We start from the raw sequence: 57,671 nt of genomic DNA on the forward strand, positions 1-57,671 counted from the left end.
CCGGTATTCTTACTGCATATTTTCTAATCCAATTATTAATTTATTCCGCGCTAGCGCACCGCGTGTGCCCATATGGGAACACTCACCCCCTGCTAGCGCACGCGTGTCGCGTGTGCTCCAACAATTCCCACTCCCCTCTTCCTTAAAAATGCAAGCCTAGTCACCAAGAACCTGCCGCTTATTTGTATTTCCATACCGTTTACTAATTTCTTCATCTTTCCTAACCAAAACAGTTACTCTCCATTTATTTTCAAGTATAATTTTTTCAAAATGAGCAGAAAGTATAAATTTTTGAACCAGTCAGGTCTTTATTTTGTGAGTTTTGCTACAATTAATTGGATTGATGTGTTTATCCGTCCTGTATATAATGACATTGTGGTTCAAAGTCTGAATTATTGTAAAAGTAATTTAGGCCTTGAGATATATTGTTGGTGTATTATGCCTAGTCATTTACATCTTATTTTCAGAGCAAAGGAAGAGAATCCGTCAAAGGTATTGGGGAGATTCAAAGAACACACATCTAAGCAGCTACTTAGGTCGATAAGTGAAAATCAGGAAGAATCCCGCAAGTCCTGGATGCTTCAAATGTTCAGAAATGCAGGTGAAAATTGTAGTAATGTTAAATATAATCAGTTCTGGCAGCATGATAACAAACCTATAGAATTGTGGAGTCCATGGGTTGTAGAACAGAAGGCCGACTACACCCATCATAATCCTGTTGCCGCGGGTTTTGTTTTACAAGACTGGCATTGGAAGTATTCAAGTGCAATTGATTATGCAGGAGGCAAGGGTTTGGTTGATATTGATTTTATAAGGTAGGGTGCAATCTGGTAGGACTCGCCTCAGGACCAATGATAAGTTTGATAAATTTTGTTAGATATATTAGGCAGCACGCGCCACAGGCGCGCGCCAGCATCAATTTCAACCATACTACTGGCGCGATTAGGTGCCAAAGTATCCATAAGTTGGCCTTGTATTCTTTTGCATCATTTATCCGCTTTCGTCGTAATTACAATAACTCCATTCCGGCCTTTTTCTCCGAATTTGCTCAATGCTGTTTCGCCTTTGAAAACTTCTATGGTACCGATAGACATTACAGAAAGATCGTTTAATACTGATTTTTCTACCTCTTTTCCATTGAGAAGGATCAATTCATTATTATTTAAACCACTAAGTGATAATTTCTCGCTCTCTGCTTTTCTAAGACTGATTGAAGCAGACGGTGCAGGAGGTATTGTATTGCTTGATGACTTGCGTTCGGCTGTTTTGGTTGTGATTTCAATAACCCCATCACTGCCTGTGGTACCGTACTTAGCTGTAGCCGATGCTCCTTTAAGTACAGTTATCTTGTCGATGTTTTTAGGGTCAAAGTAACCTTTGTGGCCAAGATCTGAAACTACCAATCCGTCGAGAACGTACAATGGCTTTTTTGAACCTGCCTTCATACTGTCACCCATTGCATTGAATTTGATGATTACCTTTTTAGTTGTATCTGCCGGAATTGTTAATCCTGAATTGTTGCCAGGATTTTTTTTATTCTTGGCATGAGGTTTTTCTGATGACCCTATGCCTTCGGTTGTTAATTCGGTATTAATGCCGGCGATCTCAGGCATTTGAGGGAAATTGTCGATAACACTGCTCAGGGGACTGTTGTTAAATGCTGCCTTTGAATTTGTAACGATTAGAACCAGGCACATGATGGACGGAAGGATTAGGATGTAAATTCCTTTTTTGAACCTGTTTGATTGTTGCTTATTCATCATGGCTATTCTTTTTTTAATGGTTAGTAAATGGAAATTATTCACGGGTAATGCATTTTGTGGTAGAACATTAATCTTTAACAAGGCATATTGGTATTCTTTGCTGTCTATGCCTGAATTCAGTACCTGCTGGTCGGTTATGAATTCAAGATTTGCTTTTATGGCCTTCTTTATTAGCCATACCCCCGGATTGAACCAGCATAAAACAGTGCAGAGCTCGGCTAAAAGGACGTCAAGGCTATGTAATTGTCTGACATGTACCTGTTCATGTTCTAAAATGGATTGGAGTTCTTTCGGATCGTGGTATTCAGGATTCAGGTAAATGGTTTTCCAGAATGAAAATGGATTCAGCTTTTTACGGACTATTCTGAACCTGTAATCACCAGAAACTGCAATCTCAGATTTTTTATGCAGGATTAAGAGTGAGATTAGTTGAATGATCAGCCGGGTCAACATCAGTATAAAACCTGTCCAGAATATCGCTACTGCTGCCTGCCAGTAAATGCTGTCATATACCGGATAGGAGTTATTTATGTAGCTGATTGAATACTGCCAGTCAGGACTTATACTGCTGATTTGCTGTTTGATTTCAGGATTGCTTTTAAACAGATCTGCCAGATTTATCAGCGGATAAAGGCAAGAATAAATCAAACCAAGCAACAAATAGATACGATTTAATGAATAGAAAGTAAATTGTTTCAAAAACAGCCGATAGCCGAAATAGAAAAGTAAAATTGAAAAATTCACTTTTAGCAGGTATATGATGAGTTCTGGCATCATGGCTTCCTTCCTTTCTCAATCATTTCTATGATCTCTTTTAATTCCTCTGTACTGATCTTTTCCTGGGTCGCAAAAAAGCTGACCAGTTCCTTATAAGAATTGCTGAAATAATCGCTCACAAACTCACCCATAAATTTTTTCTTGTATTCTTCTTCCTTGATTTCCGCAGCATATAAATAGGTATTTCCCAGCTTCTTTGCAGAGATGAATTTTTTCTTCTCCAGGTTCTTCACTGTAGAGGCAAGGGTGGTGTAAGGTGGTTTAGGCTCGGGAAGGTTGTTCAGGAAATCCTTAATGGTCCCAGTGCAAAGGTTCCAAATTACCTGCATTGCTTCCTCTTCATTTGAAGTTAACTTTTCCATATCTACGAACTTTTCGTAAACATACTACGAACTTTTCGTAATTGCAAATTAATTTTGCATATGCTTATTATGATGGTATTCGTATAGGGGCTAAAACCAACTGTCAATAAATACAAAACGGCAAAATTTAAGAAAACAGCAATTAAAGTACATTGAGCGGTATATTTATACTATAGAAGTTAATGTTCAAATAAAAACGAAATGTACAAATTACCATTTACTACCATTTAATTACCATTATTAAGTTAAGCAGCCTTAAAAACCTCCTATAAACTACTATTTATGCCCTTAATAATATAATTAGGGTGTATTATAAAGATAATTAATCCACTTTATTTAATGATTAAATGAGCTTAATACCATGCTTAAATAGTATGGTAAAACCGGAGTTTTAAACTAATTTAAAAGTTGGGGCTACAGTTGGGGTTACAGTTGGGGTTACAGTTGGGGGCCAAAAAAGTAGTGATTGGTAACCCTATAGGGTAAAAAAACTACCATTTAATACCCCAAAAATGCGGATTGCCCCCCCCCCATAGGGATAATAAGTATGAATTCTATTTCTTATATAAATTATTGATTAACAGTAACTTATATAAGGTTTTAATAGAAATGATTTTAAAAAAGTTATGTGTGCGGTGATTTTATGTGTATTAATGGTGTTTTAAACGGTATACAAACATTTTAGTTGTTTAGATAACCTGATATTATATTTTCGGTATCTGCTGGTTTAGCTTCAGAATAAAACTCCTTGATCGCATCCGATAATTTCTCTAATGATGGCGAGAATGGCATTACTTTATCAATCTCCTTAAAGATATCTGACCTGTACTTTTCAAAATCAAATTTCTTACCATTATAATTACTTTGGATCTCGTAGAACTTCTTATCAATATTCTCAAAATAATAATGATCTAGGTTTGATATTATATACTGGAAGTTTAACAATGTATTAATGTCCTTGTAGAGCTTTGACCGCTTATCAGTTCCCTGAACTAGTTGTGTTTCTACTTTATTCATCATCCGGCGCTCTAAATATATTGGAGCGTCATTATCTACATAACTTTTATTAATAATGTCGCCTTCATTAGCTTTTGTAATAATTCCAGACTTTTTAATACCTGGACTTCCATTCGCATTCCACATATCACCAACTCCTGTTAGTAACCAGTCCTGATTCAAGTTTGGATATCTACCAATAATTTTCTTATATATATCGATACCAAAGTTGACATCTTTAGTTGTAATTTTTGATACCATAGCACTGGATGTGCCTATTTCACGCGCAAATTCGTTCTTTGACAGCTTTAAGGTGCGTATTAGCTCATTAAGCCTCTCTTTGATAAGGTTCATAAAATTTTACAAAATGTTAAATATTATCAATTATTATTTGCAAATAAGATTATTATTTGCATTTTTACTTATAATATTACTGGACATTATCTTATAAATGTATGGAAACAACCTTTAACATTGATAAAATTCGCGAACAATTACCGTTCGGAGCTCAAACAGAAATTGCAAAAAAATGCAATGTAACTGTTTGTATGGTTAATCGGGTTTTGAATGGAAAATCCGAGAATACAAAAATTTTGGATGCTATTGCTGATTACTTAACAGATTTTAAGCAGCAAAAAAATGATACTATTTCTCGTCTAGCATCTTTAATTGATTAAGCACTCACAATGCCGCACGAGTGGAATAATATCATAGTGGTTACCAAAGAGGAACTTGTTCCGGCCTGGTATCATACATGGTCAAACCTTAAATTAACCCTTCACCGGTTTGCCGATAAGCCCTATGGTATAAAGCGTGCTCAGCTTGGAGGTAATGGTAGACAGTTATTAATTGCATTTGACAGTTTACCAGAGCATATAAAAAACGGGCTTGGTGATCCTCGCAAAATAACTCACATTCTTGAGCGATATTATAAAATTGACAGCGAGGCTGTTACTTTCTTTTCTACATATTCCTTTCCAGATGGCAGTTACTTGGATGTATTATATCAAGAACGATATATAATAAATGCAAGCGTTTTAAAGGCTGTGATTGCCTTGAGGTCAGCTAGAACTCAAGAAAGGCAAACAAAAGGTGGAAACTTAACAGGTATCCTTTCAACCCTATGTAATGACGTCAAAAGCTTTCAGACAATACTTAAATCAAAACATCGGGTACATCATAACCTGCCAGAGAATGAAAGGAGATTTAAAGACACTTTAAAAGCGTTTGAAAAGGAAGGATATGAAACTTTAATCTCCGGGAAGCATAAGAATCAAAATACTAGGAAAGTAACCGACAATACTTTAGAGTTATTAAAAAGTATGTTTGCCGGTGCTAATAGTAAGCCTACTGCAACCGAAGTTTATAGGCAATATGGCTCCTTTATTGCCGGTTATTTACAAGTTATAAATAATGAAAGCGGTGAAATCTATAATCCCGTAGAATTTAAGAAGCTCAGTACTCAGACAGTTACTAATTATATGGCTCAGTGGTCTACCAAAATAGGTACCCATTCCATCCGAAGTGGAGACCGTCAAAAGTTGATGCAATTATTTAAGCCTCACCATTCACTAGATAAACCAAAGTTTGCAGGATCAATTATCTCAATCGACGATAGACAACCTCCTTTTAAGTCTACCGATGGTAAACGGGTTTGGTTTTACAATGGCATCGACCTGGGAAGCGAGGCCTTCACATGTTGGGTACATGGTCGCGAAAAAGAAGGGATCATATTAGATTTTTACCGGCAGCTTGTAAGGAATTACGCCGAATGGGGTTTTAACCTTCCTGCTGAACTTGAAGCCGAAATGAGCTTAAACAGCTCCTTTATTGAAACCTTTCTCAAATCGGGTGCTATGTTTCAAGAGGTCAGAATAGAGGCTAATAATGCACGAGGAAAGCGAATAGAAGCTTATTACAGACAACTAAGATACGCAATAGAGAAAGACCGTACCGGATGGCTTGCCAGGCCATTTGCAAACAGTGAAAGTAACCAGGCCGGTCCTGATAAAGTTAAAGAGCTTCCATACAACGAAATTATTGAAGGCTGTTTAAATGATATTGAGAAGTGGAATAACATGCCACATAGTTTGCATAAAGATATGAGCAGGTGGCAAGTATTCTGTGAAATGCAGAATCCTGACTTAAAGCCAACAAACTATGCTGCTATTATACCCCACATCGGATATCAAACAAAAACCTCTTGTAATGTTGGTATTATGCGTTTACAAGGAGGTGAATATCTAATAGGTTTAGATAATGAAATATGTACGGGTGAACGTCTTATAGGCTTAATGAGAATTGTAGAAGGCCATAATGTTACTATTTATTGGCTTGATGATAATGATGGAAGAGTATTTAAGGCCCTTGTGTTCATTGGCAATCAGTTTATCTGTGAGGCAATTAAAAAACCCTCATATAATCGAGCGAAAATCGAACAAACCGAAACCGATTTAATAAATCGTGAAATAATGAGCAAGTACGTTTCATCAATTGAAGCATACGGTCGCAGACAACGTCAATCTATTGACCGGATTACCATTATTGATAATACTCCCCCACTTAAGAAAACTTTCATCATGCCAGGATTAAAACAAGCTTTACCTATAGAAAATTGGGAAGCTCCGGAATTACTTCCAATTCTGCCAGTAAGTGAAGAGTTTAACACCACTTCATATACTCATGGTCTTCCTTTAAAAGATAGATGGTAAATAATAAAGCTATGCAAGCACTAAGTATTGAATTTAAGGTGAACGTATCTAAAAAGCTAAAAGAGGCATATGATAGCCCTAATTACGTAAATGTTGGTTTTTTGAGACATTATGAGCTAACATCCAGAGCCTGTGTCGATATAATTAGAGGTAAAATTGAAGGAGTACTGACAGATCAACAATGGTTAAGGCTTGGAAGTAAGTTAAATGTTAAAACCGAGAAGTTGTGGAATTTAGCACGTACGGATGTATTCACAGTATTAGAAGAAGATATCCTTTTTTGTAAAGATAATGCTAAGGCTAAAATCTGTGTTGATGAATGTGGTATAGGTAAAACATTTACTGCTAAATATTTATCAAAAACATTAGAGAACTGTTTTTATGTTGATGCAAGCCAGGGTAAAACCATATTACAGTTTACAAAAGCACTCGCTTCTTCCATCGGATTGAATATAATTAGTAAGCATGCCGACCTCAAACAAGATATTAAATGCTATCTCAAAATAATTAATAATCCCATAGTTATAATTGATGAGGCAGGCGATTTAGGTCAAGTTACTCTGCAAGAAATTAAGGAGTATTGGAATGCTACTGAGGGTTTTTGTGGGTGGTACCTTATGGGGGCAGATGGATTAAGGTATACTATTGAAAAAGGAATCAAACTTAGAAAACCCGGATTTAAAGAAATTTTTAGCCGGTTTTCAGAACGATATACTACGGTGGTTCCGATTGATAAAAAAAGTAAAATCCTCTTTTATAAAAAGCTTATCAAGGATGTATTGAGTGTCAATATGTCAAACACAAAAGCCATTGACGATATCGTAACCAGGTGTCTAACAAATGATCTACAGGGAACCGTTTCAGGACTTCGAAGGGCTGAAAGTCTTTTAATCTTAACTAAAACTGAAAACATTATACTGACCGAATCATAAAATAAAAAACCCAAAATCATGATGAATAGAAATGAACATTCAAAAACAGAACGGGAATTAAGTATGGCTATAGCTGTAAATAAATTTTCGGAGTTTCTAAAGCAATTTAGCTCATTAGATGAGATTAAACAGAAATACTCAGAATTGTATTTCGATTGTTCTCAATATGTAATGAGATCACAGGATTCTTATAGATACGATTGCCCAACAAACCTCCATTACCTAATTGAACTAATTGAGCTGCTTAATATGGCAGATCTGGAAAAAGAGGGTATCACAGAAGACCAAATAAATCAGCTAAACAATGTTTTTTACCCGGTTGAAATTGACGACCCAGCATCGACAATTTTAGAGATATCTAACAATAGAACCTCTCAACTGGAAGAACTGACATTTATTGAAGCAAAAGCCCTTATAGATCGCCTGAATAAAGTTAATCAAACCCATTATTTAACTATTAAACAAAATGTATAACTAAATTTTATGCTACAACTAAACAAAACCGACTTGGACGGCCTAGTCAAGGACCTGACCGTAATTAAAGAATTATCAAATCAAATCGACAGCAAGCTTTCACTTGAAATAAACCAAATGGCTCCCCAATTAGAGGCTGATAATTTTGGAACTGAAGAGTATTCAAAAAAAGAAAAGTTAAAAAAATTAATAGGTATGATGGATATGCTCGATCGATTGAAGGAAGTCTCCGAAGCGTTGATCGACAGTATAAAAATGTTAACTAACAAAAATTAAGATGGAAAAGATAAAACCAACGTCAAAAGCTGACATATCAAAAAAAACCAAAGCTCTCAACGGCTTAATAGAATCTTTAGATGTGCTTGCAACTCTGAAAGATATCGTAGCTACTAAATTGGATGTTGTATTCTCTGAAGAGTGTACAGAATGTGGGAATCAAGCAAAGTTTATTCAAACAGCAAGAAAAATGTTTCAGGAAATGGCTCCGAATTACATTGCAATACATCTTGTAGAATTTAATAAAAGCTTAGAGATAAATGAGCGTTTTCCGCATTATGATGACATTGAAACTGAAACTAAATTTTAAACTAATCAAATAAAAAAATGGAAAGAATACTTTTATCCCACGACAAAAGAGGCTTTGACAAGGCTCTAAAATCAATTAATGCCGATCTTGCTATCTACAATAACTTAGTCGAGGTCATTAATGAAAACACTGACAAATTTGCAGTTAGCAAAGAAAACATTCAAACGTTGCTGGCTGATCCTAAAGGATTCTTGTTTGATTTGATAGTAGATAAATCTCACATGAGTTTTAACGGTCTTCCAATAAATAAGAAAAAGGCAATTGAGTTAATTGATTTCCCCAAAGAATTGAACATTATAATATCTGAATTCCAATCCGCAAAAACAGAACTTTCAAAAGCTGGGCATGAAATAACCTCAGATATTACAATTGACAGGCTGTCTCTCGCAAATATAGAGTTGGTTGGCGATCGTTTTGTATTTACACCTAAATATGTAAGTGAAATTGAAGAAGAGTTTAGCTCCTATACTAGAAACGAAAATCAAAACGAAGCTTTTAAGCTCATGCAGCAATTTGATACCATAATCGATCGGCTTCTAAAGATTGGTATAATTAAACCGGGGCAAGATCTTGAGGAATTAAAATTGAGGGATTTAGGTTTTAATTTTTACGATAGAAAGAGAATTATTGACCTGAGCCGGATAAGGAGGGTACGATAATGTTGACACTTAGTTCTTTGATAATATTTGATGATTTTGACACCACTGGAAGTTTAAAATTGCCTTTCTGTAATAATATTGAGATTGAAAAAAGCAGAAAAACCCTGACTAATACCTGTAAAATAACTTTACCTCGTAACATGCTTGGATTACAGAACTATGATATAAACAAGCGATTTTTAAGACCTGGTTTAAAAGTTACCGTTTCTTTAGGTTATGATGGAGTGCTGGTTAAAGAGTTCACCGGATATATAGCAAAAGTAAGTTTCAAAATACCTGTAGAAATCATTTGTGAGGATGAAATGTGGCCCCTTAAACAGAATAGCTTCACAAGGGCTTTTCCCTCTGTCAGCCTTAAAGAACTTATTAAATATGTTTACACAGGTACAGCTAGGGTTAGTGATCTTACATTAGGCGGTTTTGTCATTAAGCAGCAAAGTACAGCCCAAGTATTGGAAGCATTAAAGAAATTTGGTGTGCAGTGTTATTTTGATACTGATGGAGTGCTGGTGGCCGAATTTGCAGGATCAATATCAGGCAAACGTAAAGAAATACTTTACGACTTTAATACCAATGTCATAGATAACGATTTGGAATACAAGCGTAAGGAAGATATCAGAATTAAAGTTAAAGGTATCAGTAAACTTCCCGATGGTAAAAAGATTGAGGTATTTTTTGGAGAACAGGATGGAGATGAAAGGACACTTAACTTTGTAAACTTAGATAAAGCAGCTCTCTTTAAAATTGTTCAAAATGAGTTTGACAAACTTAAGCAGGATGGTTTAACAAATTCATTTACAACCTTTGGTATGCCTTATGCCGAGCCTGGTGATATAGCCATTATAAATGATGATGTATATCCCGAAAGAAATGGATCGTATTTAATTGAGTCGGTCAAAACCCTCCATGGTGTAAATGGATTCCGGAGAGTAATCACTCCAGAAAGGAAGCTTGCTTAAATCAGCTTTAAATGATTTTTAATCCTGTATTAAGTTAAAACAAAAAAGGCCTTACGGGGCCCTTTTTGTTTGCTGTAAGTACCAAGTTACAGCCTCAATTAAAACAACAAACATGAATAATAATAGTTATTCTGGATAATGGATAATTAAACCCTAATAACATAAATGCAATATTGCAAATTAGTAAGCTATAACACATCATTGCAGTTGCTTACTAAGTCCATATTTCGTTGTTGTATGAAATTTGTAGGATAGATTAAATACCAGCTATACTATTTTTGCTTAAACACCAACATTATTATATGCGAAATTCTGTATCAGGGTTAATAAAAGAACGAAATCAGAGAATCTATTCTAGATACTGCGATATGTATTTCACCAATATGATGCGTGAAGAGGCTATATGGCCTGAATTAAAAAAGGAGTTTTGGCTTGAGGAAAACACAATTTATAGAATTGTATTGTCAATATCAAAAACCGCTACTAATGAACCGTCTCAAAATTAACTATTATGGCTAAAGGACTTGATTATTTAATTAACCTGAAGGATGGTAACTTTTCAGGAGCAAAGAACGCAAAGAGTGAACTTCAGGGGCTTGACAATGCTGTTGACCGATCCGGTAAAGGAATGTCTGGGTTAGGAAGTATTGTGCGAAGTGTTGGGGGCTTAATAGCAGCTTCTTTTGCGGTATCAGAGGTGTTTGCTTTTGGCAACGCATCTGTAGCTGCTTACAAAGAAGTTGAAATGGCATCGGCGCAGGCGCAGGCTGGTATTGTAAGTACCAATGGCGCAGCTGGAAGATCAATGGATCAATTAATTACAAAAGCAAATGATCTTGAAAATACTACGCTGTTTGGCGATGACCAGGTAATCAATGCTCAATCGCTCCTGCTTACGTTTACTAAAGTTAAAGGAGCTGTATTTGATCAGGCTATACCGGCTATTGCAGACATGGCGCAACGTTTAGCCGGTGATGGTCCCGCTGATTTAAAGGGAGCATCTATTCAAGTAGGTAAAGCACTGAATGATCCAATAAGGGGCATTACTGCATTAAGCAAGGCTGGTGTAAGCTTTTCTGAAAGCCAGAAGAAAACCATTGAAAGCATGGTTGCACACAACAATTTAGCAGGCGCACAGGCTTTAATCTTGGGAGAACTCAATACTGAATTTGGCGGATCTGCAAAAGCTGCAAGAGATGCAGCCGGTGGGAAAGCTGACTTAACAGTAGCTATTGGTAATCTTCAGGAGGGTTTCGGGGAATTGCTTACAGGAGGTCTCAATCCTTTTTATTCAGGTATGACATCTCTTGTTGAATTGGCACAAAAAGGTGTGAACTGGATCGGAGCAAATAAGGATTTAGTTAAAACTTTGGGAATTGAGCTAGGTATAGCAGCTGGATCTTATATGGTTATATCAACAAGTTTAGGCATTTATACTGCATATCAAACCGCAGCAGCCGCAGCTACAGGAGGGTTAACAATGGCTCAATGGGCATGGAATGCAGCTATGACGGCCAATCCATTGGGATTAGTTATTACAGGAGTTGGAGTTCTAATTGGTGGCTTAACTATCGCTTACAAGAGATCTGAAAATTTCAGAGCTGGCCTGAATGGTTTGATTGAAGTTGGGGGTGTGCTTGGTTCAGTGTTTATGGGAGTTGGTAAAACTATTCTTGGTGCATTATCCTTTAATAAAGACCTATTTCTAGAAGGGGTACGAGACAGTGTCAAAGTAGCCCAGGAAATTGCTGGAGGAGGAATTGGTAAGGCATTTAATAAAGGCTTTGATGCCAGTATAGCAGAAACCAGGCTGAATGAAAAACAGTCGGCAATGGATAAACTGGCTTCTAATAAAAATACCGGATTACCTAAATCAGCAACATCATTAAGTGGAGGATCTGGTGAGAGTACAACCTTATCAACAAACCGGCAGGTGCGTAATGTAAATGTAACCATTGGTAAGCTGGTAGAAAGTTTAACAGTTTCAACTACAAACCTTCAGGGAACATCTGCAGGAGATATGAAACGGATGATCACTGAGATTTTAACTGGAGCCGTTCATGATAGTGAACTAGCCTTAAGTAGCAATTAGTTGAAATGAATAATTTACTGATTGACCAAACAAATGTTGATGAATGGAAAGATAAGTATAGTTATGTGGTAAAAGTAAGAATAGAGTTACTAGATCACAGTCAATCCATTGGTTATTATAAGGCTCCAGAAGATGAGATAATTAATAAATGTATAAATCTTGTAAAACAGCAAGACATAGGTGAAGCAAGGGTATTTTTAGCTCAAAATACTTGGCTTGGAGGTGATATTAATCAGCAAATAAAGGAAAATCATGCTATACCTGCTCAAGCTATACTTTGGACTTTTACAGGTATTTAAATACAAATTATAGGGCTTTTAACTTTATATAAAACAGTCATTCAGTATGTTCTTTTTGGTTAAAAAGTGAACTTTTCGTTTTAGCTCCTTCGCACTTTTCGTTTTTTCGTTTATATTCGGGTATGGCGTTTACCATTGCACTTTCAGGGGTGTATAAAAATATAAACACGCGCCACAGGCGCGCGTTCAATGTCATTATTTAAGAAGAAAAGGGGGTCGTGGCCTCCGCCACGATGACAGTTCAATATTTAATAGTAGGGGAGATCCTGAATTCGTCAGGATCGGAGTGAGTACCGAAAAAAGGCCTTTTCGATGTATAAATCAGCTATTGATAAGACTCCAATTCCGGCCTTGAGCTGTATTCTCTCGACACACAAGGAGTTGTCATTCTCGCGAAAGCGAGAACCTCCTTTGTAATTAACGCGTAATTTATCCTTAAATAATGACATTGGGCGCGCGTTAGCACCAATATCAGAACAGCACCGCTTACACCTGTAAGCAAACAGGAATATTAAAACAAATAAATCCTCCTTTGTACTTTAGATTGAAAACAATAGTTTTGAGACCTGTCAGATATTAAAGTTCTTCTGTGAATAATCTCCTTATCTCATTCCGTAACGTAAGCATACGCCAATACAATTCTCTTGTTTTTGAAGGATTGGATTTTGAACTTGAAAAAGGTCAAAACTGGGCGCTGGTCGGTAAAAGCGGATCAGGGAAGAGTACTCTTTTAGATTTCATAATGGGTAAGGCCGCTATGGCCTGGGGGGAAGCCAGCTATCCGTATTTTGACTGCTATATTGATAAGCATCACCAGGATGATCCCTTTTTTAACCGGTATAAACTGATGGCTCAGGTTTCTGCCCGGCATGAGTTCCGGAATCTTTCGAATACCAGCGATTTCTATTATCAGCAGCGCTTTAATTCATGTGATTCTGAAGATGCGGATACAGTAGCAAATTATCTTTCAGCGATAAAAAATGTTCGACCAGGAGGTTTCTGGACTTTCAAAAGGGTTACCGAACGACTAAACCTCCTGCCCCTGCTGGATAAGCAGCTAATTAAACTATCCAATGGTGAGACCAAACGTCTGCTGATTGCTTCGGCATTGATCAGAAATCCTATTTTATTATTGCTCGATAATCCTTTAAATGGGCTTGATGTAGCAGCCCGTCAGGATTTCAATGAGCTTATCCGGGAAATTTCTGACTTGGGTATCAGCATTATCATGGCTACCACTCCTGCAGAAATACCTGAAGCGATAAGTCATATTGCAGTCCTTGATGATGGTAAAATGATCAGTAAAGGTTCTTCAGATCAGGTTAGTATTGAGAATTTATCATTAAGTACAACCGAAAAAATCAATCAGGATGAATTGAGGAAATTGCTTTCTTCTACACAATGGCCTTCATATCAAAGCATTATCGGGATGGAAAATGTTAGTATTAAGTATGGCGCTAAGCTGATTCTGGATCGGGTAAACTGGCAGATGAAGCAGGGGGAGCGCTGGATGCTTATCGGACATAATGGTGCGGGGAAATCAACTTTATTAAGTCTGATCAATGGCGATAATCCGCAGGCCTTTGCCAATAAAATTACGCTCTTTGATCAGCGGAAAGGGACTGGCGAAAGTATCTGGGAAATAAAAAAAAAGATTGGATATGTTTCGCCCGAATTGTTTCAATATTTCCCGACTGGAAATACCTGCCTTCAGGTCATTGAGTCGGGTTTTGATGATACACTGGGTCTGTTTCGTATTTCAAGTAAATCGAAAGCCGAAGCATCTTTACGCTGGATGAAACTGCTCCGGATTGAAGAGTATGCCAATAGGATGTTTCGAAATGTTCCTGTTAGTGTTCAGCGTATCTGCATGCTGGCCAGGGCAATGGTCAAGAACCCTGTGCTGTTGATTCTCGATGAACCCTGCCTCGGACTCGATTTTGCGCAGCAGGAACAGTTTAAAAATCTTATTGACGAGATCTGCTCAATAAGTAATCTGAGTCTGATTTATGTTAGTCATTATGAACAGGAAATGCCTGAAAGCATTACCCATACGCTAAAACTAGAGCAAGGGAGAGTGGTTTAATTTAAGAATACGAATTTACCTGGGCTTCAAGCAAGAAAATTCGTCAGTCACTTTAGTTTGTCTGCGAAGACGAAATCTACTTTCTAAACGCCTATGTGATTTTGCAAGTCGGGTAGCAGATAAATTATTGATTGCTTCTTTATTCTATCTAAAAAATTTCTAATTTGAATCCGATTTCACTCACCTGTATTTATAATTATAAATGACCCCTGTTTCTACCTCACCTGTATTAGCAAGTGATGCTAATGCCGGCCCTGAAAAAAAGAATAACCTGTTCCTGGTAATTGTTGCCTCTTCTGTTGGTACACTTATTGAATGGTATGACCTTTTGCTGGCCGTAATTATGGCCAATATTTTATCCATGCAGTTATTTCCGGCCGGTGGGAATAATTTCATTGAAACATTGGGTATTGTTGCAACAACCTATCTCATCAGGCCATTTGGATCATTATTGTTCGGAAATTTTGGAGATAAGGTTGGACGTAAATACACTTTTCTGGTATCATTGTTATTAATGGGAGGGGCTACTTTTTTAATTGGCTGTATTCCCACATTCGAACAGGCAGGCTGGGTTTCACCGATTTTATTTTTAATACTCAGGTTGCTGCAGGGTTTAGCAATCAGCGGTGAGTATTCCGGGGCTATAATTTATGTTGCAGAACATTCGCCTGACCATAAAAGAGGCTTCTATACCGGATTTATTCAAACAACATCCTCATTTGCATTGATTTTAGGTTTGGTGGTGGTCTTAACTACTAAAGGTTTGATGACAGAAGAGAGTTTCAACTCATTTGGATGGAGAATTCCATTCCTTTTCAGTGCGATTTTGGTTATTGCGAGTTACTATATCCGCCGCCGCCTTCATGAAAGTCCGGTTTTTGCCCAGTTAAAAAGTGAAGGAAAAACCAGTAAATCCCCTGTAAAAGAAACCTTCAAAACCAAAAAGAATATTGGCCTGATTCTGAGTGCAGTTTTTGGTGGTAATGCAGCCCAAAGTGCAATTATGCAGGTCAATCAGATTATTACTCTGTTCTTTTTGCAGAGAACGGTGAAACTTCCTGATACAACAGCACTGTTAATCATGGCGGTAGGAATACTTCTGGCAAGTCCATTCTTCCAGATTTTCGGGGCACTTAGCGACCGTATTGGACGTAAGAAAGTGATGCTACCGGGAATGATTCTGGGACTTATTGTAATCCCGGTCATGTTTTACTTTTTTCTGGAACTTGGGAATCCTCAGCGTTTAGATACCATCCAGTATATTGATACTCAAACTACTGTTATTTTTATTGGCTTAGTTTTTATGTTAACTATTTCTGCTACACTGGTTTATGGGCCAATGGGTGCTTTCCTTATGGAAATGTTCCCTACCAGAATTCGATATACCAGTATGGGATTTGTTTATAATGTTGGAAATGGCGCAATCGGTGGATCTACCCCTGTAATTACTGAACTGATCAAATCTTCTGTTGTGATTGGATTTGCTCTTTCCCCTTTTGTGGGGCTTGTATACCCCTTGGCATTGATTTTAATCGGAATTATTGTCAATATTTTCTATGTCCCAGAAACATATAAGAATAAACTGACAGATTAAAATAATCACTTAATAGTATTTTATGACAAATAAATTAAGCAGGCGAAAAGTATTAAGCAGTTTTGGCCTGACAGGTCTTGGATTGCTTGCATCCAATGTTCAGGCAGATACGGGAATTCCCTTATCCCTGATTAAGGAAGGTGAGAGCATTCTGTTTTATTCAAGTTTAGCAGAGTTGAGGGAAAGCACTACTTTGAAGGAAGGCAGTATTGTGCAAACAGGAGGTTATTATCAGATTGGTGATGGTGGTCAGGGAACCTATATGATCAGAGCATCTGCTTCAGAATTTGTTCCTGATGGTGGAGGAATTATAAGTTTAAAAAAGAATCTGATCGCAGGCTTAATCAATGTCAGGGATGTAAACTATAAATTATTTGGGGCTGTTGGCGACCAGAAGAATGATGATGGAGTACAGATTAAGGCAGCGCATGAGTATGCAAATAAGCACCGTATTCCTGTTGTAAATCTGAGTGGAGAGTACTGGTTCAGAGAGACAACCGCAATTGTGATTAAAACAAATGTGGATTGGGGACAAAGTATTTTTCATTTCGATGAAAAATTTAATGGTAAAGAACCCCGTTTTAAGGTCTTGAGCGAGGTTGCGCCTTATCCAATCGAACTGTCTCAGGAAGCTAAAAATTCATTGATCAGCCAATTAAAGCCGGGAGCTCAGGTTATTCCTGAACTGGCTCCCTACAAAAATTGTTTGGTAATTGTGGCCGATTCGGGCGATATGATCGGACTGAGGAATCAAAGTACCGGTATCAGCAGAGGCTGGGCCAGAGAAGAACTTTTATATATTGAGGAGCATGGGCGTATAGTAGGGGAGATGGCCTGGACATTTAAGAATTATACCAGCTTGATGGCATATCCTGCAAGTGATAATTACCTGACTATAAATGGGGGTACCTTTTATCTTTCGGGTGATAATGAAGGGAATTATGTAGAAAACGGAATCCGCATTGAACGTAGCAGAACCCTGGTATCGAATCAATGGGTTGGCCTGGAACCGGGTAAGCAGGACATCGCTAAAATTCAGCGCAGTGGTTTCTATTCCCTCAGAATGGTTTATGATGTTGTGGTCGAAAATATCAGGCTTATCCCATGGGAAAAAGACAGGCCGGGTGTTCCGATGGTACCTCAAGGAACCTATGGAATATCAGGGAACCGCTGGATGAATGTAACTTTCCGGAATATTACCGCGGAGGGTAGTCCGATACATTGGGGTGTGTTTGGTACTAACCTGACTAAGAATTTCAGGATCGAGAACTGCATGCTTAACCGCGTAGATGTACATTTCCACTGTTGGAACCTTTATATCAAAGGCAGTAAGGTGGGGCAGAGGGGTTTGACTTTAACAGGCGGAGGTGATCTGTTTGTAGAGAATACACTTGTGAATACCAATGCATTCATCTCATTCAGAGCCGATTATGGGGCTAAATGGGATGGAGATATTCGTATAAAAAATTGCAGACTCGTTCCCCGTACGGGTGCAACACAGGTTTCGGTTTTGCAGTTTGTTACTGCTGATTTTGATTTTAAATACCCGATTGGCTATGGACGTACTCTTAGTGTGCAGGATATGGTTGTTGATTTTACCGGACAGGAACAAAGCAAGGCTGCATGCTGGCTGATGAAAACTTCAGAGTGGGTAAACAATGCCGATAAGGTAAAATTATTCTTTCCGCAGCAAATGGACATCAATAATGTCAGTATTCGTGGCAGGAAGCAGGGGCTCCGCTTATTCCAGTTGTATGATTGCTCAAAATATTATATGAATAAGGAGGGCTCTTATGACGGTGTCAGGATGGAAAGTAATTGTCGTATCCTGATCCGTAATGTGGATCTTGAGAAGTTAAATCCTGCCCCAATTAATGCTGTAAAGGATAATGTTCATTTCTATTTGAACGATACCTCGGCGAATAAACGTCCGGATGCTTTATATCCTGATATCAGGTTTGAAGGCTGCAGGAATATGGAACTTTACGCCGGAGAAGGAACAGCAAATCTGAGATTTGAGAATTGCTCCATCAGCCGGTTCGCCAAAGATACTGCTCCTTTCAAAGGCCGTTTATCGTTTACAAATTCTGAATTCATCCCTGAGGTAGAGGGGGGGACAGAACGAATTTATGATCTTGATGCTGAGCTGGGTGTTAGTTTTAGTGACTGTACTGTTTATATGCCTGAAAAGTCCGGAATGAAAATGGCAGACTCGTTAACTAAAATTGGCTTTCTTCAAATAAATAAGCAGGTACGTTTCAATCATTCCAATACCCGTTTAGGAAATGACATTATTCAGTATTGTAAATCAAATTCAATTAAACTTAATCCAAATTTCATTAGCATGCTGAAAAGTCATCATGAACTGGAATCAGATACTATCAAAAGCTAAGATGGGAGGAAAGAGCTTTTCCAGACGGAATTTTTTACGAAGCAATGCAATTGCGGGAATTGGTCTCAGTGGCATAATTGGTTTATCCGGTTTTACAGAAGACAGTTCTGAAACCGAAAATTCTATTAAAAGTAAATCATCAATAAAAACTCTTGCAGGCTTAGATTTGCAAAAACTCTATGATCGTTATCATGATGAACTTTTTAAGCGCTTTTTACCGGCAATGGAAAGTTTATGCATTGATCATGAATATGGTGGCTTTATGTGTGATGTGGATATTGCAGAAAGGAAATTGATTAATACAATTAAAAGGGTTTGGAATCAGGGTAGAGGTATTTGGGTTTATTCTTTTTTGTACAATAATTTCGAAAAGAACGCCCATTATCTGGATGTTGCAAAGAAGGCGATTGATTTTATTCTGAAGCTTAAGCCTAAGAATGATAATTTCTTTGATAGCAGTTATAGCAGGGAAGGAAATAGAATTTCAGGCCCGGGGGATATTTATGGAAATCTTTTCGTTGCCGAAGGGCTGGCAGAGTATGCGAAAGCCAGTGGTGATAAATCTTATCTGAAGATTTCGAAAGAGATGATCTTATCTTGTCTTGAGCGCTACGATCGCCCTGATTATGTTTATGACATTTCTTATGTGCCGGGTAAACCTAAAATGCAGGGTCCGCGTAATTTGGGTCACTGGATGATATTTTTAAGCCTTTCTTCTCAAATATTAACTCAGGGGCCTGATCCTGAATTGGAAAAGCTCGCAGACCGTTGTATTGATGCAATCATGAAGCAGCATGTGAATGAAGAGTTTAATATTCTGAATGAGGTGCGGAATCATGATTTCAGTCTCCCCAAAAATGAATATGCCGATTTCGCTGTGATTGGGCATGGTATTGAAACGCTTGCTTTTGTAATGGCAGAGGCCGTCCGGCGGAAAGATGCTGCTTTATTTAAGGATTCGGAAGCTGCTTTCAAAAGACATGTGGAGGTGGCAGCCGACAAGTTGTACGGTGGTCACTTTGAAGTACTTTTCAATGCAAACACTTATTCCTGGTCGCCCAGTAAGTCGGCATGGTGCCAGCAGGAAGTTTCTATTGGTGCCTTGCTAAGCATAGAACATACCGGAAATGCATGGGCTCTTGAATGTTTCTCAGAAGGCGATGCATATATGCTTGAGAAAATGAGCTGTCCTGATTACGCGTTCTGGACTTTTGGAGGAAACAGGAAAGTTGTAAATCCCAGTACTAAAACCATTGAGCATTATCATATGCCACGTTACCTGATGCGGAATATGCTTGCCCTGCAGCGTATCATGAAGCGTAAAGGGAAGGTGTCAGCTTTGATTTCCTGAAATATTACTCGATTCATCTGATCCGATTTATTCAATGCAATGCAATTAAAAATAAGAGCTGGGAAATAGATATGGGTAACCGGTAGGTTTAATCAGGAAATTGTGCTTTGTCTATCCCCGGAATTAAGCGGATCGCATTCTTATAATAAACTTTCTTTAATACCTCATCACTGAGTCCGAGGCCATACATTTTCCAGTAAGCATGGTATTTTTTATGGTATGGAAAATATTCATCTTCAGTTTCAAGCACTCTGAAATAGGTGGTATATTCAGAAGGAACCCAACTGTCTTTTCCAAACAGAATCCGATCCTGGTATTTATCAAAGAATTGCTTTGCCCGGCGTGGTTGACGTCCCAGTTCGGCAATGATAGCTCCAAATTCAACGTTCATATTTGGATACTTATCGAGCAGGGTACCCAAAAAATCCAGATTATTCGCATACCAGCCAAAATGAGCAATAATAAAATTGGTTCTGGGATTATTTTTAATCAGATTATGTTGTTGTTTAATTAATTCTTCCCATGAAAAACCATCTGAAGCACTTCTGTTCCGTCCTGGCTGGGTTAAGAGTTCCAGCCAGCGTTCATTTTGTTCATTAGGTTCATCCCAAAATTGTTTCGGATCTGCAGTATGGATCAAAACAGGTATTCCCAGTTGTGCACATTTTTGCCAGATCGGATTCAGTCTTGGGTCATCAACCGCAACAAGGACGCCCTTATTGTCTTTGACAGAAAATCCAAGGCTCTTAAATATTTTTAGGCCCTGAGCACCTGCTTTTACATCATCTTCTATTTGTTTTGCAGCTTTATTCCCATAGTCACTGTCACCGATTCCGGAAAAATTTGGATTGGAAAAAACAATTAAACGGCCCGGATCTGTAGCTTTTGCATTTTTTACCGCAAGTGCAAGGGCATCACCGCTGCGGCCACTTAAATTCACCATAGTTCTCATATTCAGCTTATCCATTTCTGAAAGCAGGGCTTTGAGATTTTGAGTTGGCATATTCCCCTGATGGTTATGGACATCGATGAATGGAAATTTAGCTCTTGTAAGAACATGCTCAGGTACGACCAGTGAGGATGGGGGATTATAGGTTTCGAAATCAATTCTTCCCTTATTGTTTTGTGCGAGGCTGCACTGACTAAACAATAAAAAAGCGGCAAGATAAGTGGATCTCAATCTGAGTATTTGCATCACGTTCATTTATTTAAACCATGAAAATACTATAAAGTGCTTGCATTTCGAAAAATCCTTTTACATGTTTAGACAAAGCTCTCAATTTTGACTGCAACCAGCGTAAATATCCTGATTTGGAATGGAGTAGTCTGAAGACTCCTCATCATTTGAGAATCCGGAGAGGCGCTTCGCTAAACTCTCCGGACAGTGTGGCGGGTCGAGCCCGACATGACAGTATATTCCCCTCTGGTCGGTGTTATCACCGCACCAGTATCCTTCTGATCAGTGTTCTCACCGTACCAGTTCCTTCCCGCAGTTTGCACAGAAATTTGCATTTTTTGGATAAATCGGAGCGTTACAATCCGGGCATTTAGATCTGGCTTCTTCATTGGCCCTTGCCATTTCTATAGTAACTATCCCTGTTGGTACAGCTATAATTCCATATCCTATAATCATCAGGAAACTTGCCAAAAATTGCCCAAGCGGACTTTGTGGCGAGATATCTCCATAGCCTACTGTAGTAATGGTTACGATAGCCCAATAAATGCTGAGTGGGATGCTCGTAAATCCACTTTCATCACCTTCAATGATATACATCAATGTACCCACAATGGTTACCACTGTTATAACTGTTGCAATAAAAACAACAATCTTGTGAGCACTCGCTTTCAATGCATTTTTAAGAATATTCCCCTGATCCAGAAAACGGCTCAGCTTTAATATTCTAAATATCCTTAATAAACGGAAGGCACGGACGACCATCAGATATTGCAGGCCGGCAAAGAAGAAAGTAAGGTAGTTTGGAATAAACGAAATTAGATCCACCAGTCCGTAAAAGCTGAATATATATTTTAGGGGTTTATGGCTGCTGTATACTCTGAGGAAGTATTCAATTGTAAACAGGATTGTAAAAATCCATTCAGCAACATGAATTTCATAAAGGTATTTTGCACGGAAGCTTGCAACACTTTCCATGAATACAGAAAGAATACTAAATACAATAAGCCAGAGCAGGATAAGGTCGAAAAGCCTTCCTGCGCGAGTATCTGATTCGAATACGATCTCATATACTTTACTTCTGAATTCGTGGTTTCTTCTCTGTATCATTTATCCAAGATACTAACAAATTAATAATCCCAGGTTCACCCAGGAAGAAAGAGTCTTCTAAATAATATCAAAACAAAAACGGCATCCTGTTCGGAATGCCGTTTTTGCATTAAAAATTGTGTAATAATTAGTAACCCGGATTTTGGGGTTCTAATTTTGGATTTCTGGCAATTTCAACTGATGGAACAGGCCAGATGGCTTTATTCATATCTGTGATTCCAAGAACAGCCTGAAGCCTTCCTGTTCTTACGATATCATGCCACTCATGACCTTCGAAGCATAGTTCAAGCCTTCTTTCTTTATAAAGTGCAGTTCTGAATGCAGCCAGTGTTGCAGGATTAATGGCAGCAAGACCTGCTCTTCTTCGAACCTCATTTAATAGTTTAAGTGCATCAACATTTGGATAGGAAGTTTCTGCCAGTGCTTCAGCCTTAGCTAACATAATTTCTGCAAGACGGAAAACAATGATATTATCATCCTTTGTGCCACCTCTTGAATACTTTTTCATGTAGTTTGCAGCATTTGCAAAGCCATAGGTTGCATCTTTTCTAAGATCTCCGGATTCATAAGCATTGAAGATATCATTATTTACTTCAATTGTTCGGGTACCTCCAAGTGATCCCGGAAGGAAGGTTGTTGCCAGATTATTTTGCAATTGAGTATCATAATTAATCTCGAATATTGACTCAGTAGAATTTTTGGTCAGGAATAAGTTAGCATAGGGCACACTTAAAGTTTCTCCCCTTCTGGTAGCCACCTGATTTGCATCAGCAATTGCCAAAGCATAGTTCTTTCTGGTTAAATGGATTCTGGCACCCAATGCATAGGCGGCAGCTTTGGTTGCTCTTGCTGTTTTGCCTAATCCCGCATGTGTTTCAGGCAAATTTAACTTTGCAAAATCAAGATCCGAAAGAATTTGGGTATAAACATCTGCAACCGGAGTTCTTGAAATCTGCAATTTAGGCACATCAGGGCTTTCTGTTGGCTCGGTAACCAGCGGTACTGCTCCGAAGTATCTTACCAGATTAAAATAGGTAAATGCTCTCAGGAATCGTGCTTCTGCTATTACTGAATTTTTGGCTGCATCAGCCATGCCCGGAATTTTCGGAACATTTTTGATTACCACGTTAGCAGAATTAATCAATACGAATTGCTGATCCCAAAGTCCGGTGAACTGTGAGTTATCTGCTACAATGATCAGATTGTTTAATTGCTCAAACTGTCTGTTCAGTGCATTCCCTTTGCTGTTTTTTGTGGGTAACTCAGCAAAAAAGATATAGTTGGATCCTGAGTTAGCGAGATGACGGTAGGTGCCAATAATCGCAGCATTTGCATCAGATTCCCTGGTGAATAAAACCTGGGTGCTTACTGAATCTATAGGTTCCTGATCAATTACATCACAAGATGTAACCGTTAGGTATAAGAAGATTATTAAATATATTTTTTTCATCTTTTTAATTTTTTATATTAAAATGTAGCATTTAAACCTAAAGAGAATGATCTTGCCTGAGGATATGAACTCATGTCAAAACCAAGCGTTGTATCATTACCATTAGCGTTAACTTCAGGATCATATCCACGGTAATCAGTCCAGGTGAAAATGTTCTGACCGGCGGCATAAACCCGTACGTTTTGGATTCCGGCTTTCTTTAGTCCTGCATTTTGGAAGTTATATCCTAATGCAATATTTTTTACCCTTAAGAATGAACCATCCTGTAATACACGGTTAGAAACTGAACCGTTTCTTGTTGGATCACCCCATGCTGCACGGTGTAAGGTTGCAATATCACCAGGTTTTCTCCAGCGGTTTCTTGCTAAAGTTGAAGAGTTGAACCAGGTATGGAGTCTTCCGTAAGAATATTCAGCTTGATTGAATATCTGGTTTCCATAGACGAAGTGCATGAAAACGGAAGCATCGAAATTTTTATAGGAAACAGAGTTAGTAAAACCACCGGTAAATTTCGGTTGCGCACTTCCCAAAACCACATTGTCGAGTGTGGTAGAAGCCAGTGGAATATTTCCATCACCATTAACATCCTGTACATCATAGTTACCTGTAGCAGGATTAACACGAAGTATATTCCAGCCATAGAATGTACCTAATGGATACCCTTCTTTAATTACGCTGGCATATCCATTAAAACCAAGGGGAATATCACCACCAGGCAGGTTAGTTACTTTGTTCCTGTTGAATGAAATATTGAAATCAGTTGACCACTTAAAGTCTCTACCATCAATATTCACAGTGTTCAGGGAAAGCTCTATACCTTTGTTCTCCACATTACCAACGTTTTGTATTGAGCTCGTGAATCCTGAGGATCTTGGTAATGCAACGGCAAGTAATAAACCGGATGTATTTTTCTTATAAATATCTGTACTGAAGTTGATTCTCCCTTTGAAGAAACTCAGGTCCAAACCAATATTGGTTTGCTCAGTGCTTTCCCATGAAAGGTTTGGATTTGCTAATTGTGTCTGCGAAAGACCACTTGCTCCGATGTAGTTGAAACCACCTGAAAATAATCCTCTTGATGTAAAGTTACCAATCTCCTGATTACCAGTTTGGCCCCAGCTCGCTCTGACTTTTACATCTTCAACCCAGTTCAGGTCTTTTAAGAAATTTTCCTGACCAAGGCGATATGCTGCAGAAACAGATGGGAAACTGCCGTACTTATTGTTTTCTGCAAATCTTGAAGATCCGTCAATACGGTAGCTTGCAGCCAAATTGAATTTGTCTTTGAATGAATAGTTTAACCTGCTGAAATAGGAGGTAAGGCCCCAGCTGCCACCTGTAGAACTTGAGTTCTTTATTGATGCAGATCCAAGAGTTTGAATAGCTTCAAGTGCGAAGTTTGTCGCAGATGCTACAGTTCTGTTAAATTTAGATTCCTGATTGGAGTAACCTAAAAGCACATTGAATCGGTGGTTTTCATTTAAGGTTTTACTGTAGTTCAGAGTATTTTCATTGATCCATCCCAAATCCTGAGTCATACTGTTTGTACCAGATCCATTGGTTGTTCTACCAAGTACAGTTAAGTTGTTAGGTGGTACAAAGTACACTTCATCAAGGCTCAGGTAATCCAGACCAATACTGCTTCTGAAATTCAGACCTTCAAGAATCTTGAATTCAACGAATGCATTACCTAAAGCTCTGTTATTGAATGCATCATTTCTAACCTGATCAGCAATGATTAATGGGTTATCAATATTACTGATATACGGATCATTAGGATTTAATGAACCATCGGCGTTTCTTGCCGGAACTGCTGGTGATTTTACGATTGCTACCGCCACGATTCCATCACGGTCACCGGCACTTACCCTGTCAGTTTTTGAGCGGTTCATACTCATATTAATACCCGCTTTCAATCGTTCATTGATTTTCTGGTCGAAGTTAAACCTGAAATTTCCTCTGCTGAACCCGCTTCCGATAACAACACCGGTTTGGTTCAGGTAACTTCCAGATAAGAAGTATTGTGTTTTTTGAGTCCCTCCTGATAATGAAATTTCATTATTGGAAATTGGGGCTCTTCTGAATATTTCATCCTGCCAATCAGTGGTAGTTAAAGCACCCGGATTAGCAATTGGAGGCGCATTACCCACATTTACGTTCGCTTCGTTTATCAGTTCACCCCACTCCGGGCCTCCTAAAAGAGGGATTCTTTTAGCCACTTCCTGGAATCCAAAGTAGCTATTATAGCTGATTTTTGTCTGATCTTGTTTACCTCTTTTAGTAGTAATTACGATTACACCATTTGAAGCTCTTGAACCGTAGATCGCTGCGGCAGATGCATCTTTTAAGATGTCTATTGATTCTATATCATTCGGACTGATATTCGAAAGTGGGTTTTGAGGTACAGAACCACCCGCTGCGCCATTGTAATTTCCAGCATTAATAGGTACTCCATCTACTACATACAAGGGGTCGTTTCCACCTGTAATTGAACTTGCACCCCTGATCCTTACTGTAGAACGACCGCCCGGAGTACCTGTATCCTGTGTGATGTTTACACCACCTACTCTACCCTGTAACAATTGCTCGGGACTTGTAATTGGAAGATCTGCAAGCTTCTTGTTTCCAACTGAAAGTGAACCGATTGCACTGGAAACATCCTGTCTGCTCTGAGTTCCGTAACCAATAACAACCACCTCACTCAATGCCTGCTGATCTTCAAGAAGTACTACATTGATTGTAGTTCTGCCTATGGTAGAAATTTCCTGAGTTACAAAACCGATATAGGTAAATTGCAATATTCCTGCGTCAGGGATATTAAGCGTGAAATTACCATTGATATCGGTGCTTGCACCAATGTTTGTAGCCTTAAGTTTGATACTAACACCTGGAAGTGGTACCCCTTTTGAATCAGTAACCTTACCTTTTATTTCCTGTGGTGGGGCAACTTCTTCAACTTCAATTACACTTGCCTTAACTATTGCTTGTTTTTTTGAAACAATGATTGTTTCATCTACAATTGAATAGGTTAGTGGCTGATCAGCGAAACATTGTTTTAATACCTCTTCCAATGAAGTATTATTAACATTTATGGTCACCGGTTTTGCCGTACGTAACATCTGTGTATTATAAAGAAAGCTATAGTTAACTTGCTTCTGAATCTCTCTCAAAGCCTTCTCCATTGGAGCATTTTTGACAGTAAGACTTATTTTCTGTGCATAGCCATTAGCATTAACCTGCAGCAGAGAAGTCAGACATAGAATAATTACGAGTTTCATAACCCTGATTAGTTTTAATGAAATGCAAGGTTCCTTGCATTTAAACAATGTGTAAAGTTTCATACATTTGTGAGTTTGGTTTGATTTAAATTATTGGTTTTACGATCCACTATTTTTAGCGCCAAATTATGCCGGAGGCGTTCGCAGCGCTTCCGGTTTTTTATTGCCGCTATTAAAGGTATTGGTTAGGGCATAACAGTTATCCTCCTTCCTTCTATTCTAAATTGGATTGCACCTGTTAATTCCAGCATTTTTAATATTTCAGAAATGTTTTTATCGCGTGAAATCGTTCCTACGAAATCTTTATTGCTCAAATTACCCTGATAGACTACTTCTACATTATACCATCGTGAGACTTTACGCATAATACTTTCTATGTTTTCATTTGCAAAAATGAAGTATCCGTTTTTCCATGCCACAGCCTCGTCAATATCGGCAGCCGCGACTTTGATCTTTCCCGTACCTTTATTTAGTATTGCCGCCTGGCCTGGCTTCAGAAATGCAGTTCCTGATTCCTTCAATATTTGTACAGAACCTTCAAGCAAAGTAGTATTGATACTCTTTTCATCATCATAAGCCATTACGTTGAACTGAGTCCCCAGAACCCTGATATCCATGGAGTTGTTCGTACGAACAATGAATGGCATTTTCCTATTCTCTTTGATATCAAAATAGGCTTCGCCTTTAAGTTCGATAACCCGTTCTTTTCCTATAAAAGCAGTTGGGAATCGGATGCTTGATCCGGAGTTAAGCCATACCCTGCTTCCATCGGGTAATGCAAGCTGATACTGCCCTCCCATTGGCGTACTCAAGGTGTTGTATTTTACAGCTTCGACGAGTTTATCCCCTGCAGAATATTCTAAAGATCCGGATCCGGTCTTCCTGATGTCTGTATTATTTTCACTAGCCAAAATGCCATTTTTAGCATCATCCAGATTGATCTGTGAACCATCATCAAGGGTTAGGATAGCTCTGTTATCACCAGGTAATACATCATTCTTAAAGCGGGGCGATTCTGTTTTTGCTATGATGATGGTCTCTTTTCTAAGACTGTTGAAATACAGTCCTGATGACAGAATGAGAATTATTGCAGCGGCTACAGCATACCAGGTTCTGATCTTAATTAGCTGCCTGCGTTTCTGTCGGGCAATACTAGCTAAAAGCTCAGCATGAATGGTTTCTTTAACAACTTCCTGATTACCCATTTGGTCTTTAATCCAGTGATAATTTTCCAGATCAATACTATCCTGATAGTTTTCAATTGCCTCCCTTTCCTCGATGCTGCATTTGCCGGAGAGGTATTTTTCGTAAAGCGCGTTATATTCTTCTCTGGTCATTCTGATGCTTTGTTATATAGAGTCTTTTCTGATGCTCAACACACATAGATTTGGTAAATAATTCAATATTTTTCATTTGATGATTCCCAAGCTGATGATTGGGACACTATTATTTCCTTGTTAATTTTACGGAAACCTGTATTCCTGGGATGTGAATTCCATGCTTAACAGTAATAATTTAGAGGTTCTGAAATTTTTATTTCTATTTATTAATGGTAATTTTATGCTCTATTAATGTATTGAAAGTAAATTTGAATTCAATAACAGGAATAATCTACACTCATCAAATGCCAGCAAATCATCCCTCTGATGCGATATTATTGAATTTGATCAAGACTGGGGATCTTGATTCATTTAATATTTTATTTGAAAGGTACTGGGATAAATTATTCACCACTGTGTATTCAGTCTGTCCGGATACTGAGGTCTGTTCTGAAATTGTTCATGATATCTTCCTGAATCTATGGTTAAAGAGGGAAAAGCTACAGATTGAATATTTCAAAGGATACATAACGGCTTCTGCCCGGTATCATGTTTATCGTTATGTTAAAAATATCAAAAGGAAAACGATTGAATACAGGGAAGATCTTGACTATGGCAATGTTGTTGCTTTAAATGACGGTGAAACCAATATTCGATATCGTGAACTGGAGAGAAAAGTAGAAGAGGAGCTTGAAGAGCTGCCTAGCCGTTGCAGGGAAATATTCACACTCAGCCGTATGGAGCAGTTGACTAATGATGAAATTGCCGCGAGACTGGATATATCAAAGCGCACTGTGGAGAATCAGTTGACCCATGCTTTGCGCCATTTAAGGTTATCTATCAGGCATTTTTTGGTCTTCTTTATTTTTTTTCAGATATAATTCAGGGCCAATACGGTTCTAATCAATGAATTACCTGCCTCTGTTTATTACTACCGGATCGGAAATTCCATTAAGATTATATACGATCTTTCCGGCTCTGATAGTCATCTCGCATTCCAGCTTTCTGTTCGCATTCATTTTATACCCGGTATAATCGAAGAAGCCAAATTTCCCTTCTCTCATATTAAAAACAGACAGGTCAGCAATTGAACCTACAGATAGTGTACCAAGGTCCTCCCGCTTAATTTCTTTGGCGGGATTAAGTGTGGTGGCTTTTATTACATCAGGCAAGTCCATACCCATTGCAAGAAATCTCGACATTACTGTTAATAAATCTTTCATGGCGCCATTGATAGCCCCCTTATTCATATCTGTGCTGATTGAGTTTGGAAAGAATCCCTGCTCTAAAGCTGGAATAGCCTGGGAATAGGCAAAGCTGATGCCTCCAAATCCCACATCGAATACAATTCCTCTTTTTTGAGCTTCGAATACAAAAGGTTTTACCTTTTTAGTTTTTGGATCCACAATGGATTCTCTGGAGTTTCCTAGCTCCGCAAAACAATGTGTAAAAATGTCACCTGGGCGCAGATGCTTGAAAAATAGTTCTTCAATAGAATGTGCGGGAGTAGTTCCTCCAAAATCAACCATGACAGGAATATCGCCGGCTAGTTTGCCAGCTTCAACAGCTCGGTCAACCGGAATCCATTCCGGACCGTTGTAATGCGAAGTTTTAATTCCTATGATATGATCTTTATATTTGCGGGCAACAATTGATGTCAATTTCGCATCCATATCAGTAAGGTTTTGCTCATATGCACCACCTTTATAGCCTTCCCCGACAATGTTTAGCCATGCAAGAACTCGGGTTTCTGATTGATCAATAACCTCTTCTTTAAACCTCTCGAATGACCTCCATCCCGAACTTCCAGCATCAACCGTAGTTGTAATTCCGCTTCGGAATGTGAAACCATCTGCAACCGGATCACCCGGTCTCATGTTGTGGAAATTATGGGAATGGATATCAACGAGTCCTGGTGTTACATACAAACCGGATGCATTTACTACTTGTCTTGCTGTTTTTGGATCGATATTCTTTGCAACCAGGACTATCTTATTTCCGTTAATGGCTACATCCATTAACTCATTGATATTGTTTTTAGGATCAATTACATGACCACCTTTTACAACAATGCTGTAAATCTGTGCCTGGCTTGTGAAAGCAAGCAGGTTTAAAAAGAGAAATATAATACGGGAAATCCTGTTCATTTTTTTTTTTCATTATAATCAGATACTCTTTAAAATCAGAGGCTAAAACTAAACACTCGAACCATCAGATTTATTTGGGAAGGCTTAGTTTCCAAATATTACCACCAGATGCTCCATATTCTATTACATATACCATGTTTTTTATCATTACGGCATCTGTTGCTCCATTAAACCCTTCAACAATCCGGGTAGTTTTTACAAAATAATTATCCGTTGCTTTATCATATGAAAGATCCAGATGCAAGAGATCTGCCCCCTGATCAGTAAATGGTTTCATCAATGCTGAGCGGGCTCCCAGTGAATAGCGAATCGTAAAACCATCACCCCTTAAATCTTTTGAAAGCCTTTTTTTCGTGTCAAAAAATAATGCCAGGGGAGAGCTGTGTGGGGTAAAGGTGCTTACTGTAACACCTGTAAGATCTCCATCAAGTACTTTGCCTGAATGTCCCCGGTATTCATTAGCATCAGGGCCTAAATTTTGTATACCCGGAGAAAATCTAACTCCGGAAGGGATTTTTGGAAAATCAGGATCATTCCTAAAGTATCTTACTGCCCATGCATGAGCACTTCTTGGAATAAAGGGATCGGTATCCGGATCCGGCTGCCAGTCAGGATATTGTTGTGGATTATCAATTCCGCCAATTACCCAGGGAAATCCATAGTGGTGGCCCTGTCTGATCCAGAACATATCTTCATTATGATCATAGTCAGAAGAATTTGATACACCGAATAGATTGCCTGAACCATCAAAAGCAAGGTCATAGGCATTACGTATCCCATCTGCAAAAATATAACCGTCTGCTTTTAGCTTTACTTCATCATCTGGCAGTAGAAGGTCTTTTGAATCAATAGGAAATCTGAAAATCTTTGAAGTTAATGCGCCATTTCTAGCATTGGGCCATGCGCCATTGTTATCCTGTACTTCACCATGGTCGGTGCGTGAACCACTGTTCACAAAAATGTATTTCCCATCCGGACTTATTTCAAGGGCATTCCAGCCATGATCAAACACCGTGCGGTTGGTGCCATACTCAACCGTATTAAATACTACAGACATTACTGGTTTTTCACCTGGTTTAAGATCATAGCGAACCATCCGGCCTTTATTCCCCAAACCATTATTAACCTTGGTGTTGCCAGTGAGGAACAAGGTGTTTTTATAAATTGCTGCACCCTGAAGGCGCGGAATACCATGGTCATCTACAGAGAGAATTTTTTCAGCAACAGGGCTCTTGCCCTGAATATTTTTTATCCTGTACACTTCCCCATCATAACAGGTAAAGAACATTGACTTTGTAGATTCGTCATATAAAATGCGTACACTTTTAGGCGCTACCGCCATGAAATGTTCAACTTTAATATCAGGTCTTAAGGCTATCGGGGCTTTGGATACTCTTGTATTCTGAGCATTTAACATTGAACCTGAAAACAGGAGAGTAATTAAAAGGAGCTTACTGGATATTGTGTATTTACTAATCATTTATTTTAATTTATTTTCTCTGGATTTTAATTCAGTGAATATGCGGGTTTGTTAATATAATTTTTAATTTTATTTGGATGGCAATGCGAATGTTACCATATAACCGGCAGGGTTTTCAGAATCTCCACCTACAGAAATCGCTACATATTGTTTTCCCTTAGTCCAATAAGTTGAAGGGTTGGCATTTGCGATTCCAGGTAAGGTAGTTTCCCAAATTTTTTCACCTGTTTTTTGATTAAAGGCCCTGAATTTTCTATCGCGCGTGCTGCCAATAAAAAGTAATCCGCTCTTGGTTAACAAAGGGCCCGCTGATCCGCTTGCCCCCGTTTCAGGAGCACCGGGTAACTGCCCTTCAGGCTGATTTCCCAGGGTGACCGACCATTCAAATTCACCGGTATTCAAATTAATGGCATGCAATTGACCCCATGGAGGTTTGATCCCCGGCCGGCGTTGGTTGTCAAGAAATTGGCCATATGCTGTTAAATTCAGGTATTTATCATCATTTTGATTAGTAATCCCTGATTTATTGGCCAGTTCATTCTCCTGAATTTCTTTCAGGAAGCTTTGTTCTCTGGAAGGACGTGCAGTTGAAGACTCTTTATCAAAGAGATAGGAAATAATTGCTTCCTCCTTTCCGGCAATTACACTGGCAAAGGATGGCATTTTGCCTCCTCCGCGTTTGATTTTATTCAAGGCATCTTCACGGCTTAATCTGGTTTCAAGTGCTAAAAGAGAAGGGTTTCCGGATTCATCTCCATTCTTATCTGCCATATGGCAACTTACACAGTAGGTCGAATAAAGTGCTTTACCTTGGTTATAGACAGAAAGGTTGGACGTTTCATTCTCCACAACTTTTTTCATGGTAGCGATTTCCGGTGAATCATTCGACTTGACATAAATTATTCCTCTGACAGGATCAACAGTACCACCTCCCCAACTCGAGCCTCCCCGGCTACCGGGCAACATGAAGGTTCCCTGAATTGATGGAGGAGTAAAAGGGCCTTCATATCTAAAGGCATTGAAGCGCATCAATAAGCTGTCGTGTGAACCCTTAGAGTAATTGCTGATATCGTCTTTGGTAACAAACTGTCGGGCATAGGGTGCCGGTTTTGTAGGGATGGGTTGGGTTGGCCATGCCTGCTCACCCGGAATGTCGGATGCGGGAACCGGTCTTTCCTCAATTGGGAATAAGGGTTCTCCGGTATCCCGGTTAAAGGTGTATATATAACCCAGTTTTGAAGTCTGAGCAACCGCATCAATCTTTTTGCCATTATGAACTACCGTAATCAGGTTTGGTGGTGCCGGTAAATCATAGTCCCAGAGATCATGGTGGACAGTTTGAAAATGCCATCTGTATTTACCTGTGGCTGCATCCAAAGCGACCACAGAATTTCCGAAAAGATTCATTCCAGGCCGGTCTTTGCCATAATAGTCATAAGTAGGTGATCCGGTAGCAAAAAATACCATTCCCCGTTTCGCATCCAGACTCATTCCCCCCCAGTTATTGGCCCCTCCAACATATTTCCAGGCATCTTTGGGCCAGGTATCATAACCAAATTCTCCGGGTTGCGGTATGGTATGGAAGGTCCATTCCAATTTACCCGATTTAATATCATAGGCACGAACATGACCCGGCTCGGCACCGTATAGTTCTGAAACCTCATTGCCAATTATCAAAAGGTTTCGGAATACAATTCCGGGGCTGGTTGGTATTACCGATATTTTATCGGGATCTCCCCGCATGCCAACATTCATGCTAACCCAGCCATTATTACCGAATGATGGGATAGGAATACCGGTTTGAGCGTTTAATGCATAGAGTTTATCACCTGCGGTAAGGAGAATTCTTTTATCGGCACCCTCTTCCCAATACGTAACTCCTCTTCCTATTCCACCTCCGGCTTCTCCATTGAAAGGATCAAATGCCCAGATTTGTTCACCCGTACTTGCATCCAGTGCATAAGCTCTATGACGGGCAGATAAAGTGTACATCACACCATCAATAATTATTGGGTTACTTTCGCTGTTGCCACCCCGGGATCCGGGAGGGGCATCACTGAATTTATGAGTCCAGGCAAGTTCCAGAGTTTTAACATTATTGGTATTGATTTCACTAAGTACTGAATAGCTTGTACCTTCAGCATCCGCCTTATAAACAGACCAGGTGCGCTCAAGATTAACTTTTTTTTCACTTCCCGGATAAACTTTGCATCCGGTGTAAACCAGAATACCAAAAAATAGGAGTAGCAGAATTGATTTTATGTTAATGAATTTGTAAAGTTTTACCATAGAAAAATTGAGATTGAGGAATCAAATTAAAAACAATTTAATAATATGTTATATGCTTATTGAAAATAATACATGAATGTTTAGTTCTCCATGATAAAGCATCTTATTTCAGGCAGATCTTCATGATTAAATGAGTTCAGTTAAATTATTTATCTGGCAGAGAAAAAGCGACGTAAGAATCTGCTGATTTGGTTCTCATTTTCCCACCCCCGCAGGCGATCACTACATACTGTTTTCCATTGATGCTATAAATTGAGGGGCTTGCATATCCTCCGGCAGGTAGTTTCGTTTCAAACAAAAGCTTTCCGTTTTTTTTATTAAAGGCTCTGAACATCTCATCGCTTGTTGCCGCAATAAATACCAGACCCCCGGAAGTAACAACCGATCCCCCCCAGTTCTCAGTACCTGAATGGATGCCCTTAGCTTTCATGTCCGGATGATCACCCAGTGTTTCTTTCCAAACAACTTTTCCATTATTCAGATCAATGGCCTGAAGGGTGCCCCATGGCGGACTTACTGCCGGGTATCCTTCGATGGTTAAAAATTGCTTGATTCCTCCTAAACGGTATGGTACTTCATAGAATGGATGTTTCTTTTTCTTTTCAGGGATGTACTCCTCTTTTTGCAGGGGCTCATTTTTAAGCAGGTACGATGCAATGGCAGTTTTATCTGCCTCATTAAGGTTTTTGAAAGCAGGCATCATTCTTCTGCCAGAAGTGATGAGATTCTTAAAATCTAATGTTTTGTATTTATTGTTCAGATCTACTAATGCAGGGAAATTGCCTGAACCTTTAAGATCGGCACCATGGCAACCACTGCAATTTTTGGTGTAAAGGGAAGTGCCTGCTTCCAGATTGGTTTGTCTTGTTTTTGCAGGTTTTTCAATGCGATTATCTGCTATGGTAACAATCCAGGGTAATTCATTCGCATTGATATACATAATTCCACTTTCTGGGTCAACTGAAGGGCCGCCCCATTCACCACCGCCTGTTAGTCCGGGGAATACCAATGTGCCTTCCAGGCTTGGAGGTGTAAACATAGGTCCGCCTTTAAATGTGCGGAAGCGCTTAACAAGTTCCTGATAGGAAGAATCCGGAATATTTTTATTGAGATCTGCCTCTGAAATCCCTTGTCTTGCAAATGCGGGTATGACCGTAGGAATAGGCTGTGTGGGCGAAGGATGCTCGCCCTCCAGATCTGAATGTGCAGGTACAGGGGTTTCTACAATAGGGTACACCGGCTTGCCGGTAACCCGGTCCAGAAGATATATATAACCTTGTTTGCTAGTTTGTACAAGCGCATCTATCGATCTGCCATCTTTTTTAACTGTTAGCAGGGTAGGAGCATTTGGGAAATCCCAGTCCCATAAATCATGGTGAATGGCCTGAAAATGCCAGATGTATTTTCCTGTTTCAGCATTCAATGCCAAAATGCTATTCCCGAAAAGATTATCGCCTTTTCGTTTTCCGCCATAATAATCTGCATTTGCAGTACCTGTAGATGCGTATACAATCCCTCTTTTTTCATCCAGGCTAAATCCGCCCCAGGCATTAGCGCTGCCAACATATTTATAGGCTTCCGGATCGTCCCAGGTTTCATAGCCTTTATCGCCGGGTGCCGGGATGGTTCTAAACAGCCATTTCAACTCGCCGGTATACACATCATATGCCCTGATATGCCCCGGAGCTGATTCTTCTTCTTCAGAAAGGCTGCTTCCCATGATAATCAAATCCTTATAAATCATGCCTGCAGAAGTAGAAGTAACTCTCAAATCACTGATATCCCTGTTCATTTCCAGATTATCATGTAAAGAAATCCTTCCATCGTTTCCAAAACTGCTTACAGGTTTTCCTGTAGCACTGTTAATACAATAAAGAGAAGATCCGGCAGTGTAAAAGATCCGGTGCTCATTGTTTTTTCCTTTATGAATAGCAATTCCCCGACAAACATTCAAACCATAACTTTGTTTTCCTGCATTGTCGACGAGCATAGTTGGTGCCGGATCAAAGACCCATTTTTCAGTACCATTGGTGGCGTCTACTGCAAATAGTTTCAACTGAGGAGATGTGCCATACAGAACACCATCAATGATCAATGGGTTTGTTTGTATTTGACTTGATTTATCTGCGTCTTTGGTATGGTAAACCCATGTAACTTTAAGCTCCCCGACATTATTTGTGTCAATTTGATTTAGTGGGGAATAGGCCTGCCGTTCATTACCTCCCGCATAAACATCCCATTCCTTATTGCTCAGATTATTCTGACAGGAATGAAGTGTAAAAGATGCCATTAAGCAACAAAAAGTAAATAATAAGGGGTTTTTTCTTTGGGATATTGGAAATATCATCTATAGATAGGCTTATTTGAGTTTCTTAAATATTGTAGAATTTAACAGCATTATCGTGGAACAATTTCTTTTGTTCATTATATGGTCTGTTTTTGACGATCTCTTTCAGAATATTAACCCAGTTTTCAATTTCGCTGGCTTTTAAGCACCATGGCCAGTCGCTGGCAAACATCACCCGGTTTGGCCCAAAAATATCTAGGCAATGGTTTATGCCCGGGGCAAGAGTTTCCGCCGATTTAGGATATCCTGAGCTTATAGAGATGATACCGGAAATTTTACAAACAACATTTTTGTTTTGAGCGACAGTTTTCATTGCAGCGATCCATTCATTGGCATCATGATTAGCTTTGCCACTTGTTATGGCTGGATCCAGAAAAGCTCTTGGATCAACATTCCCGCAATGGTTTACAAGGAATCTGCTACCCGGGCAGGTTTTGATAAGCTCAGCAACTGCAGGCAACCAGGCAGGTGAAATCGTGAAATCCAAACTCATATTTAGTCTCCCCAGAACTTCAACGTTTCTGATCAATTGGGGGTCTTTCATACTTGCGGTGGATCTAAATCCATACCTTATGCCTTTAATGTATTCTGAGCCTTTGAACTGGGTAATATAGGTTTCAAAATCAGGACTCAGGAGGTCGGCACAGATCACAGCAGCAACTGTGGGATTGGATTTGTCTTTACACATCTCTATCGCATACAAAGCTTCTTCATGTCGTCTGGCAACAGGTACTGCAACTTCCATATAAACCGCTTTCACCATGTTGACATTGCTAACGGCTTCCATATAGGCCTTCATGTCATAATTGCCCGGAACCGGTGGGGATGTCCAAGCTTTTCCAAAACGAACCAGATCGGCAAGGTGTTGATGAGTGTCAATGATTGGCAGTAGTGCGGATGGATTTCTAAGATTCGAAGAAAGCAAAGAGCATGCGGGAAAGGAAGCTAATGCCAGGACTGAAGCGGATGTTAAAAATTTTTTTCTATTCATTGCAATATCAGATCATGTAAACTCATTCATTCCCAAATAAAATGCAGGATTAATATTATTTATCCAGGATAAATATGAATTTTCAAGTTAAGAAATATTCCATTAAATTTTTCTGGCTGTCTGATTTTTACCTATTTTTCAAGAATATGAAGGTTGAGTTGAATTACTGGTCACAAAAATTATGGTGGGATTTAAATAACCTGATTTCGATATAAGAAAGATTTTAAGATAGGCTTATAATTATTCAGATATTCTCTGGAGCCAAAATTCGTTGATTTTGAAAAGCAATACCTGTGTGTTATAGGCTAGTTCAGCCCTTTCCTCTGGAGTATTTCCGGCAAGAAATCGCGTTCTGGTTCCCCTCTGGTCGGTGTTCTCACCGTACCATACACAATCATTGGTCGGTGATAACACCAACCACAGGCGAATAGCCGGAAGATAATCCTCCGGCAAGGTTTATTTTACCCGGAGCTGATTTTCATTGGGATGGGTAGCCCGGCAAAAGGCTCATTTGTTCGGGTTCAGTTTTTTATTCTGTAGCACATAATTCATTTAACCCCCGACCTTATCCAAAGATTCCCGAAGCCTTTTTTCCGTTTTTGATTATCCTGTCAAAAGCCAGCAAACCATGCATCAATTGGCGTGGATAATGATAATGTTCAGCCAGTGCAACCTGTGAATGTTTTTCAACTTTACGATCACCGCTGCGTATAACAAAAGTATATCCCGGCCGCGAAAATTTATCAGTGATATAGGTTTCAGTTTCAGCAAAGCAATTCAATGCCCATGGGTCATTTCCATGTTCAACCATGGTAAGGGCGCCTGCCAGGATCTCTTCCTGTACCCAGCGTGCCTTATTCAAAGAGAAGGTGTTTGTTTCTATATTGTCCAGTGAACCAAAATAACCGCCAAAGACATCGTCTTTAGCAATTGTAACATGCCTCTTGAACTGTTTGGAAGCATTTTTAAACAGGGTCGCATCCTTTCGGAGAACAGCATAATTCATTACAAAGGCAAGCGTTTCGCAGCCATGTCCGATATCGCCAAACCTGGATGCCACCGGGTCTGAAAGAGGCTGAAGATCATGTGAAAGAGCCTCATTCAAAACCTTACATTCCGGGTTAATATGATGGTTCATGATCGCATTCACACACCTGTCAGCAATAGTTTCAAGTTCTGCATCCTGCCTTTGCCTGAGCATTTGGGTGGCTACGCTTAGCAGAAGCATCCAATGGCCTAAGATTCTTGGACCTTTAATCCGGTTTTCTGCCTTGTATGGATATGTAAAATCAGGCCTGTCATAACGAGCAACAGCTTTTAAGACAATATTCTTCGCCAGGTCAAAATATTGTTTTTCGCCGGAAGCTTTTGAATATTCGGCCAGGCCTTCGGCTACAAAAAGATTACCATAAATATCACCTTCCTTATCCGAAAGTGGCTTTCCCTCTTTGGTGTAATTCGAAATGAAAAAACTGTCATCAGCTGGTAGATTTTTCAAAATAAAATCCTTCGACTTCCTGGCGATTTCCAGATGCCGGGGATCTTTACCAAAATTGTTATAGAGAAAAGAATAGGTCCATATGCCCCGGCCTTCGTACCATGCATTTTTGTTTGTTGATACCCGCTCACCACTTACTAAATTGACTGTACACATGAAACCACCTAAGTCGTGATCTACAATAACACGGTCAAGTTTCGGGAGTAAATCGCCGAATAATGCATCCTTATACTTTTCCTTTAATTTTTCAATGTTAAGATCTTCAATTGTTTTAAGACCACCCTGCCTGAAAATTGAATTACCAGGTTCCGGTTTTGATTCTGCATAAGTGGCAATAGTGCCCATGCTAATTAATCCCAAACTGGCAAGGGTGTTTTGTTTTATAAAATGGCGTCTTGAGTGCTTCATGTTGAAAAACTTTCTGTTGTTTTATACTACATTTTATAATTTCTGCAAACGGTTAATGTATTCGCGAAACACCAGGAAGCCGATTTCAGCACAGTCAGCACCCACAATTGCTGGGATGTCTTCCGGCCGGTGGTATGCAGGAAGGGTTATCCCATCATAACCACGGCTATTGACATACATGGCTTTACCTCCAGATCCCCTGAAGGGAGCTGAATCCATGTTATAACCTTCACCGTCGAAGAGTTTGGGTTCAGCTTTGATATTGAGATCCCGATGAATAGATGCGATCATATCTTTAATATCATTTTCTCTGGAATAAATTTGAAGATTGGGTCCCCATGTTAGTGAGTCGAAGTTGACGACGAACTTTATATTTTTCATTGTTCCCTCGCGGTTTCTTTTTTCTGCATAGTGAATGGCTCCAACCTTACCATCTTCTTCGCCACCTGTTGCCATGAAAGTAATTGTGCGATTCGGGACTGTACCTGAAAAAGAATGAGCCAGCATAAGCATGACAATGACTGAAGCGGTGTTATCATTTGCTCCGGGACTCATGTACGGACTGTCTGCATGTGCCAGGAAAAGGATTTCTTCAGTGCTTTTTCCGGGAATAGTCGCAATGATGCTTGAGCCTGGCTTTGGCGGCAAAAAACGGGTCTGTACATTCACCATGACAGGGCTACGGTTCTGAACAGCAGCCTCCAAAGCAGGAACATCCTGCCTGCCGATATTAAAGATGGGATCTGAAGGCTGTGCCGGATCGACATAGCCAATCTCACGGTCATTCCGGTAAGCTGATGAGGAGATCGCCCTGCCATAAGAATTAACTGTAACTGTTGCTAAAACCTTATCATTGGAATCCACAAGTTTATAAGAGTTTCCTCTTTCTGCCTTTTTAAGTATTCCAGTGGACCCGCCCTTCGGGGTTCCCGCAATTCCTTTATATGGCATAGTTTCCAGTTCCGTGTTTCCAATACGGAACACCGGCCGGCTCGTTGGTTCCCACATAGAAAAAGGAACCCAGTCCTGTACAACCTGTGCAGAAGCCAACCCAAATTCTTTTTTATAGATCAGTGCCACTTTCTCATATTCCGCGGTCCCAAACCGATGCGGACCTATATCAGTACAAATCGTTTCAAGCAATCTCTTTAGGTAGGCCTCTCTTTTTAGCGGGGTATCCACCAGGTGCTGTGAATTAGGCAGGGATTGTCCCAAAAGCTTATAATTACCTGCAAGGGAAAGTAAAATAGCACTGCCCCCCAGCTTTAAAAATTCGTTTCTTGACAGATATTGTTTCTTCATATTAAAAGGAGTTTAATAATATGCTTGCATAAGTTCAGGATTGTGGATTAAGCCAATGACTTTGCATTGCACTAAAGAATAGTACAATCTACAGCCGGATGTCCCATTAAAGTTAATGCTTTTTTTTGTGCTGAAATAAGGCTGGAAAATTCAAGCCTAATGTTTAAGCCTGAACCGACTAGTTCGGGCAAATAAAAGCATGAGGCCTTCCTTGAGCTCAGGGTTAATCTGTGCCTCTCTTTCAACAGAGGCTAGTATGCTATATGGGAGTCAATCTATGGCCACAAATTTCAGGCAAACCGGCTTGTCGACCATAATTTTTTGGCCGCCGGGACTTAATAAGCCTGATTTTTTATCTCTCTTAAAAATTATTATTTCATTACTTGCACTGTTAGCAACCAAAAGAAAATTCCCGCTGGGGTCTATTACAAAATTTCGGGGAGTATTTATATTGGTCGTTTGGCGACCTGCATATTTCAAAATGCCATTTTTGGCGATGGAATAAATGACTATTTCATTGGCTTCAGCCCGATTTGATCCATATAAAAATTTACCATCAGGTGAGACATGGATATCAGCAGCTTCAACTGTACCTTTAAATTCCGGGGAAAGCATTGTAATGGTCTGCTTGGTTTCCAGTATGCCGTCTTTATAATCAAATCCAACAATCGAAGCTCCCATCTCTAAAATCAGATAGGCATATTTTCCGTTTGGATGGAAAGTTAAGTGTCTTGGACCTCCTCCTTTACTGACACTTACAGAAGAAACTTTTGCCGGGTATAGGGCCTGAGGTGAAGCTGGATTTATTTCATAAATTTTAACCTGATCTATTCCTAAATCTGCAGCAAGTAAATAGTGTCCATCAGGGGATAAAACTACAGCATGAGCATGTGGTTTCGCATTTGAATCTGAACTTTCCTCATGTTGTATCTTTTGTATGTCCGTATCAAGAGAGCCATCTTTTTCAACACGAATCGCAGCGATGCTGCCTGAATCGTAATTTGCTGCGAAGACCAATTCCTTATTATCATCTACAGAAACATAGCAAGGTCCATCACCGCCTGAACTGACACTATTTAAAAAGTTAAGCTCACCAGTATGGGCATTAAAGGCAAATGACTGAATTGTGCCATTTTCAACTTCACTAACGGAATATAAATTCTTTCTATCCTTACTAACAGCCAGATAGGATGGATTTCTTATCCCAAGTGTTTTTGAACGAAAACTTGATTGCCCTGTTTTGGTATTAAAACTATATACATGAATTCCATTTGTTTTTTCTTTATTTGTATAGGTTCCTACAACAAGATTATAGGTTTCCCCATTATTTGGTTGTGCAATTGCACAGGAGCAAAGTAAGAAAAGGAGTGTGTATAAAACTGTAGTTCTCATGTATATAGAATTTTTGTTTCAGATTATTTATTTAAAAATCTTACCGAAATTTAAGTGTGCCAAAATATTGGGGCAAATGAAATTGTGGTTTTGGATGATTGATAGGCGACCATGTAGCATAATGAGGATTGGAGGTGATTTCAGCTATTTTGTAAAAATTCGCTTTCCAGATTACACCTTTTTTGGGCCGGCTGATTTTTGAATAATTTTCCAGCATATTAAGCGGAATTCTATATTCTACGGTCCATGTTAGTGGTCCCGAAATTTCGGGATCCACTATTTTTGGTAAGGAATGTCCGATCTCAATCTTTTTTATGTCCTCTGCATTAGGTTTAGGTCCAATACGTGGATTTGGATTGTATTCAAGCAGTGCTGTGCCCCCGCAATTAACTTCGAGATTAAAAAAAATCAGGGGAAACTCAGTGTTAGGAGAAAAGAAGAATTCTACAGCAGAATCTTTCCATACCGGTCCATTGATTTCTGTTGTTATACTTCTGACAAAACGATCCTGAACATGAAAAATAACATAAACATTTTCTGAATCATACATCATTTTAGCATGTACAATTGGGCGGAATTCAGGATTCTTTCGAATGAAATTATTGATCTCAATTGATTTAATTTTCTTCCATTCCCGTTTATCCCAATCCCCATCTATTTTAATAGCATGCTTCAACCTGACTATATTGTAGACAGGCTGGAATCCTTCTGAATCCAGCCTGCTTACCTGAGCAATTGCATTATGGCCCAATAATAAGACAATAAATAAGGTTGTAATAGCTTTTTTGGCTGTCATACTTGTGTGATAGGGCCAGAGTTTGAAATTTATTATCTGCAAATGCAGGGTCTTTACTTCCTGTATATCACTTTTTTTTACTCCCGGCATTTCTGACCATATCTACATCGGAGCTCGACACGACACTGGCATTATTCCCAAATTTCTTACGGATATAAGTTGCAATCGAAGCGACGGCATGATCATCTAAAAATCCCTTATGGGCAGGCATTAATCCATCCCATTTTTGTCCGTTAACTTTGATTTCGCCCTGCAACCCATTTAAAATTGCATCAAGAAGTCTTGTCTTATCACCGCTTACCCAATCTGAGCCATCAAGTGGTGGAAAACGGTTATTATCTCCCTTCCCGTCTTTTTGATGACAACTTGCACAATAGGTATTATATAGGATACTACCTGCAAGCATATCACCACTCTGGAGTTTGTCTTTAATAGCATCTGGCTCTTTAATATATGATCTTGTTTTACGGGCTTCCATTTTGGCTAACTGGGCTTGTCCAAATTTCTCTTTATCACCTTTATACATAATCCGCCAAATCTTTCCTTTATTGGACTCCGATATATACAGCGAACCATCAGGACCTGTTGATAATCCCATAGGTCTGTAAACAGCATCGCTGGTATTCACTACAGTATCTACTCCAGTAAAGCCATCAGCAAATATTTCTATTTCACCGGTAGCTTTTCCATTCTCAAAAGGAACAAAACACACGATATAGCCAGCCTGAGGATAAGGTGAGCGGTCTGTTGAACCGTGGAGTGCCACAAAGGCACCTTGTTTGTACCTTTCAGGGAATTGATTCCCCTGATAGAACATGATATCCATAGGCGCCCAATGACCAGGGAAGCCAATCACAGGAAGATCAAATTCAGCAGCTCTGCCAATTATTTTGCCATCCCCACCATAACCCGGTTGCAATACATTCTTTTGGAGAATATGATCATAATATGCATAGGGCCAGCCAAAATCGGAGCCTTCGGTTACTTTTAACAGAGGTTCAGAAGGGAGTACAGCCCCTTGCCATGCCGAATACAGATCTGGGTAAATGGTATGAAAATTATCAATACCGTTCATCACAGCATATAAATTGTCATCCAAAGGGCTCCATTGCATTCCAACTACACTTCTGATACCAGTTGCAAATTTATAGCCATCTTTTTGAGTCTGATTATTCTTGTTTGCGTCAAATCTCCAGATACCGGCGTGATTTATCAGTTCAGGTGAAGGATCTAAACCTTTACCCCCGGGTATGCCAATTGGTCCATATTTAGTAATATCCTGTCCTGCATCAGAAGGGGATCCAAATGGAACATACATATAGCCTTTACTATCAAAGGCTAGTGGCTTTGTAGTATGCCAGTTCTTGGCCACATTGGTATCAAGATCAGTAAGTATTACTTCTGTCCTGCTTGTCGGAACCAGTTCTCCGGGTTTTAACTTATTTCTCAGAACCTGATTAACAGTACTGGTATATAAATAACCATTGTGAATAGTTACACCCACCGCAGAGCTGCCAACATCTTTATAGTCGCCAAAATAGACGATAGAATCAGCTTTACCATCATTATCCAAATCACGTAATCCAACAGTACCCCCAGACCGGTCCATCGCACGGTTAAAAGTTAACTTAACATAAATGTCGCCATTATCGTTAACAGCTAAATGTCTGGCCTTACCAATGCTATCCACAACCACTAAAGCCTCAAAATTATCAGGCAAAAAGAGGCCACCATTATCTGCATCAGCTTTAGGCGATTTTTTGGTACCGCTGCATGAAGTGAACAAAATTAGTAATAGCAGAATGCCCGTTATAAGATTCCGGGAATTTACAATCGGTAAAAAAAATTGTTTTAGTAATTTCATTGTGACTTCTGATTAAATGTAATTTAAATCTATCCCGGAGAATGTAAAAATCTCCGGGATGAATTTAAAGGTTTTAACTACAATAATTTAATGTTTTACATCCCACCATAATCTAGTGGCAGCGTTATCCGGGCCACCTAATAATGCTTCTGCTGCTTTTACAGCTGCACCATTTCTGTCCCTGTCATAATTCAGGAATGGGATCCGTCTGATAATCTTATTTGCAGGAACATCCGGGTTATCTGAATGTATCAGGGGATATAATTTAGGGTACCCTGAGCGTCTGATAGATGCCCATGCTTCATGTCCTTCAGGGAATAAGGCTATCCATTTTTGGGTAAGTATTTGCTCTCGCTGTTTTTCAGGGACGGAAGCGAATTTTACCGGAATATCCGTCAGCGCCGGGGTATTGAAGTACCCACCAGGTGCTTTGGGTAGGTTTGTGCTGTTTAAATAACTAGTTATCGTTGCATTATCAGTTATTCCCCATGTTCTGAGGGACATTTCTATACCTTTTTCATACATTGCTTCGGCAGTACCACCCATATTCCATCCATTCAAGGCTCCTTCGGCACGAAGAAAATATGCTTCTGCAGTGTACATCACGGTAGAAGGTGTTTTGAACATACTACCCGGAAGAAGTGCCTCACTCGGGCCTGAAGTATTATCAGGGTCATTAGCAGGTGCAACAATTTCTGCCACATTCATTCCGTTTCTAACCCCTGCATATTTGCCGGTATTTACAGCCGGAGCCCAATATTTGCTCATTCTTGGATCGTCATAACCGCCTAATACACTTTCCATTGTAGAACTCATCCTGAATTCATTCCAACCGGATTGTCTGTTATATCCGTTATAGTTTACGCCCCCAACTTTAAGATAAGCATCGTCACTTAATTCAGCCATTGTTCCTCCGGCAACAGCAGCTTCCGCTTCTGTTTTTGCCATTGCAGGTTCTACGTCAGAAATTCTTAAAGCTAAGCGTAAACGCAGTGTATTCGCAAATCTGACCCATTTTCTGTTATCGCCATTGTAAATTACATCTTTATCTCCATAAGAAGGTTGAGTAATATTAGCATTAAGTACATCAGTTGCTTCTTTTAATTCTTTAAAAAGATCCATATAGATACTTTTTTGGGAATCATAGGATACTACAGTGCTGTCTGAACCAATTTTTGAGTAAGGTATAGGGCCGTAATAATCTGTAGCCCGATGCATTACAAATACCTTCCAAATTCGTGCGATGGAATTCAAAGCTTTTGTTTCAGGCGTCTTTGTTTCCTTTAAAATTGACATAAGTGGTGGCAAAGACTTAGTATAAGTTGCGATCCATTGCTCCTGGATCCACTCTTGAGCGATATTGTATCGGTCTGTAGGGTCGAATGTTGCAGTGATTGCTGAATATTGAGCAAACAAATCGGCAAAAAAGCCTTGTGCGTACTGATATTCTGAAGATGATCTGCCGGAATACATAGCCATGTATTGTGCATTCGTGAATAATCCCTTAACATCACCTGAGTTTAGCGAAGTTAATCTGGTTGGGTCTGTATTTAATTCCGAATAATTTTTAGTACATCCCGAGCTAATGGCCAGAATTACTAAGCTAAAGCAGAGATATACTCTGAATTGTGTTAATATTTGATGTTTCATTTCGTACGTTTTTAATAATTAATTTATCAAAAGTGGAATTAGATTGTCAAAATGACACCTTCAGATTAAGACCAAAATTACGGGATGTAGGTAAAGCTGCATATTCTAAACCGCTACCATTTATACCTCTGGTTACTTCCGGATCTATTGGTGCAGCTTTTTTGAAGAAAAACAAATTCCTTCCAACTAATGACAATTTTGCACTTTTAATAAACCGATATTTGCTTATTAATTTATCACTAAGCTGATATCCTAAAATAAATTCACGCAATCTTGTATTTGTTGACGAATAGCTGTAAAAACCTGCAGAGGGGTATCTGCCTCCTATTAATCCAAAATATTTTTGTGAAGCAACAGCAGTTGTGTTTTTTGTGCCATCTTCCCTGTATCCATCCAATACAATACCACCTTCACGACCTAATAATGAATTTTTTGAATGGCCATAAGCATCAATAAGTGCCTGTGTGCCACCAATAACTGTACCTCCCTGCCTGTGATCAATTAAAAAGCTCATGGAAAGATTCTTAAATGAAAACTCATTTGAAAAACCGAGCATATAATCAGGGTTAAAGTTCCCAACGAACTGATCCAGACCATCTGTCAAAATTGGTGTTCCATCATTTTCAACCAGTTTCCGTCCTTGAGCATCCTCTTTCCAACCTCTGACATACATATCACCATAACTGCTGCCTTCGTCAACCTTGATCAGATATACGTTATCTCCCTCTCCAATAACAATTGACTTTATCGTTTCAGTAAGTTCCTTTACCTTATTGATATTTTTGGAATAATTTACTCCCATATCCCACCTGAAATTTTTACCCGCAATTGGAGACAAATTAGCAACAAGTTCAACTCCCTGATTTTGAATTAATCCGGCATTAATATATTTTCTGTCAAATAATGAAGCTGCAGGTAATCCAATTAATAAAAGTTGATTTTTGGTTTGAGTGTTATAGTAGGTAAAATTCATTCCTACCCGGTTGTTGAAAAATTTCCAGTCTAATCCGGCTTCGTATGAAGTAGTCAGTTCAGGCTTGTAGGTTCCCAATGACTGAATATTAGGTGTAATAATTGCCCCGCCAATACCAACAGAGTAATAGTTCCGATCGAGATATTGAGTTCCACCATAACCTGAATTAGCCATGGTCAGGCTTGCCTTTCCATAGGATACCCATGAAGGTAGTTTAACCATATCTGATACGATTGCAGATAAACCAACAGAAGGATAAAAGTAAGATTGACTTTCGGCAGGCAAAGCTGATGACCAGTCATTCCTTGCAGTGACATCCAGATACAGATAATTGTTATATGCAAAAGTTGCAGTACCGTAAAGCGATTGAACGCGTGGAGTCCTTCCATCAAGTGTAGTAAAGAAAGGTGACTTCGCATTTTGCATGTAGAAAAAATTTGGCTTATTTAAACCATTCGCGCTACCGGTAATACTTTCATATTTACTCTCTTGTAATGAAGCTCCAAAATTTCCTAAAACATCAAATTTATTTCCAAGGTTACGTTTAAAGGACAATAGGGCATCAACATTGATTCCCTGACTTCTGTTTGTACCATAATCAAAGTTTGATCCAACCTGACTAAAATAGGAATCGGCATATACTTTTCGGTTGTTGTTTTGAATGGTCTTGTCAATACTACCACGAACCTGAAGATTAAGCCAATCATTAAATTCATATTTTGCCGAAACCAGACCGAGAACACGATCCCTTTTTTGGTAGTAATTTATTCTGTTTAATGCCCAATATGGATTTACCAGAACCGAAGAACCAGGTAACCAGTAGCTTTGCCTTTCAGTACCTGTATTGTCTGTATAGGCAAAGTTTTTCATTTCGTCTAAAGGAATAGAAGTAGGAGCACTAAAAATTGAAGGTAATACATAGTTTCCGCTTCCTCCCGGCACTGGGCGGTTGTTTACATCTTCAAAAATATAGCTCATTTTTGTTGAGATAGAAAGTTTGGATGAGATAGTATTATCTGTTTTAAGATCAACATTGTGTCGTGTAAGATCATTGTTCGTTAGAATACCCTCTGCCATTGTATTCCCGTAGGAGAAATAGGTTTGCATTTTTTCACCGCCTCCACTAACACTAAGGGTATTATTATATGTTTGGGCAGTTCTGAAAAAATTCTTTAAATTATCTGGCTGTCCCGTTAATGGAACGCTTTTCCCATTCCAAAGAGTAACCATTTGTCCTGTTGCCTTCGGCCCCCAGCTACGTTCAGAGTTTGAGCTATAAATGCCGGCATCTCCCTGGCCATATTCATATTGCAATTCTGGTAGTACCGCCGCTTGATCCAAACCCAGTCCGCTAATGAAGTTAACTACTGTTTGATTAGCTTTTCCTCTTTTAGTGGTAATAATGATGGCACCATTTTGGCCCTGACTACCATATAAAGCTGCAGCAGAGGCACCTTTCAGGATGGTCATACTTTCAACTTCATCGGAATTAAGCATTCCAACGTTTCCGCTTAAAGGGACTCCATCAATTACATATAAAGGTTGATTGCTGTTAGTAATAGAGCGATTCCCCCGAATTAGTACCTTAGAATCACCACCTGGTCCGGTTGCATCTTTTGTTATGGTAACACCGGCAACTTTTCCTTGTAGTGAATTGATTAAGTTGGTCTCTTTTGCTTCATTCATCTTGTCGCCTTTGATGTTTTGAACGGCATAAGTCAGTGATTTGGCTTCCCTCTCAATACCAAGAGCGGTTACAACAATTTCTCCTAGAATCTGAAGATCTTCACGTAAGGTTACATTTAATGTAGTTCTGCCATTAACAGCAATTTCCTGGGCTACATATCCTATATAACTGAAAACCAAAATATCAGTATCAGAGGCATTCAGTGAATAATTCCCCTGCATATCAGTCGCCGTTCCCAGTGCGGAACCCTTGACACGTACACTCACCCCGGGAAGTGACTCACCTTTTGAGTCGACCACCTGCCCCCTGATGATAATTGGCGGAGCATCCTCAATAAGTGGAGTTATATCTGTAATCTTTGGCTGTTGAAAGAGTAGAGGTTTTCTTTTTACAATCACAATGTTGCCTCTGATTGTATAATTCAAAGGTTGATCGGTGAAACAGCGGTTAAGTACACTTTCAATCGATGAGTTTTTGAACTTTACATCCACAGGTTTTGCTTCTTTCAGCATCGTGGCGTCATACACAAATTCATATTTACTTTGGCTGCTAATTGACCAGAATACCTGTTCAAGAGTAGCATCTTTCTGAGATAAAGTGATCTTTTGAGCATACCCTGCGGCGCTTGCCTGAAGTATGGTAAAGATCATTAAAACAATAGAAAGTTTCATAATCAGAAGTAGTTTATAGGCGGTGGAATATTGCACACTGCATATCCTATGAGAAGGAATTTTCATACATTTGTATTGTTTAGGTTTATAAGTTTGTCGATATCACGTTGTAAGCGGGTAAGCCTGAAACTGTCTTAATGACAGATTTGAACCGGTGCGTTCGTAGCGCTCCGGTTTTTTTATTTACCCTTTTTAAGTAGGGATTAAGGCATAACTATTATCCTCCTTTCTTTCCCCTGTGCATCTCCGGGAATAATTTTAAAATGTATTGAACCTGTTGATTCCAAAATCTCAAGTACCTCGGATACATTTCTGGTTCGGGATATTTTTGCGCCGAAAACCTTTTCAGAAAAAGATCCCTGGTACTCCACTTTTAGGTTGTACCATCGGGATATCTGTCTCATAATACTTTGAATATCTTCGTTTTTGAACATAAAATATCCGTCTTTCCAGGCTGTAACCTGACTGACATCAACAGTCGCTACATCTATGTCTCCATTCTTAATTCTTGTTTGTTGACCAGGTGTTATTATTTTGCTTTTATTTTCTTTAATAATTCTTACGGAACCCTCGATTAAAGTAGTATTCGTGCTTCCTTCATCGGGATATGCCATTATATTGAAATGAGTTCCCAAAACTTCAACTGTTTGGTTGCTATTTATGACTCTAAATGGCATTTTTCTGTTATGAGCAACTTCAAAATAGGCTTCTCCGCTTATTTCTACCCTTCGTTCATTGCCTGTAAATCTAACCGGGTAGCGTAAGGATGAAGCCGAGTTTAACCATACTTTACTTCCGTCAGGTAAGATTACCTGATATTGCCCGCCTGGAGGTGTTTCAATCGTATTATACGAAAGTGATTGAGAAGAGTTTTCTGAATTCGAGATATTATAAACCAGTTGACCATCAGCTGTCTTGCTAATTTTTATACCGGATTGCTCAGCAAGCTGCCCATTTTTTGCATCTGTTAAACTGATTTTTCGACCGTCGGCTAAGGTTAAAGTAGCAATGTTGCCACCGGGGGAGATATCATTTTGTACCTCTGAAATAGCGTGTTTTGCATCAGAATTTTTTATATAGTCCTGATAAAACAATGTGCCTACTGAAATAATGAAGATAATGATTGCTGCAGATATGATTCGTGGCCAAAGGGTAGGTAGTTTGGATTTGCTGATATCAGCAATCATTTTCTGCCTGAATTCTTTTTTTGCAATTCTCAGGTCGGTTTCAGTAAGCTCAGTTAATTCGTCTTCATGCAAGTGATGAAACCATTTTTGCAGAAGTAGTTTTTCTTTCGGGTTACATTTTCCCGACCTGTATTTGTCAAGCAATTCCTTCGCTTCCTTCATGAGCTTCCAAGACTTTATTCTCTTTATACTCCTAAGACGGCAAAGCCACTATCTGATAGGTATTGGGAATTGAAAAAAATATTAATATTGGTTGGACTCAGTAATATAGAAGAGTCAAACTAATTTTATAATTTATATAAAAGCAACATAATTAGGTATGTGATTAGCCCTAATCGCACACGAAGAATACGTAATGCTTTTTTAATCTGAGTTGATACGGTTTGCTCAGATATTTCCATGAGATGGGCTATTTCTTTATGTGTAAGTTTATCTTTCCTGCTTAGCTGAAACACTTCTTTCATTCTAGGAGGAAGTGCCTTTATTTCTTTTTCGATCAGATTTTTTAAATCATTTTCCCGAATCAGAAAATCTGTTTGAATTCCTGCGTCATCTATGAAATTTTGTAATGATGCCAGGTACCTTGCTTCAACTTTTTTATGTGAAAATAGATCCAGGGCTTTGTTACGGACTGCCGTGAAAAGATAAGATGGAAGAGAAGTTTGCATTAAAAAATCAAAGCGCCTGATCCATAATGTGGTTAAAACCTCATGAATAATATCCTGTGCTTCCTGTTTATTACTCAGCTTTTTATGAGCATAGATATAGAGCAGGCTATGGTAACGCTCGTAAATTTCGGTAAAAGCCCTTTCATCCCCTTCATGCAAAAGAGCTGTCAATTCCTTATCGGACAGTGTTTGATAATAAGACATTAGTACTATAGGTAGACGAGTATAGCGAAAGTCTAATATAGCAATTATGCAAAAATATTTACACAGTCGAACTAAGGAAAATGAATATTTATGTTTTGGTCCTGAAAAACAGATTTCTAATCTACCAAGTCCTCTCCTTCAACAACTCCTGCATTTCGGCCTGAGAATAGGGCAGTTTGCCGGGGTTTGCACTTATCCATTTCGCGAAATCAGCTTCTATTTCTGCTGTCCAGCGGTTATCGATCTGTCCGGAAGTATATTTTCCTTCTTTTAATCTGATCTGCCCGAATTCGTCCCTTACCAGAACCAGTTCTCCCACTTTCACTACTTTTTCGGCATGGTGGGGCGGAATAAAGGCTACACCATCAAGATATCCCAAAACGATATCTCCCGGCAAAACAGTTACCGGTCCGATCCTGATGGCTACATTCACTCCTTTGAGCATCATTTCTGTCTGATGGGAAGGATGATCTCCCCTGATAAAAGAGGTGAAGCCCGGCATTGCCTCCAGATCCCTCAGGTCTCTCACCGTACCATTAAAAACGACCCCATTGCCTGATTTAGTCAGAATTGCTGTTGCAAGGTTACTTCCGATAATCGGGCCATCTACTACTTTCCCATAAGAATCAGCTACATAAACATCGCCTTTGCTAAGCATATCAATTGGCCAGGAAACCATATCGCCCACCCGTCCATCTGCTTTACCTTCTTTTTCAAGATGTTCTCTCACCTCAGGCCTGATGGGCATGTATTGTGCCGTTAATGCCCTTCCAACCAAAACCTCTCCGGCATGAATATTTTTCCAGTTCCCCTCATATTGGTGTAAATAACCTGCCGCTTTAAGTACTCCCCATGCCTGCTCCAGCGGGACTCTTTTCATTCGTTTAAGCAGGTCATCAGAAACTTTTGGCCTTCCGTCAGGAAAGCGTTCCCCTGTCCATTTCGGGGTTAATTCTATCATTTCCTGCCGGCTGATGGTTAGGTTTTGTGCATGAACTGATGTAGAAAGCAGTACTAATGCTGCAATGAGCTGTATTTTAAAAAATTTCATAAATCAATATTTTAATCAATAATCAATTATTTCAGTAATGTTTCAATCGTGTGGAGTTTGCCATTTTTGATTGTAGTTCTGATCTTCATTGCATCCTGAATTCTTTTTAAAGGATCACCATCTACAATGATTAAATCGGCCAGTTTTCCTGTTTCGATACTGCCCAAATCCTTGTCAACCCCAACAACTTTTGCGGCCTGAATGGTTGCTGATTGCAAAGCCTTGAAAGGAGAGAGACCTGCATCAACATAAACCCATAGTTCTGAGTGCAAACTGCTTCCGAAAGGGGCAAAAGGTGCATCAGTACCTGCGGTAATGCTTCCGCCGGCATCAGAGATCGCTTTGATTGTTTTCAGAAGTGCTTTATAGTTGGCATCGGCTTTTGGTGTTCTAAGGGAGTCAAACTTGTTGGTTTGTACATAAAGGCCTTGCAAAAATTCCGGAGTGAGGAATTTCCTGTTCCGTTCATCATTTAATAATTCATCGTACTGTTTAGCCAGCCTGAAATATCCTGTTCTTAAGCAGGCCGTTGGGGTGATATTGATCCCGGATTTAGCAACCAGTTGCACCACATCCTGATAGCTTCTGAAATTCGCATCAAGCAGCATTGAATAGCCTCTGCGGCTGGTACCTGAGAGATGCTCAATAGCATCAACATTGTATTTTGTGGCGGGATAAAGTTCATGAGAAGAGAGAGGAATGCCTATTTCATGGGCACCTTCAGTAAGAACCTTTTGAATAGAATCAGGCATCCTTACATAAGTCTTGATCAGGCTATAGCCCAATTTTTTGGCCCTTTCCAATTCCATTCTAATATGTTTGGCATCGGTTACACTATTCTCCAGTCCGTAAGCTATACGGGAACCATCAGTTAATCCACCGGTAAAGAATAGTCTAGGTCCCGGACGAACACCGCTTTCCCAGGCTTCTTTGCGTTCCAGCGCATCATATGGATCTGCTCCCGGTTCCCTAACAGAAGTAATACCATAGGATAACCAGACATTGCCGAGTTTTATGCCTGTATTTGAACTTTGGTGCGTATGCATTTCGAAAAGTCCTGGCATTACCACCTTGTCTGATGCATCAATAATTTTAATCCCTGGCTTGGGATTCTGATGAGGTTTGATATCGCTGATTCGGTGCCCCTTAATATAGATATCCATATTTTCCTGGTACGTGCTATCCTTTCCATTAAATACTTTTCCAGCATGAATGATATATTCCTCTGTGGGGATTTCAGTCTTCCATTTAAGGTCAATTGCTATTTCCTTTACTTTACCACTAGCTACATCTATCTGTTTTAACCTATCAGTTGCGATATATACTATAGTTTTTGAATCTCCTGTCCAGCTCAGGTTATCAGCAAGCTCATCGGTTAGTTTTTTCTCTTTACCTGAAATTTCACCGTTTAAGTTTACCGCAATAGTCCACAGTGTACCATCTTTGGTATAGGCAATGGTTTTTCCATCCGGCGACCAGGCAGGGCCATTCTGCACACGCATTCCAAGTGGTTTGGCAGAATCAGGTGAAACCATTACTGCCGTATCTTTTTCAAGTGATACAAGCATGAAGTTATTGACACCTTCACGGAAACGGGTGGAATAAGCTTTTAAGGCCATCATGGCTACCGTCTTACCATCCGGTGACCAGGAAGGTTTGCTTGGTACCCAAAGTGATTTATTTGCCACTTTGATTTCACCGCTGGCCACATCGGCAATATGCAGAACGCCATAGCCCCATTTCTTCATGTAGTTCTGGGTATAATAGGCAATTTTTTTACCATCAGGCGACCAGCTTGGGTAGGATACATCGTCCTTAATCTGTCCGGTAAGCAAGCGACTTTGATTGGTTTTAAGATCATGTAACCAAATGTTCATGATACCTCCCCGGTCAGAAATATAGGCGAGAGTATTGCCATCAGGCGACCAGTCAGGTTCCAGGTCTACAAATGAATCGTTGGTTAACTGGATGAGTTTACCGTCTATCTCCTGGATAAAAATATCTCCTTTGGCTGCAAAAGCTATTTTCTTTCCATCATCAGATACAACCGGACTTGCAATGCCTAAAGCTTTCTGATCTTCAGTATTGTCAAAATCATACTTTTTCTTTTTGTAAGGCTTTCGGTTAAGCGTAAAAGTGGCTTCAAAAGGAATAGTTTCAACCGATGATTGCCCGATTATCCTTTTCCTGATAAGCCCATCGGCTGTGTATATTAACTTATTGTCAGCAGTCCAGTTGATGCGGAAAGGGAACAGATCTTCCTCACCGGCAGATATTTGTTCAGTACTGCCATCACTCAGGTTAGCCAGCTGGATATAACTCGTATTTTTATCATCAAAAAGCATTGATTTGCCGGTAAATGCTACATAGCTTATCTTGCTATCGTCATTATTCCAGGAAGGTGCAGCAATACGCATAGCTTCAGAAATCGCCAGTTTTTCTGCTCCGTTTTCAAGAATATAAATTCCGGATTCTGTTCTATTTGAAACAAATGCGATTTTGGTCCCGCTGGTTGAAAATGCAGGATTTGAATCATTTGCCTGATCGGATGTGAGCTGCTTAAGTGTTTTGCTCGCAAGATCAATTTGCCAGATATCATAATTTCCGCTTCTGTCGGAAGAGAAGACGATCGATTTACCATCTGGTGACCAATCAGGTTCCCTGTTATCCGATGTTCCCGAAGTTAATTGTGTTAAGCCTGAGCCATCCTTGTTGATTGTCCAGATATGATAAGTTCCATCCCGGTAGGAGTGAAAGACAATTTTTTCGCCGTCAGGCGACCATGCAGGTTCCTGGGAATCTCCCATTTCATCGGTTACGCTTATTGCTTTTCCGCCTTCAACCGGGATTGTCCAGATTGTGCCTTGTAAAGCCATTGCCAATGTTGAATTGTCGGGTGACAGGGCAACAGCCATATTGGTGCCTTCTGAAACCGTTACATCAATTGCATTATTTTTGCAGGATGTAATGACAAAATTGAATAAAATAGCACAGCTCAGGAATAAGATTTTTTGTTTCATCGGATTATTCGGGTTAATTTCAGAAAAAAATATATTGATCAATCATATTATTAAATAGCTATAAATCAATTAATTAGGATTTGGCTTTAGCGAGCACAGACTGCATACTTACAGACCTGCCTCCCTGCCTTTTACTTTCATCAGCAGCTTCCATAAATACATGGATTGCGAGGGTTTCTTCCATACTTACCGGACTAATACCGTTTTTGAAGAATTTTAGCATGTCAATAACCAGCGGACGGTGTCCAACATCATTGAAAGAACCTGCGGGCAGGATCTCATTTAAGCCGTAGGCTACTCCACTGTGGGTAACTTTCCCTTTTCGGATTCCCCTGTAGGTACCGATTCGGTCATTGTCCCAGATTCCAACTACGTGATCCGTATTTAGAGTATGTTTGCGTTGTACGGTATGACATTCTTTGCCCATAATCGTGAATAGAATTTCAATTCCGTGAATTCCATACCAGTAAAAATCAGGGTGAGTAGGCTCAAGGGGACATCCACTATAAGAATCTCCACCCATAATAGCACCTATTTCTCCATTCCGGGCAGCCTGCGCACCTTTTAAATATCGTGTTGGTGATGAGGAAAAAATCGGACTATTGTATTTTTTTGCAGCGTCCATAATGGTAATTACATCCTTTAAAGAGGCTGCAAAAGGTTTGTTGATAAAAAGAGGTTTACCTGCTTTAATCACCTCCATTGCTTGTTCAACGCGCGGATGGCCATCAAAAGTCATCAGCATAACTGCATCTACCCCGGATAGCAAAGCCTGAATTGAGTCTACCAGTTCGACGCCATTTTCCTTCATTTTCCCAACATAAGTTGGGATTTGTTTTATACTCGATTCTATTTTTTTGCTTCCATAAGGATAGGCGGCGACAACCTTGAATCCTTCAAATGAGCTATCCCACACTGGTTGTACCACATCATATCCCGGGCCAGGGATATTGTTAATATGACTGATAATCATGGTTACCTGAGATGTGTCGAGTCCGATTATTCCAATTCTGGTAATTTTTTGTGATTGATTATTACCCAAAACCTGAATCGGATTTATTGAGGCTAAGCCTGCTCCTGCAATTGCAAGACCAGAAAGGAATTTCCGCCTGTCTATATTTTTCATGTTTTATTAATTGAACTTATCGCGACCTGAGTTTATAATGATGCTGGAAGCCGGAGGAATCTTGCCAAAATTTCGGGGAGGGGGATTTCAAACTCCCCTCCCCGAAATGGTTTTATTATGAAAGTATACTGAGCAGTTTGTCAATATCTTCCTGGTTATTATAAATTGATGGGGAAATTCTTAGTTTATTTCCGAACCGCATAGCCACATGAATCTTAGCCGCACGCAATTTCTTCATCGTTTCATCCGGGTCTTTTGCCAGAAATACAATAATCGGGCTCTCATTTCCCTCCGGAGTGATCGAAGTATAACCAATTTTAGGCATTTCTGTCGCCAGACGGTCGGTTAAGGTTCTGACATAATTGCGAATGTTGTCTACTCCCAATGCGTGGATATATTTCAGTGAGGTAATTGCACATGTAACCCCTTCGTAGGATGGATAACTAACTTCATATATGCGCGGACCGGTACCCGGAGTAAAACTAATCTCAGGCAAGGCAGGGTCCGGAGTATCAGTCCATGGTGCATAATTATATTTTATACCTCCATTATGGTG

The 57,671-nt window shown here is 39.4% G+C and carries 42 protein-coding genes (1 of these 42 running past the window's edge); 16 read left to right on the top strand and 26 right to left on the bottom strand.

What is annotated here, in order from left to right; translation table 11 throughout:
• The first annotated feature begins 270 nt into the window (after positions 1 to 270).
• The gene (locus tag Q8S11_RS14850) at positions 271 to 819 is read left to right on the top strand and encodes a transposase (protein ID WP_305662907.1); all 549 of its coding nucleotides are present in this window, start codon (positions 271 to 273) and stop codon (positions 817 to 819) included.
• 167 nt (positions 820 to 986) lie between these two features.
• Here Q8S11_RS14850 and Q8S11_RS14855 read toward each other — a convergent pair whose 3' ends face one another.
• The 3 genes from Q8S11_RS14855 to Q8S11_RS14865 form a co-directional block, all read right to left on the bottom strand.
• Complete coding sequence (locus Q8S11_RS14855; RefSeq protein ID WP_305662908.1) at positions 987 to 2,540, bottom strand: M56 family metallopeptidase; 1,554 nt, start codon at positions 2,538 to 2,540, stop codon at positions 987 to 989.
• Positions 2,537 to 2,902, bottom strand: a complete 366-nt coding sequence (locus Q8S11_RS14860) for a BlaI/MecI/CopY family transcriptional regulator (RefSeq protein ID WP_305662909.1) — start codon at positions 2,900 to 2,902, stop codon at positions 2,537 to 2,539. Before Q8S11_RS14860 ends, Q8S11_RS14855 begins: the two co-directional genes overlap by 4 nt.
• A gap of 681 nt (positions 2,903 to 3,583) precedes the next feature.
• Positions 3,584 to 4,252, bottom strand: coding sequence for a helix-turn-helix transcriptional regulator (locus Q8S11_RS14865; RefSeq protein ID WP_305662910.1), 669 nt, complete (start codon positions 4,250 to 4,252; stop codon positions 3,584 to 3,586).
• Positions 4,253 to 4,353: 101 nt separating this feature from the next.
• On the opposite strand from Q8S11_RS14865, the gene Q8S11_RS14870 reads away from it, so the two are divergent.
• The 14 genes from Q8S11_RS14870 to Q8S11_RS14935 all read left to right on the top strand — a co-directional run bounded on the left by Q8S11_RS14870 (position 4,354) and on the right by Q8S11_RS14935 (position 20,033).
• Positions 4,354 to 4,575, top strand: coding sequence for a hypothetical protein (locus Q8S11_RS14870; protein ID WP_305662911.1), 222 nt, complete (start codon positions 4,354 to 4,356; stop codon positions 4,573 to 4,575).
• A gap of 36 nt (positions 4,576 to 4,611) precedes the next feature.
• Positions 4,612 to 6,609, top strand: coding sequence for a hypothetical protein (locus Q8S11_RS14875; protein ID WP_305662912.1), 1,998 nt, complete (start codon positions 4,612 to 4,614; stop codon positions 6,607 to 6,609).
• Positions 6,610 to 6,620: 11 nt separating this feature from the next.
• On the top strand, positions 6,621 to 7,541 hold the full coding sequence (locus Q8S11_RS14880) for an ATP-binding protein (RefSeq protein WP_305662913.1): 921 nt from the start codon (positions 6,621 to 6,623) through the stop codon (positions 7,539 to 7,541).
• Between the two features lie 18 nt (positions 7,542 to 7,559).
• Positions 7,560 to 8,015: a hypothetical protein gene (locus tag Q8S11_RS14885; protein WP_305662914.1), complete on the top strand. Its 456-nt coding sequence runs from the start codon at positions 7,560 to 7,562 to the stop codon at positions 8,013 to 8,015.
• Between the two features lie 9 nt (positions 8,016 to 8,024).
• Positions 8,025 to 8,291 carry a hypothetical protein gene (locus Q8S11_RS14890; RefSeq protein ID WP_305662915.1) on the top strand — a complete coding sequence of 89 codons (267 nt, stop codon included), beginning with the start codon at positions 8,025 to 8,027 and terminating at the stop codon, positions 8,289 to 8,291.
• 1 nt (position 8,292) lies between these two features.
• Positions 8,293 to 8,601 (top strand): hypothetical protein, encoded by a 309-nt coding sequence (locus Q8S11_RS14895; RefSeq protein ID WP_305662916.1) that lies wholly within the window; start codon positions 8,293 to 8,295, stop codon positions 8,599 to 8,601.
• A gap of 17 nt (positions 8,602 to 8,618) precedes the next feature.
• Entirely contained in the window at positions 8,619 to 9,260 is a 642-nt protein-coding gene (locus tag Q8S11_RS14900) for a hypothetical protein (protein WP_305662917.1), read from the top strand.
• Entirely contained in the window at positions 9,260 to 10,219 is a 960-nt protein-coding gene (locus tag Q8S11_RS14905) for a hypothetical protein (protein WP_305662918.1), read from the top strand. Before Q8S11_RS14900 ends, Q8S11_RS14905 begins: the two co-directional genes overlap by 1 nt.
• A 511-nt stretch (positions 10,220 to 10,730) precedes the next feature.
• A complete protein-coding gene (locus Q8S11_RS14910) occupies positions 10,731 to 12,311 on the top strand; it encodes a hypothetical protein (protein ID WP_305662919.1) in 1,581 nt (526 codons plus the stop codon).
• Between the two features lie 5 nt (positions 12,312 to 12,316).
• Complete coding sequence (locus tag Q8S11_RS14915; RefSeq protein WP_305662920.1) at positions 12,317 to 12,610, top strand: hypothetical protein; 294 nt, start codon at positions 12,317 to 12,319, stop codon at positions 12,608 to 12,610.
• Positions 12,611 to 13,199: 589 nt separating this feature from the next.
• Positions 13,200 to 14,696, top strand: coding sequence for an ATP-binding cassette domain-containing protein (locus Q8S11_RS14920; protein ID WP_305662921.1), 1,497 nt, complete (start codon positions 13,200 to 13,202; stop codon positions 14,694 to 14,696).
• A 202-nt stretch (positions 14,697 to 14,898) separates the two neighbouring features.
• Positions 14,899 to 16,290, top strand: coding sequence for an MFS transporter (locus tag Q8S11_RS14925; RefSeq protein ID WP_305662922.1), 1,392 nt, complete (start codon positions 14,899 to 14,901; stop codon positions 16,288 to 16,290).
• Positions 16,291 to 16,312: 22 nt separating this feature from the next.
• A complete protein-coding gene (locus Q8S11_RS14930; RefSeq protein WP_305662923.1) occupies positions 16,313 to 18,682 on the top strand; it encodes a hypothetical protein in 2,370 nt (789 codons plus the stop codon).
• A complete protein-coding gene (locus Q8S11_RS14935; protein ID WP_305662924.1) occupies positions 18,651 to 20,033 on the top strand; it encodes an AGE family epimerase/isomerase in 1,383 nt (460 codons plus the stop codon). The genes Q8S11_RS14930 and Q8S11_RS14935 overlap by 32 nt, the downstream gene beginning before the upstream one ends.
• A gap of 88 nt (positions 20,034 to 20,121) precedes the next feature.
• On the opposite strand, the gene Q8S11_RS14940 is transcribed toward Q8S11_RS14935, so the two are convergent.
• The 5 genes from Q8S11_RS14940 to Q8S11_RS14960 all read right to left on the bottom strand — a co-directional run bounded on the left by Q8S11_RS14940 (position 20,122) and on the right by Q8S11_RS14960 (position 28,382).
• Positions 20,122 to 21,228 carry an amidohydrolase family protein gene (locus Q8S11_RS14940; RefSeq protein ID WP_305662925.1) on the bottom strand — a complete coding sequence of 369 codons (1,107 nt, stop codon included), beginning with the start codon at positions 21,226 to 21,228 and terminating at the stop codon, positions 20,122 to 20,124.
• Positions 21,229 to 21,501: 273 nt separating this feature from the next.
• Positions 21,502 to 22,317, bottom strand: coding sequence for an ion transporter (locus Q8S11_RS14945; RefSeq protein ID WP_305662926.1), 816 nt, complete (start codon positions 22,315 to 22,317; stop codon positions 21,502 to 21,504).
• Between the two features lie 127 nt (positions 22,318 to 22,444).
• Positions 22,445 to 23,767 carry a RagB/SusD family nutrient uptake outer membrane protein gene (locus Q8S11_RS14950; protein ID WP_305662927.1) on the bottom strand — a complete coding sequence of 441 codons (1,323 nt, stop codon included), beginning with the start codon at positions 23,765 to 23,767 and terminating at the stop codon, positions 22,445 to 22,447.
• 17 nt (positions 23,768 to 23,784) lie between these two features.
• Positions 23,785 to 27,045, bottom strand: a complete 3,261-nt coding sequence (locus tag Q8S11_RS14955) for a TonB-dependent receptor (RefSeq protein ID WP_305662928.1) — start codon at positions 27,043 to 27,045, stop codon at positions 23,785 to 23,787.
• A gap of 185 nt (positions 27,046 to 27,230) precedes the next feature.
• Positions 27,231 to 28,382, bottom strand: coding sequence for a FecR family protein (locus tag Q8S11_RS14960; protein WP_305662929.1), 1,152 nt, complete (start codon positions 28,380 to 28,382; stop codon positions 27,231 to 27,233).
• A gap of 287 nt (positions 28,383 to 28,669) precedes the next feature.
• On the opposite strand from Q8S11_RS14960, the gene Q8S11_RS14965 reads away from it, so the two are divergent.
• Positions 28,670 to 29,245 (top strand): RNA polymerase sigma factor, encoded by a 576-nt coding sequence (locus Q8S11_RS14965; protein WP_305662930.1) that lies wholly within the window; start codon positions 28,670 to 28,672, stop codon positions 29,243 to 29,245.
• Between the two features lie 30 nt (positions 29,246 to 29,275).
• Here the strand turns inward: Q8S11_RS14965 and Q8S11_RS14970 are convergent, their stop codons facing one another.
• The 18 genes from Q8S11_RS14970 to Q8S11_RS15055 form a co-directional block, all read right to left on the bottom strand.
• The gene (locus Q8S11_RS14970) at positions 29,276 to 30,511 is read right to left on the bottom strand and encodes an amidohydrolase/deacetylase family metallohydrolase (RefSeq protein WP_305662931.1); all 1,236 of its coding nucleotides are present in this window, start codon (positions 30,509 to 30,511) and stop codon (positions 29,276 to 29,278) included.
• Positions 30,512 to 30,581: 70 nt separating this feature from the next.
• The gene (locus Q8S11_RS14975; RefSeq protein WP_305662932.1) at positions 30,582 to 31,991 is read right to left on the bottom strand and encodes a sorbosone dehydrogenase family protein; all 1,410 of its coding nucleotides are present in this window, start codon (positions 31,989 to 31,991) and stop codon (positions 30,582 to 30,584) included.
• Positions 31,992 to 32,060: 69 nt separating this feature from the next.
• Positions 32,061 to 34,280, bottom strand: a complete 2,220-nt coding sequence (locus Q8S11_RS14980; protein WP_305662933.1) for a PQQ-binding-like beta-propeller repeat protein — start codon at positions 34,278 to 34,280, stop codon at positions 32,061 to 32,063.
• A 145-nt stretch (positions 34,281 to 34,425) separates the two neighbouring features.
• Positions 34,426 to 36,570: a PQQ-binding-like beta-propeller repeat protein gene (locus Q8S11_RS14985; protein ID WP_305662934.1), complete on the bottom strand. Its 2,145-nt coding sequence runs from the start codon at positions 36,568 to 36,570 to the stop codon at positions 34,426 to 34,428.
• An 82-nt stretch (positions 36,571 to 36,652) separates the two neighbouring features.
• Positions 36,653 to 37,618, bottom strand: a complete 966-nt coding sequence (locus Q8S11_RS14990) for an amidohydrolase (protein WP_305662935.1) — start codon at positions 37,616 to 37,618, stop codon at positions 36,653 to 36,655.
• A 565-nt stretch (positions 37,619 to 38,183) separates the two neighbouring features.
• Positions 38,184 to 39,524, bottom strand: coding sequence for an AGE family epimerase/isomerase (locus tag Q8S11_RS14995; protein ID WP_305662936.1), 1,341 nt, complete (start codon positions 39,522 to 39,524; stop codon positions 38,184 to 38,186).
• A 33-nt stretch (positions 39,525 to 39,557) separates the two neighbouring features.
• A complete protein-coding gene (locus tag Q8S11_RS15000; RefSeq protein WP_305662937.1) occupies positions 39,558 to 40,826 on the bottom strand; it encodes a M28 family peptidase in 1,269 nt (422 codons plus the stop codon).
• A 270-nt stretch (positions 40,827 to 41,096) separates the two neighbouring features.
• The gene (locus tag Q8S11_RS15005; RefSeq protein WP_305662938.1) at positions 41,097 to 42,218 is read right to left on the bottom strand and encodes a lactonase family protein; all 1,122 of its coding nucleotides are present in this window, start codon (positions 42,216 to 42,218) and stop codon (positions 41,097 to 41,099) included.
• Positions 42,219 to 42,258: 40 nt separating this feature from the next.
• Positions 42,259 to 43,104 carry a carbohydrate-binding family 9-like protein gene (locus Q8S11_RS15010; RefSeq protein ID WP_305662939.1) on the bottom strand — a complete coding sequence of 282 codons (846 nt, stop codon included), beginning with the start codon at positions 43,102 to 43,104 and terminating at the stop codon, positions 42,259 to 42,261.
• Positions 43,082 to 44,878: a c-type cytochrome gene (locus Q8S11_RS15015; RefSeq protein ID WP_305662940.1), complete on the bottom strand. Its 1,797-nt coding sequence runs from the start codon at positions 44,876 to 44,878 to the stop codon at positions 43,082 to 43,084. The genes Q8S11_RS15010 and Q8S11_RS15015 overlap by 23 nt, the downstream gene beginning before the upstream one ends.
• 87 nt (positions 44,879 to 44,965) lie before the next feature.
• On the bottom strand, positions 44,966 to 46,528 hold the full coding sequence (locus tag Q8S11_RS15020; RefSeq protein ID WP_305662941.1) for a SusD/RagB family nutrient-binding outer membrane lipoprotein: 1,563 nt from the start codon (positions 46,526 to 46,528) through the stop codon (positions 44,966 to 44,968).
• Positions 46,529 to 46,574: 46 nt separating this feature from the next.
• Positions 46,575 to 49,925 carry a SusC/RagA family TonB-linked outer membrane protein gene (locus Q8S11_RS15025; protein ID WP_305662942.1) on the bottom strand — a complete coding sequence of 1,117 codons (3,351 nt, stop codon included), beginning with the start codon at positions 49,923 to 49,925 and terminating at the stop codon, positions 46,575 to 46,577.
• Between the two features lie 137 nt (positions 49,926 to 50,062).
• A complete protein-coding gene (locus Q8S11_RS15030; protein ID WP_305662943.1) occupies positions 50,063 to 51,208 on the bottom strand; it encodes a FecR family protein in 1,146 nt (381 codons plus the stop codon).
• Between the two features lie 125 nt (positions 51,209 to 51,333).
• Positions 51,334 to 51,918 (bottom strand): RNA polymerase sigma factor, encoded by a 585-nt coding sequence (locus Q8S11_RS15035; RefSeq protein WP_305662944.1) that lies wholly within the window; start codon positions 51,916 to 51,918, stop codon positions 51,334 to 51,336.
• Between the two features lie 121 nt (positions 51,919 to 52,039).
• Positions 52,040 to 52,969 carry an RraA family protein gene (locus Q8S11_RS15040; RefSeq protein ID WP_305662945.1) on the bottom strand — a complete coding sequence of 310 codons (930 nt, stop codon included), beginning with the start codon at positions 52,967 to 52,969 and terminating at the stop codon, positions 52,040 to 52,042.
• A 26-nt stretch (positions 52,970 to 52,995) separates the two neighbouring features.
• Positions 52,996 to 55,989, bottom strand: coding sequence for a DPP IV N-terminal domain-containing protein (locus tag Q8S11_RS15045; RefSeq protein ID WP_305662946.1), 2,994 nt, complete (start codon positions 55,987 to 55,989; stop codon positions 52,996 to 52,998).
• A gap of 73 nt (positions 55,990 to 56,062) precedes the next feature.
• A complete protein-coding gene (locus tag Q8S11_RS15050; protein ID WP_305662947.1) occupies positions 56,063 to 57,115 on the bottom strand; it encodes a Gfo/Idh/MocA family protein in 1,053 nt (350 codons plus the stop codon).
• A 115-nt stretch (positions 57,116 to 57,230) separates the two neighbouring features.
• Positions 57,231 to 57,671, bottom strand: the 3' end of a protein-coding gene (locus Q8S11_RS15055) for an aminotransferase class V-fold PLP-dependent enzyme (RefSeq protein ID WP_305662948.1). 843 nt of this gene lie beyond the right edge of the window; only the last 441 of its 1,284 coding nucleotides appear in the window; its start codon lies off the right edge, out of view; it ends in the stop codon at positions 57,231 to 57,233.

This window comes from Daejeonella sp., from assembly GCF_030695525.1.
Classification (GTDB): Bacteria; Bacteroidota; Bacteroidia; order Sphingobacteriales; family Sphingobacteriaceae; genus Daejeonella.

What these genes read in the sequence shown, in the direction of transcription:
- Q8S11_RS14925 (WP_305662922.1), top strand. Translation starts at nt 14,899, where the DNA reads ATGACCCCTGTTTCTACCTCACCTGTATTAGCAAGTGATGCTAATGCC.
- Q8S11_RS14945 (WP_305662926.1), bottom strand. Translation starts at nt 22,317, where the DNA reads ATGATACAGAGAAGAAACCACGAATTCAGAAGTAAAGTATATGAGATC.
- Q8S11_RS15000 (WP_305662937.1), bottom strand. Translation starts at nt 40,826, where the DNA reads ATGAAGAAACAATATCTGTCAAGAAACGAATTTTTAAAGCTGGGGGGC.
- Q8S11_RS15005 (WP_305662938.1), bottom strand. Translation starts at nt 42,218, where the DNA reads ATGAGAACTACAGTTTTATACACACTCCTTTTCTTACTTTGCTCCTGT.
- Q8S11_RS15010 (WP_305662939.1), bottom strand. Translation starts at nt 43,104, where the DNA reads ATGCCGGGAGTAAAAAAAAGTGATATACAGGAAGTAAAGACCCTGCAT.
- Q8S11_RS14900 (WP_305662917.1), top strand. Translation starts at nt 8,619, where the DNA reads ATGGAAAGAATACTTTTATCCCACGACAAAAGAGGCTTTGACAAGGCT.
- Q8S11_RS14955 (WP_305662928.1), bottom strand. Translation starts at nt 27,045, where the DNA reads ATGAAACTCGTAATTATTCTATGTCTGACTTCTCTGCTGCAGGTTAAT.
- Q8S11_RS14895 (WP_305662916.1), top strand. Translation starts at nt 8,293, where the DNA reads ATGGAAAAGATAAAACCAACGTCAAAAGCTGACATATCAAAAAAAACC.
- Q8S11_RS15050 (WP_305662947.1), bottom strand. Translation starts at nt 57,115, where the DNA reads ATGAAAAATATAGACAGGCGGAAATTCCTTTCTGGTCTTGCAATTGCA.
- Q8S11_RS14960 (WP_305662929.1), bottom strand. Translation starts at nt 28,382, where the DNA reads ATGACCAGAGAAGAATATAACGCGCTTTACGAAAAATACCTCTCCGGC.
- Q8S11_RS14855 (WP_305662908.1), bottom strand. Translation starts at nt 2,540, where the DNA reads ATGATGCCAGAACTCATCATATACCTGCTAAAAGTGAATTTTTCAATT.
- Q8S11_RS15035 (WP_305662944.1), bottom strand. Translation starts at nt 51,918, where the DNA reads ATGTCTTATTATCAAACACTGTCCGATAAGGAATTGACAGCTCTTTTG.
- Q8S11_RS14910 (WP_305662919.1), top strand. Translation starts at nt 10,731, where the DNA reads ATGGCTAAAGGACTTGATTATTTAATTAACCTGAAGGATGGTAACTTT.
- Q8S11_RS14935 (WP_305662924.1), top strand. Translation starts at nt 18,651, where the DNA reads ATGAACTGGAATCAGATACTATCAAAAGCTAAGATGGGAGGAAAGAGC.
- Q8S11_RS15015 (WP_305662940.1), bottom strand. Translation starts at nt 44,878, where the DNA reads ATGAAATTACTAAAACAATTTTTTTTACCGATTGTAAATTCCCGGAAT.
- Q8S11_RS14980 (WP_305662933.1), bottom strand. Translation starts at nt 34,280, where the DNA reads ATGGTAAAACTTTACAAATTCATTAACATAAAATCAATTCTGCTACTC.
- Q8S11_RS14865 (WP_305662910.1), bottom strand. Translation starts at nt 4,252, where the DNA reads ATGAACCTTATCAAAGAGAGGCTTAATGAGCTAATACGCACCTTAAAG.
- Q8S11_RS14860 (WP_305662909.1), bottom strand. Translation starts at nt 2,902, where the DNA reads ATGGAAAAGTTAACTTCAAATGAAGAGGAAGCAATGCAGGTAATTTGG.
- Q8S11_RS14880 (WP_305662913.1), top strand. Translation starts at nt 6,621, where the DNA reads ATGCAAGCACTAAGTATTGAATTTAAGGTGAACGTATCTAAAAAGCTA.
- Q8S11_RS14870 (WP_305662911.1), top strand. Translation starts at nt 4,354, where the DNA reads ATGGAAACAACCTTTAACATTGATAAAATTCGCGAACAATTACCGTTC.
- Q8S11_RS15045 (WP_305662946.1), bottom strand. Translation starts at nt 55,989, where the DNA reads ATGAAACAAAAAATCTTATTCCTGAGCTGTGCTATTTTATTCAATTTT.
- Q8S11_RS14970 (WP_305662931.1), bottom strand. Translation starts at nt 30,511, where the DNA reads ATGAACAGGATTTCCCGTATTATATTTCTCTTTTTAAACCTGCTTGCT.
- Q8S11_RS15030 (WP_305662943.1), bottom strand. Translation starts at nt 51,208, where the DNA reads ATGAAGGAAGCGAAGGAATTGCTTGACAAATACAGGTCGGGAAAATGT.
- Q8S11_RS15025 (WP_305662942.1), bottom strand. Translation starts at nt 49,925, where the DNA reads ATGAAAATTCCTTCTCATAGGATATGCAGTGTGCAATATTCCACCGCC.
- Q8S11_RS14975 (WP_305662932.1), bottom strand. Translation starts at nt 31,991, where the DNA reads ATGATTAGTAAATACACAATATCCAGTAAGCTCCTTTTAATTACTCTC.
- Q8S11_RS14995 (WP_305662936.1), bottom strand. Translation starts at nt 39,524, where the DNA reads ATGAAGCACTCAAGACGCCATTTTATAAAACAAAACACCCTTGCCAGT.
- Q8S11_RS14985 (WP_305662934.1), bottom strand. Translation starts at nt 36,570, where the DNA reads ATGGCATCTTTTACACTTCATTCCTGTCAGAATAATCTGAGCAATAAG.
- Q8S11_RS14905 (WP_305662918.1), top strand. Translation starts at nt 9,260, where the DNA reads ATGTTGACACTTAGTTCTTTGATAATATTTGATGATTTTGACACCACT.
- Q8S11_RS14890 (WP_305662915.1), top strand. Translation starts at nt 8,025, where the DNA reads ATGCTACAACTAAACAAAACCGACTTGGACGGCCTAGTCAAGGACCTG.
- Q8S11_RS14950 (WP_305662927.1), bottom strand. Translation starts at nt 23,767, where the DNA reads ATGAAAAAAATATATTTAATAATCTTCTTATACCTAACGGTTACATCT.
- Q8S11_RS14940 (WP_305662925.1), bottom strand. Translation starts at nt 21,228, where the DNA reads ATGCAAATACTCAGATTGAGATCCACTTATCTTGCCGCTTTTTTATTG.
- Q8S11_RS15020 (WP_305662941.1), bottom strand. Translation starts at nt 46,528, where the DNA reads ATGAAACATCAAATATTAACACAATTCAGAGTATATCTCTGCTTTAGC.
- Q8S11_RS15040 (WP_305662945.1), bottom strand. Translation starts at nt 52,969, where the DNA reads ATGAAATTTTTTAAAATACAGCTCATTGCAGCATTAGTACTGCTTTCT.
- Q8S11_RS14885 (WP_305662914.1), top strand. Translation starts at nt 7,560, where the DNA reads ATGATGAATAGAAATGAACATTCAAAAACAGAACGGGAATTAAGTATG.
- Q8S11_RS14965 (WP_305662930.1), top strand. Translation starts at nt 28,670, where the DNA reads ATGCCAGCAAATCATCCCTCTGATGCGATATTATTGAATTTGATCAAG.
- Q8S11_RS14990 (WP_305662935.1), bottom strand. Translation starts at nt 37,618, where the DNA reads ATGAATAGAAAAAAATTTTTAACATCCGCTTCAGTCCTGGCATTAGCT.
- Q8S11_RS14915 (WP_305662920.1), top strand. Translation starts at nt 12,317, where the DNA reads ATGAATAATTTACTGATTGACCAAACAAATGTTGATGAATGGAAAGAT.
- Q8S11_RS14930 (WP_305662923.1), top strand. Translation starts at nt 16,313, where the DNA reads ATGACAAATAAATTAAGCAGGCGAAAAGTATTAAGCAGTTTTGGCCTG.
- Q8S11_RS14850 (WP_305662907.1), top strand. Translation starts at nt 271, where the DNA reads ATGAGCAGAAAGTATAAATTTTTGAACCAGTCAGGTCTTTATTTTGTG.